45 protein-coding genes (1 of these 45 running past the window's edge) are annotated in these 57,671 nt (G+C 51.4%); 36 read left to right on the top strand and 9 right to left on the bottom strand.

Features of this window, described 5'->3' with window-relative positions; genetic code table 11:
* The 6 genes from gshAB to ACFQ2I_RS13825 form a co-directional block, all read left to right on the top strand.
* Nucleotides 1-1,697: the 3' portion of a bifunctional glutamate--cysteine ligase GshA/glutathione synthetase GshB gene (gene gshAB / locus ACFQ2I_RS13850; protein WP_377564978.1), read on the top strand. It extends 643 nt beyond the left edge of the window; only the last 1,697 of its 2,340 coding nucleotides appear in the window; the start codon falls outside the window, past its left edge; its stop codon occupies nt 1,695-1,697.
* A gap of 199 nt (nt 1,698-1,896) precedes the next feature.
* On the top strand, nt 1,897-2,901 hold the full coding sequence (locus ACFQ2I_RS13845) for an alpha/beta hydrolase (RefSeq protein WP_377564977.1): 1,005 nt from the start codon (nt 1,897-1,899) through the stop codon (nt 2,899-2,901).
* Between the two features lie 16 nt (nt 2,902-2,917).
* The gene (locus tag ACFQ2I_RS13840; RefSeq protein WP_377564975.1) at nt 2,918-5,488 is read left to right on the top strand and encodes a DUF4838 domain-containing protein; all 2,571 of its coding nucleotides are present in this window, start codon (nt 2,918-2,920) and stop codon (nt 5,486-5,488) included.
* A gap of 30 nt (nt 5,489-5,518) precedes the next feature.
* A complete protein-coding gene (locus ACFQ2I_RS13835; protein ID WP_377564974.1) occupies nt 5,519-7,006 on the top strand; it encodes an extracellular solute-binding protein in 1,488 nt (495 codons plus the stop codon).
* Nucleotides 7,007-7,172: 166 nt separating this feature from the next.
* Nucleotides 7,173-8,657, top strand: coding sequence for an extracellular solute-binding protein (locus ACFQ2I_RS13830; RefSeq protein WP_377564973.1), 1,485 nt, complete (start codon nt 7,173-7,175; stop codon nt 8,655-8,657).
* A gap of 167 nt (nt 8,658-8,824) precedes the next feature.
* Nucleotides 8,825-10,372, top strand: a complete 1,548-nt coding sequence (locus tag ACFQ2I_RS13825; protein WP_377564972.1) for an FAD-dependent oxidoreductase — start codon at nt 8,825-8,827, stop codon at nt 10,370-10,372.
* Nucleotides 10,373-10,403: 31 nt separating this feature from the next.
* Here ACFQ2I_RS13825 and ACFQ2I_RS13820 read toward each other — a convergent pair whose 3' ends face one another.
* Entirely contained in the window at nt 10,404-11,210 is an 807-nt protein-coding gene (locus tag ACFQ2I_RS13820) for a helix-turn-helix domain-containing protein (protein WP_377564971.1), read from the bottom strand.
* 102 nt (nt 11,211-11,312) lie between these two features.
* Here ACFQ2I_RS13820 and ACFQ2I_RS13815 point away from each other — a divergent pair, with 102 nt between their 5' ends.
* Nucleotides 11,313-13,343 (top strand): glycosyl hydrolase family 28-related protein, encoded by a 2,031-nt coding sequence (locus tag ACFQ2I_RS13815; RefSeq protein ID WP_377564970.1) that lies wholly within the window; start codon nt 11,313-11,315, stop codon nt 13,341-13,343.
* A gap of 61 nt (nt 13,344-13,404) precedes the next feature.
* Here ACFQ2I_RS13815 and ACFQ2I_RS13810 read toward each other — a convergent pair whose 3' ends face one another.
* Nucleotides 13,405-14,811 carry an extracellular solute-binding protein gene (locus tag ACFQ2I_RS13810; protein ID WP_377564969.1) on the bottom strand — a complete coding sequence of 469 codons (1,407 nt, stop codon included), beginning with the start codon at nt 14,809-14,811 and terminating at the stop codon, nt 13,405-13,407.
* 327 nt (nt 14,812-15,138) lie between these two features.
* On the opposite strand from ACFQ2I_RS13810, the gene ACFQ2I_RS13805 reads away from it, so the two are divergent.
* From ACFQ2I_RS13805 to ACFQ2I_RS13795, 3 genes are read left to right on the top strand one after another with little or no spacing between them, the layout of a single operon-like run.
* Nucleotides 15,139-16,086, top strand: coding sequence for a carbohydrate ABC transporter permease (locus tag ACFQ2I_RS13805; protein ID WP_377564967.1), 948 nt, complete (start codon nt 15,139-15,141; stop codon nt 16,084-16,086).
* A gap of 26 nt (nt 16,087-16,112) precedes the next feature.
* Nucleotides 16,113-16,949 carry a carbohydrate ABC transporter permease gene (locus ACFQ2I_RS13800; RefSeq protein WP_377564966.1) on the top strand — a complete coding sequence of 279 codons (837 nt, stop codon included), beginning with the start codon at nt 16,113-16,115 and terminating at the stop codon, nt 16,947-16,949.
* A 1-nt stretch (nt 16,950) separates the two neighbouring features.
* Nucleotides 16,951-17,094 carry a hypothetical protein gene (locus ACFQ2I_RS13795; protein ID WP_377564965.1) on the top strand — a complete coding sequence of 48 codons (144 nt, stop codon included), beginning with the start codon at nt 16,951-16,953 and terminating at the stop codon, nt 17,092-17,094.
* Here the strand turns inward: ACFQ2I_RS13795 and ACFQ2I_RS13790 are convergent.
* Nucleotides 17,056-18,492 carry an extracellular solute-binding protein gene (locus ACFQ2I_RS13790; RefSeq protein WP_377564963.1) on the bottom strand — a complete coding sequence of 479 codons (1,437 nt, stop codon included), beginning with the start codon at nt 18,490-18,492 and terminating at the stop codon, nt 17,056-17,058. The two genes, ACFQ2I_RS13795 and ACFQ2I_RS13790, sit on opposite strands and share 39 nt — an antisense overlap.
* Before the next feature lie 282 nt (nt 18,493-18,774).
* Between ACFQ2I_RS13790 and ACFQ2I_RS13785 the strand changes: the two genes are divergently transcribed.
* From ACFQ2I_RS13785 to ACFQ2I_RS13760, 6 genes are read left to right on the top strand one after another with little or no spacing between them, the layout of a single operon-like run.
* Nucleotides 18,775-19,800: a Gfo/Idh/MocA family protein gene (locus ACFQ2I_RS13785; RefSeq protein ID WP_377565047.1), complete on the top strand. Its 1,026-nt coding sequence runs from the start codon at nt 18,775-18,777 to the stop codon at nt 19,798-19,800.
* A gap of 3 nt (nt 19,801-19,803) precedes the next feature.
* Nucleotides 19,804-21,096, top strand: a complete 1,293-nt coding sequence (locus tag ACFQ2I_RS13780) for a hypothetical protein (RefSeq protein ID WP_377564962.1) — start codon at nt 19,804-19,806, stop codon at nt 21,094-21,096.
* Between the two features lie 5 nt (nt 21,097-21,101).
* Nucleotides 21,102-22,040, top strand: a complete 939-nt coding sequence (locus tag ACFQ2I_RS13775; RefSeq protein ID WP_377564961.1) for a Gfo/Idh/MocA family protein — start codon at nt 21,102-21,104, stop codon at nt 22,038-22,040.
* A 45-nt stretch (nt 22,041-22,085) separates the two neighbouring features.
* On the top strand, nt 22,086-23,180 hold the full coding sequence (locus tag ACFQ2I_RS13770; protein ID WP_377564959.1) for an alanine racemase: 1,095 nt from the start codon (nt 22,086-22,088) through the stop codon (nt 23,178-23,180).
* 21 nt (nt 23,181-23,201) lie between these two features.
* A complete protein-coding gene (locus ACFQ2I_RS13765; RefSeq protein WP_377564957.1) occupies nt 23,202-24,569 on the top strand; it encodes a M20/M25/M40 family metallo-hydrolase in 1,368 nt (455 codons plus the stop codon).
* Complete coding sequence (locus tag ACFQ2I_RS13760; protein WP_377564956.1) at nt 24,553-25,311, top strand: SDR family NAD(P)-dependent oxidoreductase; 759 nt, start codon at nt 24,553-24,555, stop codon at nt 25,309-25,311. Before ACFQ2I_RS13765 ends, ACFQ2I_RS13760 begins: the two co-directional genes overlap by 17 nt.
* A 1,299-nt stretch (nt 25,312-26,610) precedes the next feature.
* Here ACFQ2I_RS13760 and ACFQ2I_RS13755 read toward each other — a convergent pair.
* A complete protein-coding gene (locus ACFQ2I_RS13755; protein WP_377564954.1) occupies nt 26,611-26,958 on the bottom strand; it encodes a hypothetical protein in 348 nt (115 codons plus the stop codon).
* 328 nt (nt 26,959-27,286) lie between these two features.
* Between ACFQ2I_RS13755 and ACFQ2I_RS13750 the strand changes: the two genes are divergently transcribed.
* Nucleotides 27,287-28,534, top strand: coding sequence for a TraB/GumN family protein (locus ACFQ2I_RS13750; protein WP_377564953.1), 1,248 nt, complete (start codon nt 27,287-27,289; stop codon nt 28,532-28,534).
* Nucleotides 28,535-28,672: 138 nt separating this feature from the next.
* Here ACFQ2I_RS13750 and ACFQ2I_RS13745 read toward each other — a convergent pair whose 3' ends face one another.
* A complete protein-coding gene (locus ACFQ2I_RS13745) occupies nt 28,673-28,981 on the bottom strand; it encodes a thioredoxin family protein (protein ID WP_377564952.1) in 309 nt (102 codons plus the stop codon).
* 453 nt (nt 28,982-29,434) lie between these two features.
* On the opposite strand from ACFQ2I_RS13745, the gene ACFQ2I_RS13740 reads away from it, so the two are divergent.
* From ACFQ2I_RS13740 to ACFQ2I_RS13715, 6 genes are all read left to right on the top strand, one after another.
* Nucleotides 29,435-30,235, top strand: coding sequence for a TerC family protein (locus ACFQ2I_RS13740; protein WP_377564951.1), 801 nt, complete (start codon nt 29,435-29,437; stop codon nt 30,233-30,235).
* Between the two features lie 15 nt (nt 30,236-30,250).
* On the top strand, nt 30,251-30,838 hold the full coding sequence (locus tag ACFQ2I_RS13735) for a thymidine kinase (protein WP_377564950.1): 588 nt from the start codon (nt 30,251-30,253) through the stop codon (nt 30,836-30,838).
* A gap of 219 nt (nt 30,839-31,057) precedes the next feature.
* Nucleotides 31,058-32,239, top strand: a complete 1,182-nt coding sequence (locus tag ACFQ2I_RS13730) for an acyltransferase domain-containing protein (protein ID WP_377564949.1) — start codon at nt 31,058-31,060, stop codon at nt 32,237-32,239.
* Nucleotides 32,240-32,406: 167 nt separating this feature from the next.
* Nucleotides 32,407-33,045 carry a hypothetical protein gene (locus tag ACFQ2I_RS13725; protein WP_377564948.1) on the top strand — a complete coding sequence of 213 codons (639 nt, stop codon included), beginning with the start codon at nt 32,407-32,409 and terminating at the stop codon, nt 33,043-33,045.
* 182 nt (nt 33,046-33,227) lie between these two features.
* Nucleotides 33,228-33,695, top strand: a complete 468-nt coding sequence (locus ACFQ2I_RS13720) for an MEKHLA domain-containing protein (RefSeq protein ID WP_377564947.1) — start codon at nt 33,228-33,230, stop codon at nt 33,693-33,695.
* Between the two features lie 771 nt (nt 33,696-34,466).
* The gene (locus tag ACFQ2I_RS13715) at nt 34,467-35,366 is read left to right on the top strand and encodes a DUF72 domain-containing protein (RefSeq protein ID WP_377564946.1); all 900 of its coding nucleotides are present in this window, start codon (nt 34,467-34,469) and stop codon (nt 35,364-35,366) included.
* 7 nt (nt 35,367-35,373) lie between these two features.
* Here ACFQ2I_RS13715 and ACFQ2I_RS13710 read toward each other — a convergent pair whose 3' ends face one another.
* Genes ACFQ2I_RS13710 through ACFQ2I_RS13700 form a run of 3 tightly spaced genes read right to left on the bottom strand, consistent with a single transcriptional unit; the run spans nt 35,374 to nt 38,551 of the window.
* Nucleotides 35,374-36,516 carry a DHHW family protein gene (locus ACFQ2I_RS13710; protein ID WP_377564945.1) on the bottom strand — a complete coding sequence of 381 codons (1,143 nt, stop codon included), beginning with the start codon at nt 36,514-36,516 and terminating at the stop codon, nt 35,374-35,376.
* 16 nt (nt 36,517-36,532) lie between these two features.
* Nucleotides 36,533-37,927, bottom strand: a complete 1,395-nt coding sequence (locus ACFQ2I_RS13705) for an MBOAT family O-acyltransferase (RefSeq protein ID WP_377564943.1) — start codon at nt 37,925-37,927, stop codon at nt 36,533-36,535.
* Nucleotides 37,928-37,936: 9 nt separating this feature from the next.
* Entirely contained in the window at nt 37,937-38,551 is a 615-nt protein-coding gene (locus ACFQ2I_RS13700; protein ID WP_377564941.1) for a DUF4358 domain-containing protein, read from the bottom strand.
* 285 nt (nt 38,552-38,836) lie between these two features.
* Here ACFQ2I_RS13700 and thrC point away from each other — a divergent pair, with 285 nt between their 5' ends.
* The 9 genes from thrC (at nt 38,837) to ACFQ2I_RS13655 (ending at nt 52,436) form a co-directional block, all read left to right on the top strand.
* Nucleotides 38,837-40,231 carry a threonine synthase gene (thrC, locus tag ACFQ2I_RS13695; RefSeq protein ID WP_377564939.1) on the top strand — a complete coding sequence of 465 codons (1,395 nt, stop codon included), beginning with the start codon at nt 38,837-38,839 and terminating at the stop codon, nt 40,229-40,231.
* 128 nt (nt 40,232-40,359) lie between these two features.
* Nucleotides 40,360-42,021 carry an extracellular solute-binding protein gene (locus tag ACFQ2I_RS13690; RefSeq protein ID WP_377565045.1) on the top strand — a complete coding sequence of 554 codons (1,662 nt, stop codon included), beginning with the start codon at nt 40,360-40,362 and terminating at the stop codon, nt 42,019-42,021.
* Nucleotides 42,018-43,817 (top strand): cache domain-containing sensor histidine kinase, encoded by a 1,800-nt coding sequence (locus tag ACFQ2I_RS13685; protein WP_377564938.1) that lies wholly within the window; start codon nt 42,018-42,020, stop codon nt 43,815-43,817. The genes ACFQ2I_RS13690 and ACFQ2I_RS13685 overlap by 4 nt, the downstream gene beginning before the upstream one ends.
* A gap of 339 nt (nt 43,818-44,156) precedes the next feature.
* Nucleotides 44,157-46,850 carry a family 10 glycosylhydrolase gene (locus tag ACFQ2I_RS13680; RefSeq protein ID WP_377564937.1) on the top strand — a complete coding sequence of 898 codons (2,694 nt, stop codon included), beginning with the start codon at nt 44,157-44,159 and terminating at the stop codon, nt 46,848-46,850.
* A 57-nt stretch (nt 46,851-46,907) separates the two neighbouring features.
* Nucleotides 46,908-47,828, top strand: coding sequence for an ABC transporter permease (locus ACFQ2I_RS13675; protein WP_377564935.1), 921 nt, complete (start codon nt 46,908-46,910; stop codon nt 47,826-47,828).
* Between the two features lie 16 nt (nt 47,829-47,844).
* A complete protein-coding gene (locus ACFQ2I_RS13670; RefSeq protein ID WP_377564934.1) occupies nt 47,845-48,729 on the top strand; it encodes a carbohydrate ABC transporter permease in 885 nt (294 codons plus the stop codon).
* A gap of 105 nt (nt 48,730-48,834) precedes the next feature.
* Complete coding sequence (locus ACFQ2I_RS13665; RefSeq protein WP_377564932.1) at nt 48,835-50,400, top strand: extracellular solute-binding protein; 1,566 nt, start codon at nt 48,835-48,837, stop codon at nt 50,398-50,400.
* A gap of 98 nt (nt 50,401-50,498) precedes the next feature.
* A complete protein-coding gene (locus ACFQ2I_RS13660) occupies nt 50,499-52,109 on the top strand; it encodes a response regulator (RefSeq protein WP_377564931.1) in 1,611 nt (536 codons plus the stop codon).
* Nucleotides 52,110-52,127: 18 nt separating this feature from the next.
* The gene (locus ACFQ2I_RS13655; protein WP_377564929.1) at nt 52,128-52,436 is read left to right on the top strand and encodes an MGMT family protein; all 309 of its coding nucleotides are present in this window, start codon (nt 52,128-52,130) and stop codon (nt 52,434-52,436) included.
* Between the two features lie 38 nt (nt 52,437-52,474).
* Here ACFQ2I_RS13655 and ACFQ2I_RS13650 read toward each other — a convergent pair whose 3' ends face one another.
* A complete protein-coding gene (locus ACFQ2I_RS13650; RefSeq protein WP_377564927.1) occupies nt 52,475-53,377 on the bottom strand; it encodes an AraC family transcriptional regulator in 903 nt (300 codons plus the stop codon).
* A 162-nt stretch (nt 53,378-53,539) separates the two neighbouring features.
* On the opposite strand from ACFQ2I_RS13650, the gene ACFQ2I_RS13645 reads away from it, so the two are divergent.
* The 4 genes from ACFQ2I_RS13645 (at nt 53,540) to ACFQ2I_RS13630 (ending at nt 57,510) form a co-directional block, all read left to right on the top strand.
* Nucleotides 53,540-54,598 carry a Gfo/Idh/MocA family protein gene (locus tag ACFQ2I_RS13645; RefSeq protein WP_377564926.1) on the top strand — a complete coding sequence of 353 codons (1,059 nt, stop codon included), beginning with the start codon at nt 53,540-53,542 and terminating at the stop codon, nt 54,596-54,598.
* Nucleotides 54,595-55,452 carry a sugar phosphate isomerase/epimerase family protein gene (locus tag ACFQ2I_RS13640; protein ID WP_377564925.1) on the top strand — a complete coding sequence of 286 codons (858 nt, stop codon included), beginning with the start codon at nt 54,595-54,597 and terminating at the stop codon, nt 55,450-55,452. The genes ACFQ2I_RS13645 and ACFQ2I_RS13640 overlap by 4 nt, the downstream gene beginning before the upstream one ends.
* Nucleotides 55,453-55,480: 28 nt before the next feature.
* Nucleotides 55,481-56,371, top strand: coding sequence for a sugar phosphate isomerase/epimerase family protein (locus ACFQ2I_RS13635; RefSeq protein ID WP_377564924.1), 891 nt, complete (start codon nt 55,481-55,483; stop codon nt 56,369-56,371).
* 206 nt (nt 56,372-56,577) lie between these two features.
* Nucleotides 56,578-57,510 carry a manganese-dependent inorganic pyrophosphatase gene (locus tag ACFQ2I_RS13630; protein WP_377564923.1) on the top strand — a complete coding sequence of 311 codons (933 nt, stop codon included), beginning with the start codon at nt 56,578-56,580 and terminating at the stop codon, nt 57,508-57,510.
* Nucleotides 57,511-57,671: the final 161 nt, after the last annotated feature.

Below are 57,671 nucleotides of genomic sequence, written 5' to 3'. Positions count from 1 at the left end.
GGAAATCGGACGATAAGATGAGCTACTATTTCCTAAACATGAATTCGCTTCGGAATAGCGCATGTGGCTATCGGAATGAAAAGCCGCTCTATGTATCCTATGATTCAGCTCGTGACTATGTACAGGATTTGAATGCGTTGATTCAACAGGAAGAGTTGTTGAGCGCAAGGGAATTCTACAGCCCCGTCCGGTTGAAAACAGCGAAAGGTTTGAACCCATTGCAAGAACTTGCAGAGGATGGTGTGGCTTACTTAGAACTGCGCATGATTGATCTCAATCCCCTGCATAAGATTGGGATCAGCAAAGATACGATGTATTTTATTCATCTGTTCATTCTCTTCATGCTGCTCAAAAAGGATGAGACTTTCGGTACGGAGGAGCAGAAAATCGCGGACCTCAATCACGATCAGGCGATCGTAGAGGGCATTGAGGGGAGTTTAAATGATTCCCAGGACTGTCGCGGCACGATGAAGGAGATGGCTTTGACTTGTATTCGTGAGATGCAAGAGATGGTTCGTCTCTTGCATCCTCAAGGGGAAGAGCTATTGCTTATTCTGAATAGAGAGAAAGAGAAGATTCTTCATCCCGAGCTAGGATTTGCGTTCCGGATTAAGTCGGATATACAGAAGTCCACATATATGAAGTATCATCTGGCCAAAGCCAAAGCGTATGCTGAGGAGAGCGTGAAAAGCGGGTATCGTTTTGCGGGATACGAAGATCTCGAGCTATCGACGCAATTGCTTCTGAAAGCAGCAGTGAAACGAGGCATTACGTTCAAACTGATCGACCGGGATGAGAATTTTGTGGTGCTTACGAAAGGGAATCACAAGGAATATATAAAACAGGCGACGAAGACCTCGCTTGATTCCTATAGCACGGTATTGATCATGGAGAATAAGATTGTGACCAAAGAAGTCCTGAAAGAACGGGGCATTCGCGTCCCTGATGGGGATGCATTTCGAAGCCTTAAAGAGGCCATTGCGGCTTATGAGAAGTATGATGATAAAGCCATTGTCATTAAACCGAAGTCCACGAACTTTGGGCTGGGCATCACTATCTTTAACCGTGGGTTCTCGAAAGAGGACTATCAAAAAGCATTTGAGATGGCGTTTGAGCATGATAGGACGGTTCTGCTTGAGGAGTTTATGACAGGCAAAGAGTATCGTTTTCTGGTCATGGGGGATGAGGTCGCAGGTGTATTGCATCGAGTCCCGGCCAATGTCGTCGGTGACGGAGTCCATACGATCGAGCAGCTGGTCCATGAAAAGAATAAAGATCCGCTTCGGGGGTTTGGCTATAAGACGCCTTTAGAAAATATCCAGCTAGGTGATGCTGAAGAAATGTTTTTGAAAAATCACAATCATCATTGGGGAGAAGTCCCTTCACTAGGTCAAATCATTTACCTGAGGGAAAATTCCAATATTAGCACAGGCGGAGACAGCCTTGACTATACCGATGATATGCCAGCGAGCTATAAGGCATTGGCGGTTGAATCAGCTAAAGCGGCAGGAGCTACTTTCTGCGGAGTAGACATGATGATCGATGATCTAACATCTGAAGCGTCCGATTTCAATTACAGCGTTATAGAGATCAACTTCAATCCGGCTATTCATATTCACTGCTATCCCTACAAAGGGAAAAATCGAAAGGCGGATGAAAAGCTGCTGGACTTGCTGTTTGGTGAAGTTAACAATTAGTTAGAAGGAGCCGATTCCATTCTTGTTGGATTCGGCTCTTTTCTTTCTTCTAACATGCAATTAATGGTTTACAGAAGCAAAATGTTCCATTATAATAACAAAAAGCATACAGTATATATACAGTAGATGGAAAGGTGAAATCAACGTTTGTTAGGTTTAGTACAGTAAAATGTAAACTTGACAGGGGGTGAAGGGTTTCATGAAGCTGCTGACTTTGTATTATGATGAGCCGATTGTGCTTAAACGCGCTGTAGATATAGCCTTGCCGGATCAGCTCCAACAGGATACCGCGCTGTTTTACATACATGGCGGTGGCTGGGGAGGCGGAGCGCGGGATATCTTCCATTATCAACTGGAATATTTCTCGCAGCAGGGATTTCTATGCGCATCAGCAGGCTATCGGCTCGCACCGGCAGCGAAGATGAACGAGCAGCTAACGGACGCATCTGCCGGCTATCAACGCTTCTGGCAGTATATTCATGAACAGGAACTGCCCATTCGACAAGTGATCGTCATCGGAAGCTCAGCAGGCGCCCATCTGGCAGCACTGCTATGCTTGCGACAAGATTTGCCTCACAACATGCCTCAACTCCATCGATCTGCGGCAGCGCAGCACACACCACCAAGCAGCGTATCACCGAGCAGCACAACAGCAAGCAGTACATCATCAAGCAGTGCACCAGCAAGAAGTACGTTATCAAGCTCTGCCGCATCCACAGATTCATCGCATCAAGCAGCCGAGAAAACCCTATCGCATCAGGCCTTGCTCGACGGATTCACCGCGCCGCCTCCCGCAGCCTGCATTTTCCTCAATGGACCTGGAACACTGGAGCCGTGGCCGAATATGAACGGGGATATTCGCCGCAGTATTGAAAGCGCTTTAGGGATGTCCTACGACGACTATGACGCCAACCCCGAGAAGTTCCGCGAGGTGTCGCCGCTCAGCTTGGTCGGCCCTCATGTCCCGGATATGTGGTTCATCGTGGTCGGCCTGGAGCAATTCTTCCCTCACGAGCATGTGTACGAGCTAAGCGAAAGAGTAAGGGAAGTACATTCTAAATCGGAGGTGGTGCTTATAGCGGAAGCGGAGCATGGATTCCTGTACGGCGTCCATAGCCGGCAGCAGAAGCAAGGCTTGCAAGTGATGAAGCAATGGATCAGTCAATACACCAAGAAACTGCACGAGATAACATCCCATTCATAAAGAGAGGATGATTGACATGCGTTTCAATTTATTGACAAGCACTTATTCACAAAAGGGGAAGTATAGCAAGGGAATGCTGGCAAGCCTGATGGCGGCCATAATGGCTGTAATCATGTTGTGGCCGCCGCAGCTTGCCGCGGCGGAAGCTGCCGTCGGTCATGGCCAGCTTGAGCTGGTCGAAGACGGGGAGGCGCAAGCCGTTGTCATCGTCGATGAAGAGGCGGACGAACAGACGACAGCAGCGGCGCAGAAGCTCGTCGACTACATTCAGCAGGCGACAGGCGCAGAGCTGCCGCTTATGACATTGTACGACCTGAAAGCCAGCGGACAATCGCTGAACGGCGATGCCCGGATTTATGTTGGTCCCGGCGAACAATGGCAGTCGCCTCATCTGCAGCAGCAATTGGAAGGGCTTGATGACGACGGCTTCGTAATCCAGACGAGAGGAAACAAAGTATTCATTACTGGCCCTACGGCATGGGGGACGGAATTCGGAGTCAATGATTTCCTGGAGCGGTACGTTGGCGTCCGCTGGCTTATTCCGGGCCCGGACGGCACGCATGTTCCCGAGCTCGAGGATCTTGAAGTGCCGCGCAACGAGCTTATTCGCGAGGAGCCGGCAGCCTTCTCCCGCCTGTTCAGCCCGTTACAGAAGCCGACCGGCTCCGCAGGGGAGCTGCAGCATGAATGGGCACGCAACAACCGGATGCATTCCCGAATTGAATTCCATCATAATCTTCATAACTTGTTCCCGGTAGAAGAGTACGGGGAGACTCATCCGGAATTTTATCCTGGCGGACAGGTGCCTATTAGCGATGTGGCATGGCAGCCATGCTTCACGGCCGATGGCATTGTGGAGGAAGGGATCTCCAATATTATTACTTACTTCAATGAGAACCCTGATGCGTCATCTTATTCGCTGGGCGTGAATGACAGCGGCGGTTACTGCGAGTCCAATCCCGCCCATCCGGACTTTCCCGATGAACTGAATTCGGTCGGCGTTCAGAATATCTCGAATATTTATTACAACTGGGTCAATCAGGTCGTGGAAGGCGTACTGGAGGTTCATCCGGACAAGTGGTTCGGACTGCTTGCTTACTCCAATGTGTTCGATCCGCCGACGGAAGTGACGCTGCATGAGAGAGTTGTTCCGTTCATTACGGATGACCGCTACGCCTGGGTGGACAGCGGAATCGAGCAAGCGTCCAAGGCTGTCGTGGAGGGATGGAGCGAGAAGGCTACCAGCCTCGGATTCTATGAATATATGTACGGCTCCCCTTATGCGACGCCTCGCGTATATCTGGAGCAGATGGCGGACAATTACCGTTATGGACGCGATCAAGGCGTAGTCGCCCATTATGCGGAGCTGTATCCGAACTGGGGCGAGGGACCGAAGCCGTATATCTCCTTGAAGCTGCAATGGAATCCGGATCTGGACGAGGAGCAGCTGGCTGAAGATTGGTACGAAGCGATGGTAGGCGAGGAAGCGGCGCCTTATCTGCAGCAGTACTATGAGCAGTGGGAGGAGATTTGGACAGAACGCGTACCTACTTCGACATGGTTCAGAAGCTGGGCGGACGCCACGACGCGAGCGAATTACTTGTCGTTCCATGATGCGAGCTATCTGACCGTCATGACAGCGGACGATGTGGCTGAGAGCAGAGCGCTGCTGGAGAATATGCAGTCGCTGACAGAGACGGACGCCCAAGCGGCCCGTGCCGAGCTGCTCATGAAGACGTTCCAATACTACGAAGCCAGTGTGCTAAGTTATCCGTCGGCCGTAGATATACCGCAGCCGCAGACGGAGCAGGAAGCGCTGGCGCTGCTGGAAGATGGACTTGTCCGCATGGCTAATGCGGTAGAGCGAATGAACATTATAGCAGAGCATATGAACGACCCCATCCTGAAGCATCTGCTCACGGCGGAGCGGTTCGGTCTTGTCTGGTCGGGACTCAGCGATCTGATGATGTCCTACTTGTCGGAATGGATTGCAGGAGAGGATGAGAACGGGGCGGTCACTGCTGAAGTACAGAACATTATGGCGACGACGGAGCTGGATGTCGTGCGCCACAATCTGGAGCTGCTGCTTGCCGTGGCCAAGGGACAGGCGACCGACATGGCCAATTCTTCCTTCGAGGACGGAGACGCCCCTTGGTGGTTCTGGATTAAAGCACAAGGCGCACTGGAGCGAAGCGAGCTGTATGCGCGCACGGGGCAGTACTCTATTGTAGCCGATGGACTGGCAAGAGGAGGTCCAGTGCAGCCAGTGCCGGTATCGGGCGGTCCGTATGGCGTGGCCTTGCATTATTACACGCCGGAAGGAACTGTCAACAATGCCTCGATTCAGCTGACCTTGAACTTGAAGGATGAGAATGGCGGGGCTGTCACCACGCTTCGCGCAGCGTCACTTCCGGTCAGTACAGTGCCGAGCGGCCAGTGGGGCATGATGCAGCACGTATTCCATATTCCTGCCGTATACAATGGCAAGACTGTCGCCCAGGCGCAGTTCGTCGCCACCATTAACGGGGTGGAAGAGGGCAATCAGCTGTATATCGATGATATTGTGAGCGTACCGTTGCAGCCGTAGGCCGGCATAAAAAAAGGAGGTCGTTCGAAAATGAGAAAAAGAAACCTTACTACGCTATTTACGATTGTATGCATGCTTGCGGTTCTGCTGTCCGCATGCGCAGGCAACGGAGGAAGCAACGCTCCTAAAGAAAGCTCTCCCGCCAGCACGAATTCCGGCGGAAAGACGAATGCGGATAGCACGAGCAAGCCGGAAGAGGACGTGTATCCGGAGAACGGACTGCCGAAAAACGAGAAGGTTACGCTAAAAGTCGGCTTCGCCAATCAAGGGATGGGCAAAGAATGGTTCGACGCGGCTGTGGAATCGTTCGAGAAGAAATTCCCCAATGTGAAGCTGGATATTACCTCTTCCCCTGATATTGCAAAGATTACGTCGACCAAGATCGCGGCTGGCGACGACGACATGTTCGATATGTTCTCCGGCGGGATTCCGGGCGGGAACGCAGCATTGAACAGTCTGGTAGACGCAGGGAAGCTGGAGCCGGTCGAGCATCTATGGGACCGGGAGCTGTATGACAAGTCCGGCACTACCTTGAAGGATATCTCGCTGGAAGGGCAATTCGAAGGAACGACGCGCATATTAGGCCAGACTTATTCCTTGCCGATTGCGGGCACAGGCGCGGGACTGTTCTTCGACAAGAAGCTGTTCGAAGAGAAGGGCTGGAACAACAATCCGAAGACGTGGACGGAATTTACGGATCTGCTGGCGGCTATTAAAGCGGATGGCCTAATTCCCATCACCTATCCCGGCGTATATCCCGGCTATATATCCAATGCATTCGGTCCCTGGTCACTGTTCCATATTGCGATGGTCAACGACAATCAGGATGCATTCACGAAGCAATTCCGGGAATATGCGAATCCTTATTATACCTCGGATGAGATGATTGAGATGTGGAACCGCGTCTATGAGCTGGGCAAGAAGGGCTACTTCCCGAAAGGAGTCTCGGCGCTCAATCATACGCAATCGCAGATGCAGGTGTTGCAGAGACAGGCGGCACTGGCATCCAACGGCAGCTGGATCGGCAATGAGATGAAGAACGCGACGCCGGAAGGTTTCGAGTGGGGCTTTATGGCGGTGCCGTTCGGCGAGGAGCCGGATCAAACCTTCGTCATCCGCAATTCCACGGGCAACGGCTTTCATATTTGGGCGAATAAGCCGGAGTTGAACAAGAAATGGGCGATGGAATTCAGCCTGTGGCTGTGGAATATGGATGTACAGGAACTGATTGCGGAGAAGGGCGGCATGCTGCCGGTGCGCAAGGACTTCACGGAAGATGCGGCACGGGCCGACAAGCTGCAGAATGCTCCGAAAGCGATGTTCGAATTCATTGACAACAACAAGGTGTTGATGGAAAGCGGCTTCCATACCGTCACTTTGACGGACCCTGCTTTCCAGCAGGCGACTAAGCTCTATACAGATTCCATCAATGAGATTGCCGAAGGCACGAAGGACCCTGTGCCGATGCTGGAGGAAGCCGAGAAGCTGATGGAGAAGGCGCGTCAGGCGCAAAAATAAGATGGATTCAAGCAAGCACCCCCTGCTGGAATAGCAGGGGGTGCTTTGCATTGCAATTTATAAAGCATGTTGCAAAAGTATATATTGGAATCGCTTAAGTGCATGGGGGCTCCGGAATGCGAAAGGTATAGTATAGTTGTACTATAAAAGAGGAGGTCTTATGTGAATGAAACAATTGAAAGGGTTTTCGAAACTGGTGTTTATTGTGCTGCTCGTAGTAAGCCTGTCCGCATGCTCAGGCAATGAAGGCGAGGATCCTGCTTCCGAGACTGCTCCCGGCAGCAGTCATTCCCGCAATTCAGATAACCATGAAAATGTTCAGCTGGAGGAGGACGTATACGCGGAGAACGGATTGCCCAGGCACGAAGAGGTGACATTGAAGATCGGCTTTGCCAATCAGGGCATGGGCAAGGAATGGTTCGACTTGGCTGTTGATACATTTAAACAGAAATTCCCGAATGTATCTTTCGACATTACTTCATCGCCAGATATTGCAAAAATGACTTCTACTAGAATAGCTGCGGGCGATGAAGGGATGTTCGATATGTTCTCCGGAGGGATTCCTGGCGGCGATGGCGCATTGATTAGCTTGGTCGCTGCGGGAAAGTTGGAGCCGGTAGAGCATTTGTGGGAGCGGGAGCTATATGACAAGTCAGGCGTTACGATTAAAGATATTTCTTTGAACGGACAGTTCGAAGCAACGAAGAGGCTTCTGGGCAAAACCTATTCTTTGCCAATTGCGGGAACAGGAGCTGGTTTGTTTTTCAACAAACAATTATTTGAAGAAAAAGGATGGAATATGAATCCGGTCACATGGACGGAATTTTTGGACTTATTGGCTGCCATTAAAGCTGATGGCATCATTCCCATTACTTATCCGGGCGTTTATCCCAACTATATATATAATGCTTTCGGTCCATGGTCGCAGTTTCATCTCGCATTGCTAAGCGATAACTTGGAGCCGTTCGTGCAACAATTCCGGACATACAGCAAGCCTTATTATACATCTGACGAATCCATTGATTTGTGGTCCCGCATCTATGAGCTGGGTAAGAAGGGCTATTTCCCGAAAGGGGTGTCGGCGCTCAATCATACACAATCACAAATGCAAGTGCTGCAAGGAAAGGCTGCATTAGCATCGAATGGCAGCTGGATCGGGAATGAGATGAAAAATGCGACGCCTGAAGATTTCGAATGGGGATATATGGCCATTCCTTTCGGAGAGGATCCCGATCAAACCTTCGTCATTCGCAATTCTACCGGCAACGGCTTTCACATCTGGGCGAACAAGCCGGAGCTGACCAAGAAGTGGGCGATGGAGTTCAGCCTGTGGTTCTGGAACATGGATATACAGACCGTCATTGCGGAAAAGGGCGGCATGCTGCCCGTACGCAAGGATTTCACGGAAGACCCGGAGCGTGCCAGCAAGCTGCAGGATGCTCCGAAAGCCATGTTTCAATTCATCGACAACAACAAGGTCATGATGGATAGCGGCTATCACACGGTCACCTTGACAGACCCTGCATTCCAGCAGGCCAAAAAACTTGTGACGGATGCAACGAATGAAATTGCCGAAGGCAACAAGGACCCGCTGCCGATGCTCCAGCAGGCGGAGGAATTGATGGAGAAGGCGCGTCAGGCGCAACAATAAGTGCGACTCAAGCAAGCGCCCCTGCTGGAATAGCGGGGGCGCTTGGCGTTGCAATAAATGAAGCATGTTGCAAATGTATATACCGGAATCGGTTAAGTGCATGGGGCATCGCGCTGGCTGCATGTATAGTGAAGAGGTGGAAAGCAAATTGCAGGGAAGCGGAGGGAATGGAAGTGGTCGATTTCAGTCAATTGAAGTATTACATGCCAGAGAAGAGCGAGCGGCTTGAGAGGGCGGTTGAAGCAGATCTGTGCATATACGGCGCGACGCCGGCGGCGATTACCGCTGCGGTACAGGCGGCAGGTATGGGGACGTCTGTCGTGATAGCCGAGGCCGGCTATCATCTGGGAGGCACGACGGCGGGAGGCTTGGGCAAGACGGACTTCGGAGTGAAGGACACCATTGGCGGGCTTGCGAGGCAATTTTACCGGGAGATGGGGGAGAAGTATGGCGGTGGCGAAGAGGATGGAGCCGTGTTCCTGTTCGAGCCGTCGGCAGCGACAGAAGTGTTCCAGCGTTGGCTGGATCGTGCGGGCGTGAAGATATATTACGGTCAATATTTGCGCTCAGTGACGAAGCGGGGAGCCCGAATAACGGAGCTTGTGATGGAGAACGGCAACGTATTCCGCGGCAAAATGTTCATTGACGCAACGTACGAAGGCGATCTGATGGCTCGCTCCGGCGTGGCTTATCATGTAGGCAGGGAAGCGAACAGCGTCTACCAGGAAACTTACAACGGTATACAGTTCGGCTCGCCGACCCATCGCTTCAATGCCTGGATTGACCCGTATGTCTTACCGGGCAAGCCGGACAGCGGACTGCTTCCCGGGGTGTCGGACGAAGCGCCAGGCGTACAAGGTCAAGGAGACAAGTCTGTTCAGGCCTATAACTTCCGCATCTGTCTGACGAATATACCCGATAATCGGTTGCCGTTCCCTGAGCCGCCCGGCTATAATCCGAAGCGATTCGCCTTATTGGAGCGCTACTTGCGCGCAGGCGTATGGGATGCCGTATCGCTGAACAGCATGTTGCAGCAAGGGAAGACGGATCTGAACAATCACGGGGCGGTCAGCACGGACCATATCGGCGCCAATCATGCCTGGCCGGAAGCGGATTTTAAGACGAGGGAAGCGATCTTTCAGGATCATGTGAATTATAATCTGGGCATGCTTTATTTCCTCAGCTATGACGACAGCGTACCTTCTTATATTAGAGAAGAGATGAGTCAGTGGGGACTGGCGGGCGACGAGTTCATGAAAACGGCGAATTGGCCGCATCAATTGTACATTCGGGAAGGGCGCCGTATGATCTCTGAAGTCGTTATTAACGAGAATCACTGCCGTCATTATGTCAGAGAGCATGACGCTGTAGCGATCGCATCCTACAAGATGGACTCCCATAACTGCAGAAGACTGGTCATTGACGGATGCTGCGTGAATGAAGGCAATGTTGAAGTGATGACGGCAGGTCCGTATCCGATCTCATACCGGGCCATAGTGCCTAAGGGGGAGCAATGCACGAACTTGCTTGTCCCTGTCTGCCTTTCCGCATCCCATATTGCTTACGGCTCGCTAAGACTGGAACCGGTTTTTCTGATGCTGGGCCAATCCGCAGGCACGGCAGCTGTGCTTGCCATGGAGAATGATTGCGATATTCAGAGTGTGGATTACGATGCGCTCAAGCGAAGGCTGGTGCAAGACGGGCAATTGCTTTAAGTGAAGCGACACAGAAGAACCTGATAACTTCTCACGGTGTTAACGGGCTATACGTCTTCCGGTATTGGGACGGGCTCATGCGGATTATCTTGGTGAACATGCGGCTGAAGTAAAAGCCGTTATCGTAGCCGCATAATTGTGCGATATGCTCAATCGTATAATCGGTCTGACGCAGCAGCTTTTGTCCGTTCTCGATTCTGCATCTGGTCAAATATTGAGACGGTGTCACGCCGAAGCATCGATTGAATCTGCGGGCGAAGTGTACCGGATGCAGGTGGAATCGTGCAGCTACATCGCGGATGAACAGTGCCTCATGCAGATGAGCTTTTAGCCATTGCTGCGCTTCCGCCATGAGCGGATCGCCGATGCTGCGCGATTGGGCAGCGCCTGTCGCCTCTTGCTTAATGGAGAGCCACAGATCGTTCATCAGATGTGTTCGCCACAGAGCGCTGTCCCGGTCATGAAGATGATCGACCGCATGCAGACTGCGCAGTGTGCTGCGAAGCCGCTCTTGATCTGTAAGCGTTATCTTATATGCGAATAGTTCACGTAGTTGCTCGGCCATATCGCTCTCATGCTGGATGCTTGTGCGGGCATAGTCGAACTTGACGTAATGTGAACTTAACGGATCGACCATTTCGCGGTGAAGCATCGTATGAGGCGGACAGACAAGAAGATCTCCGGAGCCGGCCTCGCCAGCGCAGCTGTTGATGCGGAATTGGAAGCGGCCGGCTTCCGGTGCGAACAATGTCCAGTTCATGCTACTGGAGGAACGAAGCATGAATGCGCGCTTATCCTTCATATATTGTTGATCTCTAACGACGATAGGATAGTCCATTGGGGTTCCTCCGGTAGAGTTGATTGAGACGTATCGTTATCATCCAGTATACAAGCACCATGTAGGAGTAACAACCCAAATCTCGTACAGGAGGCTGTGAAAATGACGGATGAAATCAGAAATACCGGGGACTATGCAGAAGAAAATGAAAGCGCTACAAAAAAAGAGGGCATGATTAGCAGAAGAAAGCTTCTTGCATCGATTGGGATGATGGGAGCCGCTTACGCAGCGGGCAATCTGCTTCAAGGATCAGTAATGGCTTCGCCTGGGAGCAATAAAGACACATCTGTAACGGACAGCGTATATGGAAACGATATGCGGACTAATGCAATAGGGGAAAGACAACCGTGGATTGAAGCGTTGAATAACGGGGAGATCCTTATAACGACAACGATTGCTGAGCTGAGGATGGTAACGGAGGCACGTGAGCATTTGGTTTTCTATGTAACCGATTCAGGCAGAGAGGGATGTTTTTATTACGACCCGACAGACCTTCTGTCAGCAGATGATAACGGCATCACGATTGTAGCGTCGGCGGGGGCAAGGTTCAAAAGAATGTTCAGCGGCAGCTTGAATATACGATGGTTTGGCGCCAAAGGGGACGATGCGGCGGATGATACAGCTGCGATACAGCAAGCGATTAATACGGCTCAATTAAAAGGGCATGGCGTATACGTGCCTTCTGGTCATTATTTGGTATCCGCTCCCATTATGATCGCTTCGGATGGTGCTCCTATTCGCATGGCAGGTGACGGTGTTTATTTGTCCCTCTTCAAGCCTCATCCCCAGTTCACGGAGAACGCTCCGCTTGAGGTCGTGTTCAAGTTTACGGATTCAAGAGTGGCGAACCGCTTTGAATTCACAGAGTTTGGCATAGTTAGTGGAACAATTCATGACCCTAAGCGAATGAAATATGGTCTGTATGCGGCGAAGCTGTCCCATACGTTGTTCCGCAAGCTTTGCATTCAAGGGACGCAATTAGCGGCGCTGGGCATTGGTTACGGATGGTGCAATGATGTGGAAACCTGCGAGCTTTCCTTCAATAGCGGAGACGGTCTGTTGTTCACAGCCGGACAGGTGAATGCTCTGAATGTCATCAATACCAAAATATTCGGAAATGGCGGTATCGGCATTCATATGGCGCATGAAAGCTTGGAGGCCAGAATACAGGGCTGTACGATTGAGAAAAATGAGCAATGCGGCATTTATGTGAAGAAGGGAGCTTTTAATCTCGGCATACATAATTGCTACTTCGAGAATAATGGCGCAAGCGGGCTTGCATTTACGAACCCGGCGATAAGCCTGAAGGCTTGCATCATCCTGAACGGCAATGTATCGGCAGCCGAGCCAGAAGCCATTCAAGGGCGTTATCCGTCGCGCAATGTGACCGTCTCGGATAACTTTGTCTCCGTGAAGCAAGAAGAGGTTTTTGTGGCGGGGTACGCGGCGGAGATAGGACTGGAAATAAGGAAGAATACATTCATATATTCTGGTCCGAACAGGAACTTCACTGTACTTAGAACGGGAACCAACAAGACCGGTCTGGGAACAAATATAAACGGCATTACGATGCGGGACAACGACGTCACCTCTTCCTACCGGCCTTACCTGAATATCGTTCCATTGCAAGTAGACGATATGGTACTGGCCGACATGCCTACCTTTCATAACGCAGATATCCGTTATACTCCAAAAGTAAATTATGCGCCGGCGCTTGAGCAATTTCAGAAGGTGAGAGATTTCGGGATGCCGGGGACGTTCGCAGCAGCGGATCACAGCTACAGGATGCATAGCGTTTATTCCTACACGGGGGCAAGAACGCCGGACCAATGGGGATTTTACATCCAAGCGGAGGACTATCCGGAATTAGCAGGCAAGTATTTGTATTTCGGTATGTATATCAAGCAGTCGCATTCCGGCATGAATGCGCAATTATTTATAACAGGAAACGGTGCCAATACGCAAGGGTATGCTAACAGCACGGACTGGCGCATCATATCCAGCGTCTTCCGCATGCCGGACAGCGGTTCGATCAAGTTGTCGGTAGGCATGATTGCCGATCAGGCTTCCAAGCAATTGTATATTGCCCATCCTGTCCTTAGTGAAGTGGGAGCTCCCTTCGAGCACTATTAATGAAGTATTGGGCCTATGTTCAATTAAGTTCAACATAGGCCGCCTTAAGAGGAGCTTCTCTTCAGGGGACTGAAGCCTCCAGCTCCTCCTCCAGCTTGCTCGCTAGCTCATTCTTGTCCAGCAAGCCCGACCAGTACAGTTGAAGCGTGCTCTTGAGGCTCTTGAACTGATTGGCGGTCAAGTTCAGATCGCGGTGGAAGTGATAGGTCGGCATAATATCCTTGAACAAATAGTAGCTCTCCGGCCTGTTCAGCGTCTCATCCACGTTCTCCGGCTTCCACTCGGCGATCGGCTTCATGCTGGGAATACTAAGCGTCCTCTCGCGCAACAAGCGCTGTGCCTTCTCCGATGCCAGGTAATCCACCAGCATGCCCGCAGCTTCCTTCTGATCGGACTTCGCATTGATGGCCATGCCGATGGATATAAGCAAGGTGGCCGGCTTGTTGATGTACGGCAGCGGGCAAATATCGTAGTTCAGGTCCGAATCCTTGAATTCGTTCAAGCTTAAGTAATTGATGAGCGTCAGAGACAGCTTCTCTTGCAGGAACAGCTGAATGGCATCGTCGCTATTCTCCGACATGAAGTTGGGGAACGCCTTCCGATTGTGAATGAGCTCCCCGCACAGCTCGATGCTGTCCATCAGCTTCGTTCCGTTCAAGCGATAGCGCCCCTCTTCTTCCCTTCGGAACGTCATGCCGCTCTGCAGCAAGAAGACCGGCCAGCGGTTCTCGGACAGCAGATGGAAGTACAATCCGTGACGCTCCGGCGGCTTCGCGAGCTTCTCTGCTGCTCTGGCTACATCGTCCCAAGTCCAGCTGCTGTCGGGCTCCAGCAGATCGGCTTCGCGGAAGTGATCCTTGTTGTAGCACAGAATAACGGGAGTGAAGACGAGCGGCTGCACATAGGTTTTCTTCTTTAGCGTGAATGCTTCCGTCAGGAAAGGATAATGCTTGGCGTTGGGCGCAAGCGGCTCCAGCAAGTGAGTGCTCTCGTGCTCGGCGAACTCCTGAAAGTTAATATGGTTGATGGACATGACGTCGATCAGCCCATTCTCCAAATACTGCCTGGCTGTATTCAAGTAGTCGAACGATGTCGAGGTGGAGAAGGTAATCGTCTTCACCCGAATGCCGGGATTGTCTTGATGAAAGCTGTCCAGCACATGCTGCAAATCCAAATCGCGCTCAATGGACGGGCTGACTCCCAGCGTAATCGTGACTTTGCTCTGCCGGGCAGCTTCCGTGACCATCGCGCCGATGCGGTGTTTCTTTATGATGTAGCCTTCCTCTACCAGTTGGTCAAGCCCTCTGCGTATAGACTTGTTGCTGAGTTCGTATTGCTCTACGAGAGCAGTCTCGGAAGGGAGGAAATCTCCTGCCGCATAACGACCGGTGACGATATCATTGCGCAGTTGCCGTACCATCTGATCCAGCTTGGCCTGGAAGCTTTTTCGAGTCGGTCTGTTCTTCATTACATATCCCTCATTCATCGTCATCTGTACTGTATAGTTGCTATATAAAAATATAGTCGAAGTAAATAAGCCTGTCAAATAAAAGTTAAGGATGGGTAAATGTATAACGCAATGCTTATAAGAAGAAAGGAGCCAATTTTAAAGCAAATAAAGAGGAAATAGTTGACAGCTCAATCGGCAATTATTACAATCACTATATAAAGTATTTATAAAGTTGAATTAGGGTTAAAGCTTCTTTATATCTATTTTAGTACAGTAACTTATAAACTAGCAAGAAAACGCTTACGGTTTATGATTCTTATTATAACGCAATGGGGAGGGTCACAGGTGGAGAAAAATGCAGTTTTACAGCAAGATGTTTCGTTAAAAAGAGGAAGCTGGATATTCAGGGAAAAAGCGCAGAAGCGGCTGTTCGTCTTATTGGCGGTCGGTCCATGTTTAGCAGGGTATTTATTATTTACGCTATATCCCAACATACTGTCGATTTATTACTCGTTATTAGATTGGGATGGGCTTACGGATGCGACTTTTGTCGGGCTCAGCAATTATAAGCATATGCTTGTCGATCCCTTTGTATGGAAAGCGCTTTACCACAATTTTCTGCTCATGATATTCGTCCCGGCGGCAACGACGATGCTTGCCCTGTTTTTGGCTCATCTGCTTATTAGCAAAAGGTATCGTGAGAATGCGTTCTACAAGGTACTATTCTTTTTTCCCAATGTGCTTGCGACGGTAGTCGTGACTTTGCTCTGGGCGTTCATCTACGACGGCAGCTATGGACTGCTTAACGGCGTGCTGGAAGTGTTCGGCATTGATACGGGTAATTTCTATTGGCTCGGGGATAAGCGTACGGCGCTCTGGGCTCTAATTCCGCCAATGGTGTGGGGCGGAGTCGGTCTGTACACGATTATCTATATGAATGCGATGCGATCCATACCTGAATCCCTATACGAGTCAGCGATACTGGAGGGAGCCAAGCCGATGACGCGGCTGTTCAAAATTACGATCCCGCTCATTATGCCGATCGTTCGGGTCGGTGCGCTGTTCCTTTCTTTGGGCACGATTAAGGGCTTCGAGCTCGTTCTGATCCTGACCAATGGCGGTCCATCGGGATCTACGGATGTCATCGGGTTATATATGTTCAACCTGGCCTTCGGCGAGGAGATCCACAGTTATGGCTATGCATCCGCTATCGGCATGTTGCTGTTCGTCATTCTGGTCGGCGCAAAGCTGATGATTGATAAGTTTATGCCTAATCGGGGTTATGAATTTTAGAAGATTGTTAAAGGGGAGAGCATGCTATGGAGCATAGAGCAACATTTGTTGATGGGATATGGAGATTGCTGCTATTCTTATGGGCGCTTACGATACTGTTTCCGCTGGCGTGGATCGTATATGTGTCTTTGAAGTCGAATCCCGAGTTTTTTCAGAATATATGGTCGCTGCCTAAGAAGCTGCTGTGGAGCAACTATGCCAATGCATGGCATTCCTACGGGCTTGGGAAGGCGATGATCAATACGGTTTATTATGTCGGGGTAAGTCTCGTGCTGGGAACGTTCTTAACGACTCTGAACGCTTACGCGTTAACACGGGTGCAGTTCAGAGGGCGGGCATTCGTATGGTCGCTCATTATGCTGTCGTTGTTCCTGCCGGGCATTAATGCGCTTGTCCCGCAGTACGTTCTCATGAAGCAGCTGGATCTGACGAACAGTCTGACGGGCCTCATTATTCTGGACAGCTTCGGGGAGAGCGTGTTCTTCCTGCTGCTGCTAGGCGGCTTCATGCAGTCGCTGCCCAAGGAACTGGAGGAAAGCGCGAAGATCGACGGGGCTTCCTTGTTCGGCGTATTCTGGCGAATCATCGTGCCGCTCTCTACTCCCGGCATCGTGACGGTCGCGATCTTCAAGTTTCTGTCGCTCTACAACAACTTCCTGCATCCCTTCATTTACTTGGGCGACCCGGATAAATATACGATTGCCGTCAATATGTATCACGCCAACATTCAGATGCAATATACCGCCGACTGGGTCACGCTGTTCGCCGGCGTTATCGTCGCCATGCTTCCATCGATTCTGATGTATGTCTTCTTCCAGCGCAAGATTGTGGAAGGCGCGACGCTCGGCGCGGTGAAAGGGTAGGATGGGAGCTGCGGTGCTGGCATGCGATGCGAAGCGTGCGTGCGCGGTGCTGCAAGCGATGCAGCATAGGCTGGAGCGAGCGACTGCGCTCCCAGCTCCTTCGGCACTATTGCTGCTGCCGCTTCTTCGCTTCCTCACGGAATAAGGCGCGCAGCTCCAGGTAGAGTCCGCTCTCATCCATCAGATCCGCCCAATAGTGCTTCAATATCGTCTTCAGACGGGCGAATGATCCATCCGACAGATGGAGAGCGGAGTGCAGCCGCGACGATGACAACGTCTCGCGGAACAGTGCGAATCGGGAAGGGATATTCAGCTCTGGCAGCTTGGCTCCTTCGAAAGCGTGCTGAACGGCGATAGGGGGCGCTTCCGCCACCTTCTTCGTCGCGGGCAGGCTCAATGTGCGCTGGCGTATAAGCTGCTGCGCTCGGGGAGAGCTGAGATAGTCCAATAACAGCTCAGCGGACGCCTTCCCGCTTGACCGCTTGTTCATGGCAGCGCCGATCACGACCGTAACCGACTTCGGCTCGAACAGGAAGGGGAGCGGCGATATGTCGTAATCCAGCTCCGTATCCCGGAAGTCGTTCAAGGACATGTAGGTCGTCAGAATCATGGACACCTTTCCTTCTCTGAACAGCTCATTCACATCATCACTGCTCTCGGAGAGCATATTGGGAAAGACGTGATGATTGGATATGAGTGTCTTGCACATGCGGCAGCTTGCTATGACTTCGTTGTCCGCCCGTTCGTACCACTCTTCGTCGGCAAGGAAGTTCACTCCGCTCTGAAGCGGAAAGATCGGCCAGCGATTATCCGATAGCAGGTGGAAGTACATGCCGTGCCGCTGACCGGGACTCGCCAATGCTGCGGCATGCCGCAGCGCGTCGTTCCAAGTCCAGCTGCCATCCGGCTCCGGGACGCCGCATTCCGCGAAGTGAGTGCGATTGTAGACGAGAACAAGAGGCGAGAACACAAGCGGCCTGGCATATAACGCACCGTTGCTTCGGAATGCTTCCTTGGTTAACGGATAGACGTCTTCGGACTCCTTTTGGGGCTGAAGCGCAGCTATTTCTCCATCCTCTATCAGTCTTTGGAAATCCCGATTGTTCACCGTAAATAAATCGATCATCTCATGCTCCATGTAGGCAGAGATCGATTGAATATAGTCTTTCGTAGATTGGAGAGGGAGGCACTTCACTCTAACACGGGGATGCAGGGCTTGAAAGTCGTCTACCAATGTCGATAACGCAATGTCTCTCTCAATGGTCGAGTTGTAGCCGAGAGATACCGTTTCGATCGTACCGGCTTGCAGCACTTGACTCCCGACGCGGTCTATTTTTTGGATGAGACCTTCGGATACGAGCTGATCTAGCCCTTTACGGATCGATTTGTTGCTTAACAGGAATTGATCGGCGAGCAGTTTTTCTCCCGGAAGATAGTCTCCGGCGCGATAATGACCGTTCAAAATATCCGATCGAAGCGTTTGGACCATATGATCCAGTCGATGCTGAAAGCTTTTGCGACTTGGTTTCGATGCGTGCGGCAAGGGAAGTCACCCTCCAATATAAGATAGGATAGATATACATCAGTTCGGCGTTGAAGATTCAACTTATACAGCAATTATTTGGTTGACAAAGGGTATTGAGAGGTATTAGTGTAAGTTGTAACCAATATACATCAATATATACACCAGATCAAGGATGAGATGAAGAGATTCCACCTGAGATGTACATCAGAATGTTTGATGCAAAGGTTGAAACATACGGGGCAATCCGTGTGACCGATCCAAATCAATCGGAGTGGAAAGGATGAGATGGCATTGAGTAGAATGGCAGAAAATAAGGGGAATATGTTCCGCGCGGGCATTATCGGCTGCGGCAGTCTTGGACGCACGCATGCACAGTGCATTGCGCAGCTGGAGGGAATGGAGCTCGTCGCTTATTGCGATGTGTATCAGGAGAGCGCCCGGGAGCTTCTGGATGAGTTCGGCGGGGAATATGCGACAAGTGATGCAGATCGCTTCTTCAACGACCCCGATATCGATGTTGTCTATATTACAACGATGCACGATACCCATGCGGACTTCTGCATTCGCGCCTTGGAGAGCGGCAAGCATGTGCTTGTGGAGAAGCCGCTGGCGATGAGCGTGGAGGATTGCGTGCGAATTGGAGAGGCCGTGAAGAAGACGGGGAAAACACTGTTCACGGCATTCAAAATGAGGTACTACGAGCTGCTGTGGAAGGCGAAAGAGCTGATCCCTTCTCCCATTCTGGTGACGATGCAAATGATGGATGACCGCTGGGGGGACGACATATGGCCGAATGATCCCGTAAAGGGCGGCGGCAATGTGATCAGCCAAGGCTGCCATTCCACGGATATTCTTCGCTTTGTAGCTGGAGGCGATCCTGTGGAGGTGTATGCTGTCGGGGGCAATTACTACCAGCCTTCAGGGGTGGTCGATAATTTGACGGCTGTCTATCGCTTCGATAACGGCGCGGGCGGGAACCTGGTGCAAGGTGATTGCGGATGCCCGCCGGTGACGAGCAAGTTCTTCATGCAAGTATTCGCCGAGGGCAAGAGCATTACCATCTCGGACCGGTTGACGACATTGACCTACAGAGAGGCTGGCGCGGAGCCGCAAGTGTTCCTTGGAACGGAGTCGGGATTCCTGGAGGAGAACAAGGCGTTCCTTCGCTGTCTGCAGGAGGGAACTCCCGCCACGATCGACCATGTGGACGGCTTGTATGCGACGTTGATGGTGCTGCAGGCGATCGCTTCGCTGAAGAGCGGGCAGCCGGAGCCGATCAAGTCCATCGTAGAGCAGAGCCTGTCGTTGCAGAAGGAAGGAGTCTAACCCATGAAGCTGGTGCAAGGGAGGCACGCCATCCAGCGCGAGCCGCTGCTGTCCCCATTCGGATTCAAGGGCGCTTATTTGACGGAGCTGTGGCAGTCCGTCGCCGGCTTACGGGATGAGCAGGGACGATTCGGCCTTGGGGTAGGTGTCCAGAGCGTACTGTGGTCGGATGCGGAACTATTCGTGAGATTTGGCGAGGCAGAGGGAAATGCGCTGATGGCGAATATGACGAAGCATGCGATCGGACTGAGCGAGGGCTTGTCATGCGATTCGCCGTTCCAGCTGCTGAATGCGCTCTATCCGCCCGTGTTGGCGTATGGGAAGGAACAAGCGGATCATGATGCAATGAGAAGCACCTTTGCACTCAATGCTCTGGTGGCGGTGGATCAAGCGGCGTGGAGTCTGTTCATGCAGGAGGAAGGCCATACGTTTGATGATTGGCTGAAGCAGCATTACGGCGCTATTCTCAATGAGCGCCAGGAGCAGCTGGCCAATGTGCCGCTCATTCCTTACGGCATGACGGAGGAGGGCATTGACGACATGCTTCGCGAGGGATACGGTCTGCTGAAAGTGAAAATAGGCGCCGATCCGGCCGGCGACGGCGATCGCGAGCGGATGTTGGAGTGGGATATGACACGATTGAAGAGCATTCATGAGCTGGCTTCCCGCTATGAGACGCCATATACGCACAGCGGCAAGATAGCTTATTACTTGGATGCCAATGGACGCTATGAGAACAAGGAGCAGCTGGAGCGCTTCATCGCCTATGCAGACCGCATTGGAGCGCTAGACGGGATTGTCCTGTTCGAGGAACCGTTCCCGGAGCAGGTGGAGACTGACTTGTCCGATCTGCCCGTCCGATTCGCGGCGGATGAGAGCGTTCATGAGGAAGCGGATGCGCGCGCCCGCATTGACATGGGGTATGGCGCTTTCGCCCTGAAGCCGGTAGCCAAGACGATGAGCATGAGCCTGAACATCGCGAAGCTGGCGCAGGAGGCAGGCGCAGCTTGCTTCTGTGCAGACCTGACGGCGAATCCCATGCTGACGGATTGGAACAAGAACCTGGCCTGCCGGCTTCCCTTGCTGCCAGAGCTGAAGGTAGGCATATTGGAATCGAACGGTCATCAGAATTATCGCAACTGGGAGACGATGAAGGGGTACCATCCCCGAGCGGGGGCTCCCTGGCTGGACAATAAGAGGGGCGTTTTCCGCCTGGATGAATCGTTCTACGCTGCGAGCGGAGGAGCGCTGGAGAGCAGTCCGCATTATGAATCTCTATTAATGGAAGGAAGATGAGGATAATGAAGTCGTTAACGATTGGTCTTGTTGATCTGGATACTTCCCATCCCGGAAGCTTCGTGCCTATTCTGCGCGACATGGGGCATCGCGTCACCGCCGTCTATGACACCGGAGAGGTGAATCCGCCCGGCTACGCTGCCCGATTCGCACAAGAGCATAGCATTGAGACCGCATGCGAGTCGCTGGACCAAATGGCGGAGCAAGTGGATGCGGTGTTCATCAGCAGCTGCAATTGGGATGTGCATGTCGACCGCGCCCGGCCTTTCATCGAGGCGGGAGTGGCAGTCTTTATCGATAAGCCCATGGCGGGCAACCGCAGGGATTTGATGCAATTGGTGGAATGGGAGAAGCAAGGCGCGACCATTACGGGAGGTTCTTCGCTTCGATACGTGCCGGAGGTGCGGGAATGGGCCGGCAAAATTGCGGCGGAGGATTGGGTATACGCCATGGCGGGCTGCGCTGTCGACGAGTTCAATTACGGTATTCATGCTTATACAATGCTTCAAGGTCTGCTGGGAGCGGGTATCCATGAAGTGCGGCATATCGGCACGACGGGACAGCATCAGATTGAGCTGACATGGCGCGACGGACGGCGCGGATTGCTGAACGTCGGCAAGACGAAGAGGTATCTGCCCTTCTATGCGAACGTCGTCGCCCAGCAGGAGGTCGGATATTTCCAGGTGGATTCGTCCCGCATATATTCTTCCATGCTGGAGGCTGTCTGCCCGTACTTAGCAGGAGAGGCGCCGGCGCCTATGGCGATGGAGCAGCTGGCAGAAGTTGAACTCTCAGCAATTGCCGCAAAAATTTCCATAGAAAAAGAAGGGAAACCGGTCAAGCTGGAAGAAGTCCCTATGGAGTACGCTGGCTACGACGGCAAGTCGTTCGCGAGCTACTACAAGGAAATGAAGTATCCATCGCTAAAAGCAGGAAAATCATGAGGTGATGGGTGTCCGACATCTTAAGAGGAAGGGAGGTTGAGAGAGATGGACATCAACAAGCTGGAAACGCCTGTCGTTCTTGTCGATCTGGAACGGCTGGATCGTAATCTGAGGCGTGCCGCCGACTCCGCGAAATCAGCCGGAGTAAAGCTTCGCCCCCACTTCAAGACGCATAAAAGCGTGGCGATTGCCAAGAAGCAGATAGAATATGGTGCCTGCGGCATGACGGTTGCGAAAATCGGCGAGGCGGAAATATTGGCTCGTGCAGGCATCAGGGATATTCTGATTGCCTTCCCGATTGTGGGAGAGACCAAGCTGCACAGGGTAGCAGAGCTGATCAAGAGCGGTGTGGCCATTACACTGAGTGTCGATAGTGTCGAGGTGGCGAGAGGAATCTCGCAGCTGGGCGAAAGTCTGGGCACAGCCATACCGCTTTACGTGGATGTGAATACCGGTCTGAACCGCTGCGGTCATGAGCCCGGCGCAGAGACGGCGGAGCTGGTGAAGCGCATAGCGGAACTGAAGGGGATTTCCGTTCAAGGGCTGATGACGCACGGCGGTCATTCCTACGGGCAGGCGACAGAGGAAGGGCTGAAGCAGGTGGCGGCAGAGGAAGTCGGCGGTCTATTGCGCTCCAAGGAGCTGCTGGAGCAAGCAGGCATCCATGTCCCCGAGATCAGCGTAGGCTCTACTCCGACATCGAAGTATATTGCGCTGCAGCACGGCGCGACGGAGACTCGACCCGGTGCATACGTATATGGCGACGGGGTCCAATTGTCTACTTCCATTATTGGCAAGGACGAACTGGCGATGACAGTAATGACGACAGTGGTAAGCACACCGCGGGACGGCACGGTCATCGTCGACGGAGGCTCCAAGACGTTCAGCTCCGATGTGAATCCTCATCGTCCAGGCTATGGGATATGGAAGGACAATGCGGAGGTGTACTTGGAGAGGCTGAGCGAGGAGCACGGCATTGTAAGAGTGCCTCCCGGCATGTCATTCGCTATCGGGGATAAGCTGGAGTTCATACCGAACCACTGCTGTACCGTATCCAATCTGCACAATGAGCTGCAAGGCGTGCGGTACGGCCAGGCGGCAGAGGTCATTCATGTCGATGCGCGGGGACAGATCCGGTAAGCGGGGAAAAGGAGGAGCGGCATGTCAGCAGTCAATGACGCGCAAGCAGCGGATCGTCTGTCCCGGCGGCAGGAGTGGTCGCGGCAGATTGAGAGCTGGGTGCGCAGCAATCAGGAGGAAGCGTTCAGGCTGGCATCAGAGCTTGTGCGCATACCGAGCGTGAATCATCCGCCGAAGGGGAACGAAGGGGATTATCAGCGTTTCTTTGCGGAGTGGATGGTGGATGCAGGCGCTATCGTGGACAGCTATGAGCTGTCGGAGGTGGCCGGCTTGACGGAGCATCGCGCTTATATGCCAGGGCGCGATTATGAGAACCGTCCCAATGTGGCGGGTTGTTTTTTCGGCAAAGGAGAGGGACGTTCACTGCTGTTCTCCGGTCATGCGGATACTGTGTATGAAGGAGATGAGAAGTGGTCCCATTCGCCGTTCTCTGGAACGGTGGCGGATGGCAAGCTGTATGGCAGAGGCTCCTATGATATGAAGGGCGGTATGGCTGCAGCGCTTATGGCGGTGAAATGTCTGTCCGATCTGGGGCTGCCTGTCGCGGGCAAAGTCTATATTGAAAGCGTTGTCGACGAAGAGCATGGCGGCGCCAACGGAAGCTTGGCCGCAAGATTGCGAGGGCCGCAAGCGGATATGGCGATCATTCCGGAGCCGTCCAATCTGAAGCTGTATCCCGCGCATATCGGAGGCGGCATATGGCGTGCGGTGTTCCAAGGGAAGAGCGGCATCGGATTCGCCGGCGAGGAGCTCGTAAGCGCATTGGAAGCGGCATTGGAATTCGCCAATATGCTTCGAGACTTCGGCGCATACCGCAAGCAGCATATGACAGTGCCGCATTGGTGGGAGGGCGGCCGGCTACCGGAAGTGACCTTGCTCACGATGTTCTCCGGCGACATTAACCGGCTTATCCAAGAGAAGCTTCCCGCAAGCGGAGCGTTGACGTTCTGGATCGAAGGCTTCCCGGGCACGACGGGTGAAGAGATCATGAGCGAGCTGCAGGCATTCTATGACGCACGCCGTGATCAATATCCGCTGCTGGATAAATGCTGGCCGGAGATTACGCCGCTTATTCGCTATCTGGAAGGCAGCGAGATGGAGCGAAGTGCGAAGTCGGACGAGTTCCTGAAGCTCGTCGGCAAGCTGGGAGAGAGTGTGCGCCAGCAAGCGATACCGGTGGAAGGCTCGCCGTTCGCCTGCGATGCGTTCATGTTCAATCTGTATAGCGATACGCCGGCGCTCGTACTGGGTCCGGGCGGAGCGAACGCCCATGCGGCGGATGAATATATGGATCTGGTATCCTATACGCAGTTGATTCAGTGGTATGCGGAGATTATTGTAGATTGGTGCGGTGTACAGGGAGGCGAAGCGCATGCGGCTGAAGGGTAAAGCGGCTATCGTAACCGGCAGCTCGCATGGCATCGGCAGGGCTATCGCGCTGCGCTTCGCGAGCGAAGGTGCGAAGGTCGCCATTGCCGATCTGGAGAAGGACGCGCTTGAGGAAGTGAAGGCGTTGATCGAGCAAGCAGGCGGGGAAGTGCTGAGCATCGGAGTCGATGTTCGGAGCACGGCTCAAATCGATGAGCTGATCGAAGGGGTCGAACAGCGCTGGGGCGGCATCGATGTACTGGTGAATTGCGCCGGCATTTGCTCACCGGCACCGTTCCTGGAGATGACGGAAGCGGATTGGGATCGGCATATGGACATTAATTTGAAGGGCGCATTCCTCGTCTCGCAGCGGGCGGCCAGAGTGATGGTGCGCAATGGGATACGCGGCGCCATTATTCAGATGTCCAGCGTCAACGGGATGGCGGCTGAGGGCGACCAAGCCCATTACAACGCAAGCAAAGGCGGCTTGAATCTGCTGATGATGTCTATGGCGCTGGATCTTGCCTCACATGGCATCAGGGTCAACTCGCTGTGTCCCGGCATGATCGCAACCAGGCTGACCAAGCCGATTGTAGACAACCCGGAGCTTCACCGCGAATATGTGAAGTCGATTCCGATGGGGATGATCGGTCAGCCGGAGGATATTGCCGACGCTGCACTGTTCTTGGCTAGCTCGGAATCGCGCTACATGACTGGCCAATGCCTCGTCGTCGACGGCGGGCAGTTGATGAAGCTATCTTAATGGATAGACTGATGGTATGCTGAATGGTAAGTGTGGTATATGAATGGTAGATAGGGCGTAAATGTGGTAGATAGATATCGTAGATAGTTCGTAGATAAATGTGGTATATGGATGGTATAAGACGCGAGTTCTTTTTTTGGATTAAGTCATCTGATGAGCTGATGATTTTACGGAAGATATACACTTATCGTTGCCTATTTTGAAGACTGACTCTTAACGGGTCAGTTTCTTTTTTTTGTTGCTTAGGAAATGATGCACTAGTCTGAGATGTGTGTGCAGGAGCGGATATATCGGTTGTCACAGAGGTTAATTGGCTTAGAATGAGCGAATTTGCAGGCTAACGGTTGTGCTCGCGCTTATGGAACCCGGAAAGTGCGATATCGGATGCCCCTGCGTGAAATAGGCTCTGTGGCCACCGTTAAAAGTAAAATTGGAGAGGCGGTAAGCTCAATGGCAACCGTTAGAGCATTGAACGAAGCGTCCGGAGAACGAACTGCAAAGCTAGTCACCGTCAGGGAGTTTTGTTCTATTGTCGTACGCAATTCCCTCCATATTCACTTTCCGCGCAAAAGTCGGTTCGGAAAATACTAATCGATTTTGCGTTTATTACCAATGATGGGACTTGTATACTATATATATTCATGTGTAATGCCTAGTAGTTCGATGGATTATCTATTAATTAATAATTTTACCGTCATTTTGATTGATAGTATGATTCATGCATAAAGGGAATAGGAGCGTATCGCATGACAAGAATGAGTAGGAGAAAGCGGATTAAATGGATTTCCAAAGTAACCGTATCTATGGCATTTAGCGCTTTAGTTGCACTGCGTTTTATCGAAAGCAAGTCTAATGGATTTTGGAACAGTTCGGACAGCAGGGACTAGGAGGAATAGTGTGGCGAAACAAATGTTAAAAATCTTGAAATCTTTATTTATTAAGATATCTGAAGAGATAATATGAGAACACTTTGTTAATGGATTTAGGAAGTTGTGTGGGATTACGGTGAATTGGAAAGTATCGAAACTAACAGTCTCTCTAGACACCGTTTAAGAGACTGTTTGTTTATAGAGTAATTGTAAAGAAACAGAGTATTTTATATATCTCTACTTGATCAATTGTTTGCGTCTTTTCTTTATTACATATTTTATTAAGTCTATGACAATGAATAAGATTAGTATTAAAACAGATTGAATCAGAGGTTTGATAAGACTGGAATCATCATAAATCAAATAAGCAGCCACAAAGTTGATTATGAAAATAGCAATGTAAGTGATCAAAATCGCCAATTTATTCACCCTAGAACCAAGGCTCTATAATTGAGGATTCTCGTTCATCAGTAGAGACATTTCCACCAGTACCATCAGAATTGGCTGTAACTCTTATTTCTTTTTTTATTTCATAGTCTCCAATGAATGTGCCGTTGTGGTCGAAAAAACCTTCTCCTAATTCGCGATAATAATATTTAATAAAAGTGTATAAATCCTCAGTCTCATCATTTATAAAATAATAAACAGCGTACCCCCCTACTGCTACTGCAAGAACCTCTCTCCAGGGCCCGTATATATTTTTTTGCCCAAGCAGCAAAAGCTGCTGAAAATGCTGCTTTAGTGGCTGCTGTGAATTTTTTTGAATGTGTTTGATCATATACTATCAGTTCTGAGTTTGATTCGGCTGCTGAAGCTAGTGGAATACTGGCTACCATCAAACTAATCACAAGCAGAAATTGAACTGCTTTTTTGTTTGTTTGAACTATAGAAGATAATTACTTCATCGTTCATCATTAAAGGATGGTGGTAAGAACTTTGGCTGTTTATTTGTCGATTTCTAGCAGTTTCGCATCTACCAGTTGACAGGAAAGTTGTTCCTTTTTATACTGTGTATATAGATATAAACAGTATATACACATGCATGACGTACATATCTATACTATAAGATCCTTGTATGGATCTATGACGAAGGAGAGCGGAGAAGGATGAAGAGAAAAATTTCGGCTTTATTGTTGACAATTGTAATGGTATTGACGTTTACTACTGGAGCGCAAGCGCAGCTGACGGAAGAAAAGCTGAAAGTATGGCTCAACGGAGTGGAGCTTGAAGAAGGTGATGGCTCGGCGCTCGTGCGAGAAGAAGTGGCCTATGTCCCGATCAGGCTTTATCTGGAAGGGTTAGGTTTCGAGATCGCATGGGACAGTGAGACGAGAACGGCAACTGCCAGTATGGATGATGTATCCATTGCCTTCCCTATTGATACCGCACAAGTCGTTGTCAATGGACAAGAGGTGGAACTCGGCAGCGCGTTGTTTATTCAATCCGGTACGGCTTATGCACCTGCCGAATTCATGGCATTGGTAACCGGACATAAGCTGGAGCTGAAGACGGAAGAAGGAGTTCTTTATTTTGTCCTCGAGACACCTAGCCACGGCTTTATGTGGAAGGTACAGAAGGGAGAAGCAGAGGTATACCTGCTTGGCTCCATCCACCTGGGCGACGAGGACATGTATCCACTGCGTCCCGTGATCGAGGAGGCATTCGCCAATTCCGATATTCTGGTTACGGAGATCGATATGACGAAGATCAATACAGAAGAGGTTGCCGCATTGAACGCAGAACTTAGCGAATACAGCGACGGCACCATTTTGTCTGATCATATTTCCGAAGATACGTATGCCAAGCTGCAAGAACTGCTGGAACAGCTCGAAATTCCGGTTACAACGTTCGATCCGTTCAAGCCATGGGCGATTCAGACCGGTCTTGAAGCAGTCAAAATGCAAATGGAAGGCTATAATGCGGCATTCGGCATTGATCAGTATTTCACAGGTCAGGCAGTAGTTCGGGAAATGCCGATTCAAGAGCTTGAATCAATTGAGTCGCAACTCACAATGTTGAGCGGATTTTCCGAGGAATTGTCAGAATCCATGCTTCTGCAATCCATCAATCACTTCTTCGACGAAGAAGCCAGCGTTAGCGTCTTGCTTGATATGTGGAAGAATGGAGACAGCGAAACGTTGCTGAAGCTGGTGAACGACATGAAGCTGGTCGAAGAGTACTATCAAGCTATGCTGGTGGATCGGAATGAAGTAATGACGGACAAGGTCATCTCCTACCTGAATGATGAAGAGCAGCAGGATTACTTCGTTATCGCAGGTGCACTGCATATGCTGGGTGAGCACGGCATCGTGACGATGCTGGAGGAGCAAGGCTATGAGGTTATCGAGCAGTAAGCAGGTATAAGGCAATACACAAGATAGTATTTCTTTACTGTAATGAATGACATGATTGACCGCGTGCTTCATAGCCGCGGTTTTTGTCTATAACAGGAAGGCCTCATGATTGCGGAGCGAGGACGGTTGCGATAGTTGTTAACGCAGCAGCTTGTAGATATGGTCAACGGACTGCATAGCGTAAGTCCGCGATTCGACCTTCCCGTTCTGCAGCACAACAAGGCAAGGGATGCTGGAAATTTGCCATAACTCGCGATAGCGGGGAGCGAAGTTGATATTGATTTTATAGATAGGATAAGTGACATTCGCCGCTTGGACAACTTCCAGCATTCGCTCCGCCACTTTACAGGTGCCGCAGAGGGGAGTTGAGAATAGGATAGCTGCTTTGCCGATATCCACTTGACTAAGCTGCTCACATTTTTCTTCGTTAATTTCTTGTAATGACATGACCTCGATTCCTTTCTTGCCGATCGAACGGATTAGATTAGATTTGAATACATTAGTTGATCAATTGACCATTATCATAACATAATCTCATTGAATCGTGTGCGGATTCAGATAATCTGTAGTTAACAAGTACAGGCATAGTGACAGCGGTGCAAAAAGGTGGCTACAGCAAACGAAAAAAAAATTTTAAAAAAAGCGAAACTTTTTTGAGAGCGCAACGTTAGAAATAGTTAAGCAACGTGATCGTTTAATCTCATATAACGTAAAAAACTCCAAAGGGGAGTAGCTTATACGATAAAGTCGTCATTTCGGGAAATGTCATTTCCCCGGCTTTATTGGCAACGTCGACATGACGACATTGTTAGCAAGACCTTTGCCAGTTGTTTTGGCAAAGGTCTTTTTGCGTTTAAAGGGGGACGAGGCAGCGTTGTATAGAAACGGGGGGAATGTTGAATGGATTTCGGATTATTATTGGAATACGGTTGGGTGCTAATCGTATTAATTGCGCTGGAGGGGCTGCTGGCTGCGGATAATGCGCTGGTGCTGGCGATTATGGTTAAGCATCTACCCGATGAGCAAAGAAAAAAGGCGCTGTTTTACGGTCTGGCAGGTGCCTTTGTCTTCCGCTTCGCATCGCTGTTCGCGATCTCGTTCCTGGTCGATATATGGCAAGTGCAAGCGATTGGCGCCATCTATCTGCTATTCATCGCAGCGAATCATATCTTCCGCAAGCTAATTATCAAGAAGGGTGAGGAAGAGGCCGGCGTCAAGAAGAGCGATGCGAAGAAGGGAAGCAGCTTTTGGATGACGGTATTCAAGGTTGAAGTAGCGGATATCGCCTTCGCCGTAGACTCCATACTTGCAGCCGTAGCGCTGGCAGTAGCACTTCCGACGACGAACCTGCCGAATATCGGCGGTATGGACGGCGGTCACTTCATCGTGATCTTCCTGGGTGGATTCATCGGATTGCTCATTATGCGGTTCGCGGCCACTGTATTCGTAAAGCTGCTGGAGCGTAAGCCTGGACTGGAGATAGCGGCATTCTTCATCGTTGGCTGGGTTGGCGTGAAGCTTGGCGTGCATACACTGGCGCATCCGTCCCTGCATGTCATTCCGCACGACTTTGCGGAGTCGACGGGGTGGAAAGTGACCTTCTATGCCGTGCTTGTCATCATCGCGGTATGCGGCTGGATATTCTCCAGCGATAAGGAAAAGGAAGCCGCGAAGGAGTACAATAGAGCCACGCCTATGTAATGAGGAGAGATGAATGTGGCGCAGCTGTATTACAAGTATGGCACGATGAATAGCGGCAAGTCCTTCGAGATTATAAAGGTCGCTCACAATTATGAGGAGCAAGGCAAGCCGGTACTTATTTTTTCTCCTGCAGTAAGCGCGAGAGAGAGCGCGCAGCAGATCGGGTCTCGTGCAGGCTTTCAGCGGAAGGCGATTCCCGTATATGACGAGACCGATCTGTTCCGCAGCGTCAGCTCCCGCATCGCCGAAGCCGGGGTGAAGAGCATCTATTGCGTGCTGGTAGATGAAGCGCAATTTCTCAGCAAGCGGCATGTGCTGCAGCTAACTCGCGTTGTGGACGAGCTTACCATACCCGTTATGGCATTCGGTTTGAAGAATGACTTCCAGAATCGCTTGTTCGAAGGCAGCTACTACTTGCTGGCACAGGCTGACAAAATAGAAGAAATCAAGACGATCTGCTGGTATTGCGACCGTAAAGCGACGATGGTGCTTCGCTACCGCGACGGTGTGCCGGTCAATACCGGCGACCAGATCCAGATCGGCGGCAACGAGGATTACAAGCCGGTGTGCAGGCGCTGTTATAACGCAGCATTCCAGGCGTAATCTTCTGCACATACCTATCAATAAGTTATATAAAGGTTGAATGAAAAGACCTCGCAGCTCCTGCCATCTCGGAGTGCGGGGTCTTTTATATGAGCTGCATGCTTGTACAGCTTCCGATAATTGAATCGTAATGGTTTGGTTTGTCGGAAGGAGAGAAGGAGACGGGCTGCATCGCCTAGAAATGGTAACGCACAGTATTATTCTGGAGGAGAGAGTGCCATGAATGCAAAAGCCGTGTTCCACAATCACAACAACTGCTTGGACGATATATACATAGCGGAGGCCGCTTCATTCCTGCAGTTGGATAGCCAGATCGCTGAGGCATTCCGTGATGCGGCGGCGATCGTACGTGAAGATGCGACGCTGCTAGCGATAGTTGCAGCTGTTGCGCAGAGGCTTGAAGCGGCACCGATGGAGGACTTTGACCGCATTTCCGACTATATTGGTGAGCAACTGCGTAAGCACAGTCAGCATGCTAACCATATGATGGGCAGCAAGGATGGCATGCTCGCTGCTTTGCTGCTCCTTCAAATGATGCCATGGACCTATCGGTATTATCGCAAGCTGACCATTCCTGACGCTATCTTCGTGCATACGATGAGCGATCTTTCGATATGGATGGTTCATCATTATCGTGAGCACGGAGAATGGGGCGTCAGCAATCTGGGCTGGCTGTTCAATCATCTCGGGGGCAGGCTGTTCCGGCTGGGACGATTGCAATTCAAGCTAAGCCGATTCCCGTATGCCGCTGTTGTGTTCCGTCATATGCACGATGGCCGCCTGTTGGCATTGTCCGAAGGCGGTGTGAGTTATCGCATGGATGGCCGGGTAGATGGCACGAACGGCATTTATGAAGAGGATCGGTTCAAGCGTATTGCCCGGTTCCAGGCAGAGGATGAAGGCTTCACCGGTCTTCCGATCAACGGAGAAGGACTGGCGCACGACGAAGAAGCATACTTGTCGGCCAGTGAGTGGAAGCCGGTGCTGCGCCGGGGCGATTGCGCACTGGAAGTGCATATTGCGGAGGGAAGCAAGCTGGATCATGAGTTGTGCCGAGCGTCCATGGAAGAGGCCATTTCGTTCTATAGCACGTATTTCCCGGAGCAGCCGTTCCACGTGTTCGTCTGCACCTCTTGGCTGCTAGACGCGCAATTGCAGGCGATATTGCCAGCCCAATCCAACATAGTCAAGTTCCAGAGAGACTTTCACCTGCTGCCCGTGAAGTCTGACGAGAGGGAGACGTATGAAAGGGTGTTCGGAAGCGGTACGCTGGATATAACGAAGGATCAAGGGGATACGAGTTTAAGGAGAGCGATTATTGCCCATGTCGAGAGCGGACGTCGATTGCATGGCGGAGGAGGATTTATTCTCCGTGATGAGCTGGGCTCTTATGCGAAGTGAGGGGAACGACAGGTACAACGCTTGATGCACTCCTATGTTCCGTCGCTATCGATAGCAGGTCAGTCGGAGGGCTGACCTGTTTTCCTGTGGACGAATGTTATAGCGGTACAGACTCTGAGGAACCTTTTCTTTACAATTATCGTCTTGAGGGGAAAGGAGTGAGTGACATGTACAGGAAAATGTTCATGATCAGCGCGATAGTGGGGACGTTAGTGCTGCAAGGATGCACAGTGCCAGCAGTATCTGAAGGAGGAAAGGGAGAGAGTACTGGGATAAAGGGGATGAATGCGACGGAAGTGTCACTCGCCGGCGACAATGTGCTAAGTACGGAAGTTGACGTGACTTCGCGCCAGTGTATTGAATCAGTGACGACGGATTTTATATATCGCTTATGTGTCGAACGGGAAGTCTATAAGGAAGGAGAAAGTGTGCCGGTCATCGGGGAGTTGGAGTATAAGGGAGACAAGGAATCGGTCACGATTGCCCATGCGGCTTCGCCCTTTTATTACGATGTGCGGGATACTGCTAATACTTACGGCTTTGTGTTCGTGATGGCCCAGCCGCTTCTGCACACGACTCTGCGTCCGGGTGAGCCATTGCTTCATGTATATTCGGGCGTACAGGCATATGCGAAGGGCGAAGAGAATAATCCGATAGGTGTATGGACGGAAGCGCCGTTTCCTGCAGGTGAATATGAGATTAGGGGGGAAGCGGAATTTGAGCTGAAGAGAAGCGCCGATGAGGATGATGAAGAGGAATATAAGATAGCGAGCGGCGGGAAGTTGACAATTATAGTGGAGGAATAGTTGGAGAAATAGTTAGAGGGATATCTGGAGGGATAGCTCGAGAAATAGCTCGAGAAATAGTTGGAGGGATAGCTGGAGAAATAGCTAGAGAAATAGCTGGAAGGATAGATTCATAGTAGAATGATAATGGAAATGGAATGAGGCACGCGAAAGTGATGATCGACTGAAAGGGGAAGGACATAATGTTGGAACGGAAGTCGGCTCTTGATCTGGAAAATCATGCGATGCTGCTCATAAACAGCTATCGGCATTGGACGGGTAAGGCGCTGATTCCGCTGGAATTCGGGAGAAGCGCGTTGGAGCAGCTAGACAGCTCGAAGCTTATTGTCTTGTCGCATGGCACCGAGGACGATCCCATATTGAATTACGGGAATAACGTGACGCTGAAGTTATGGGAGTTGGAGTGGGATGTGTTCACAAGGACGCCTTCACGGTTGACGGCGGAGCCGATGGAGCGGGAGGAGAGAGCTCAATTCATGGCGCGTGTGACAAGTGACGGATATGTCGATAATTATACGGGAATACGCGTATCCAGTATAGGAAAGCGGTTCTATATAAAGCGCGCGACTGTCTGGAATGTTGTTGATTCGGAAGGAATATACAGAGGACAAGCGGCCGCCTTCGCTGACTATGAGTATGTGAGCAAGTAGGCGCTGGGACATATTGACTGGCGATGGAATAACATGTGATGGGCTGGCTGAAAGGAAGCTGCAAAACTGCCTTTGTATGAATAATCGTACAAAAGGCAGCAGATGAGGCTCGTGCGGACGTGATTTGTACGAAAAATCGTACAAAATGCAGCAGATGAGGCCGATGAAGACGTGATTTGTACGAAAAATCGTACAGAAGGCAGCAAATGAGGCTCGTGCGGACGTGATTTGTACGAAAAATCGTACAAAAGGGAGCAAATGAGGCTCGTGCGGACGTGATTTGTACGAAAAATCGTACAAAAGGCAGCAAATGAGGCTCGTGCGGACGTGATTTGTACGAAACATCGTACAAAAGGCGGCAAATGATGCCCGAGCGGACGTGATTTGTATGAAAAATCGTACAAAAGGGAGCAAATGAGGCTCGTGCGGACGTGATTTGTACGAAAAATCGTACAAAAGGGAGCAAATGAGGCTCGTGCGGACGTGATTTGTACGAAAAAACGTACAAAAGGCGGCAGATGATGCCCGAGGGGACGTGATTTGTATGAAAAATCGTACAAAAGGCAGCAAATGAGGCTCGTGCGGACGTGATTTGTACGAAAAATTGTACAGAAGGCGGTTAAGTTAGATAAGTGAGTGCAGTGGCGAGGGACCAACTTGTCAAGTGAGTGAAGCAGCACATATTCGAAACTGCTATGAGTTGGCTATAAATGTGATTTGCTTCGGAGTGGCTTTGGAGCGACATAAGCGACATAAGCGACATAAGCGACTATGGAGATGGGAGGTGTGAATGTGACGATTGAGATTGGACTGGCCGGCTGGGGCGATCATGACGATCTGTATGAGACCGGCACCAAGCCGGGAGACAAGCTGAAGGTGTATGGCGAACACTTCCCGGTGGTGGAGGTAGACAGCACATTCTACGCGATTCAATCTCGAGACCGATTCGCCAAGTGGGTGGAGAATACGAGAGACTCACTGCAATTCGTAGTGAAGGCGTATGGCGGGATGACCGGCCATCAACGAGGCGGCTCCGGCAAGCAAGAGAACGGCGATATGGCGGAAGCGTTCAAGCGTATGCTGGAGCCAGCCATACACAGCGGGAGATTGACAGCCGTATTGTTCCAGTATCCGCCCTGGTTCGATTGCAACAGTCATCATGTCAAGCTGCTGAAGTATACGAAGCAAAGGATGGAAGGCATTCCGTGTGCACTGGAGTTCCGCCATCAGAGCTGGTTCCATGGAGAGATGCGGGAACGGACGCTCGCGTTCATGGAAGAGGAAGGATGGATACATAGCGTGTGCGATGAGCCGCAGGCGGGAACGGGGAGCATCCCGACCGTGTTGCAAGCGACGACCCCAGATGTGACGATCCTGCGTATGCACGGTCGCAATGTCTCAGGATGGAATGCGGCAAGTGCGCCGAATTGGCGCGAGGTCCGCTACTTGTATCGGTACAACGAAGCCGAGCTGATGGAGTGGCGAGACAAGCTGATCGAGCTGGAGCAGCAGTGCAGGCGGGTATGCGTTATCTTCAACAATAATTCCGGTGGAGATGCGGCCCGCAATGCCAAGGAAATGATGCAGCTGCTGGGACAGAAGCGTCCGGACGGCAGCGATCCGATTCCAGAGCCGTCACCACCGGATGTGGAACAGTTGGAGCTGTTCTGATCACACCTCAGTACTTGAGTTTCAGCAGACTGCGCTCCTCTACGAAAGTAGCCGTGTTGAACAGCAGCAGTGCGTCTGTAATGCCGTTATCCTTCATATAGCTACTGAAGCTCCCGTTATAAAATCGAATATCCAGCATATGAATTTCCTTGGCATGATGGACAAGGAAGGGCAGCATGCTGTGCGCATAGGAGTCTTTGATGATGAGCAATTTGTCTATGTCGGCTTCCGTCGCAGCAAGCTTACTTGTAACCTGCATGACGGCATGCACGCCGCCTTGGAAAAAGGCATATTGATCTTTTTTATTCAAAAATTCTTCATCATATAAGCTATTAGCGACAGTGTCTGTATCCCTAATGTATATTTCTGAAGACACAGGAACGATAGGCGTATATTTCTGAATGTAATCCGGCTTTACGCCGCGGAACTGCCCCTTCGTATGATAGCTTCCGAGGAATGTGTCGCTGACGATTTCAATGTTGAATGCTTCCTGCGGCAGTGGCTCCCAGCCCATAGCTTGGGCGTAAGCCTGATAAGCAAGATAGGCGCCGTATGTTGTCCAGTGATGATCGGTTCGATAATATATGGGTTCAGTATCGTAGGCAGCAGGGCTAAGTATGTCAAAGCCATTCAAGTATAATAATGCTTCGTTCAGTTGTTCGCCGATCTCCTCATTCACCTCACGCTGTGAATAAGCGGGAGCCAGTGCGGGCAATCGTTCCGGATACATGCCTATCGCATTCGGAGCAAGCAGGAGTGATATATTGGCGTCGGAATGGACAGTGACGAACTGATTCAATGCATCTGTATAGGCTTTCACTTGCGCCCAGTCCGGCTCATTGAATTTTTCGAACAAGTAACCGTCTTTGCCTAAATAGATCCCGTTGTTCTCCTTTTGCAGCCGGAGCTGCTCAAGGAATGACTTGGCGGACACCCACTTGTCGCGAAGCGGGAAGTGATCGGACAAATAAGTTTCCGTATCCTCTGCGAACCGCTTCGATAGGATATGATCCCAGTTAAGGGTGGGAGCCTGCTGCAAAGGGCGGTTTTCCAGCTCGGAGAAGGCATGCTTCGGCAGTAAGAAAAACATTAAGCCGAATAGGCCGAGCGTGCCAACGAATCCCCAAATATAGATGCGATTAATGCTCATAACGGCGATTCTCCTCCTAAAACCGGAAATAAAGGAATGGATTGAATGTAGCGTCCACGAGATAAGCGACAGATGCTAGCAACAGCATCGCGTGCCAGCCGAGTCCCAGTATTGGATGGATACGGATATCATGACGCTGCGCAATCTCGCGTATGGGTAGGGAAGCGGCAATGAGCAATACTAGCAGAATGGTGTTCGTGTATAGCAAATAGAGCGATTCACCATTCCAGAGCGGAGCCCCATTGCCGCCGAGTAAAGCCATAAAGTAAGCCATCCCTCTCGACAGTTCATCAAATGCGAACAATACCCATCCCATCAAAATGAGGAATAAGGCATAGCTGTGTCTGAGCCAGCGCGGTATTCGCTTCAGCAGGCGAAGCACAATCCATTTCTCTGCCATCAGAATGACGCCAAAATATAAGCCCCACACTAAAAAGTTCCAACTGGCTCCATGCCAAATGCCCGTCAGCATCCAGACAATCAGAATATTGCGAAGCTGTATGAGCAGTCCTCGCCTGTTCCCGCCCAGCGGTATGTATACGTAATCTCTGAACCAGCTGCTTAGGGAAATATGCCAGCGACGCCAAAAGTCAGTAATGCTCTGCGCGATGTAAGGCTTATTGAAATTCTCATTGAAACGAAAGCCGAACATCATGCCCAGCCCGATCGCCATATCGGAATAACCGCTGAAATCGAAGTAGATTTGAAAGGCAAATGCCAGGATGCCTATCCATGCGGTCAATGCGGGCATCGTATCTGCACTGTGACTGGATACGGTCTGCCATAGCAAGCCTATATTGTTGGCCAGAAGCACTTTCTTGGCTAATCCGGTGATAAACCGGCGTATGCCTTCGGCGAACAAAGCATTGTTCATGACGCGATCGCGGAGTTGATTCGCGATTGCGCCGTATTGAACGATAGGACCTGCAACGAGCTGTGGAAACAAGGAAACATAAGTCGCGAAGTCCAGCCAATTGCGTTGAGCTTTGGTTTTGCCGCGATAGACGTCGATGATGTAAGACATCGATTGGAAGGTATAGAATGATATCCCGATTGGAAGCGGCAGATCTGACGGCGGGATCGTCGTACCCAGCCATGCATTCAAGTTAGCTATGAGGAAATCTGCATATTTGAAAAATCCCAGCACAGCCAAGTTGACGAAGACCGAGAGCGCCACCACCCATTTTCGCCACAATCTTCCGATTGTCGCTCTCTCCATCAGCAATCCGAAGAAATAATCCGCGAACGTCGAGAACAACATCAGTAAAATATAGACAGGCTCCCCCCACGCGTAGAAAATCAGACTGGCAATAAGCAAAATCACGTTTTTGACACGGCGGGGAGCCGAATAATAGACAATGATCACAGACGGCAAAAAAAGAAATAAAAAGAGTAGGCTGCTAAATACCATATCCGCAGATTACTTGACTAGTGCGTGAAATTGTTCCACCATTTTATCGGCTTCTTCTGAAATGACAAACAACACATAATTTCCTTTTGTTTCTACTTTATAGTTTTTTGCGTTCTCATATTGATCCTGCAAATAGGTTTCGAACTGCTTTTGCACGTTTTCAGCCCGTTTTTCTATGCCTTCAACGACAGCTTGGATATCCGCCTCATTCTTCACCTTCAGAAGTGCGAGCTCGTTTGTTTTCACATTCATCATAGGGATCTTAATCGTATAGTCTTCCAGAAGGGCAGGATCTATATGATAGAAATCCTTTACTTGCTCTCCTTCCAGGGAAATTTGAGCAGGCTGCTCCACTTGGGCCAATATGGCATCAATCACTTCTTGAGTGGTGGAGGCTTCTGCTGCACTGTCACCTGTTGTATTGTCGCTATCATTGCTCGTGTTGCTATCGGTCTGGTTGTTTCCCTCGGCCTGGTTGTTGCCAGCGTTTCCTTCGCCGGGTTCCAAATTCGCGTTCGTGTTGGCACCGTTATTACTGTTGGAATTTGTCTGATCGGCACCGCAAGCCGCCAGTGCAACACCCATTGCTACAATCATAAGCATATTCAATATTCTCTTCTTCATCGTTGTTCATCTCCCTGATGTAATTAAGTTTGGCCGAAACTCAGTACTATTAACGTGCAGGGTTCCATTTATGTTGCAGTATGTGTTAGTATGGTAAAAAAATACGGCGGTCATGCAGCGGTGCACCTTGCACCTATATAATCATTCTACGGGGGCGGTCGGACTTCTTCGAGCTTCCCTAATAGAAGTTTTCTCGATTAGCAATTCAATTTCACATCAAACGATGATAAAATGCTAACAAGAGCTATTCCGCATAATGGCGGTGGCAAGTAGGAGGATCGATTTATGGACTATATCAGCACGCGAGGCAAAGTTGGCAATATTGGATTTATCGATGCGTTCATGATGGGGCTGGGCAACGATGGCGGCTTGCTCGTGCCAAATGAAATTCCTGTCATATCGACGGAGACGTTGCAGCAGTGGGAGCAGCTCAGTTACCAAGAGCTGGTTATGGCGATATTCTCCTATTATACGAATGGCGAAATTCCCGAAGAAGACCTGAAGCAGATGGTGGAAGCCAGTTATTCCACATTCCGTCATGATGAAGTGACGCCTGTTCGCAAGCTGTACGAAGGCACGTACTTGCTGGAGTTGTTCCACGGGCCGACGTTCGCATTCAAGGATATCGCCCTGCAATTCATGGGGCAGCTGTATTCGTATGTCGCAACCAAATACAACAAGAAAATTCATATTCTCGGCGCGACGTCAGGGGATACCGGCGCTTCCGCCATTGAAGGCGTAAGGGGCAAAGAGGGCATTAAAATATGCATTCTGCATCCTCATGGCAAGGTCAGCAAGGTGCAGGAGCTGCAAATGACAACTGTACAGGACGACAATGTGCTGAACCTGTCCGTTGACGGCAACTTTGACGATTGCCAGCGCATGATTAAGGAATTGTTCGCCGATCTGGACTTCAAGTCCGCCAATCAATTGGCTGCGATCAATTCCATTAACTTCGTCCGCATTATGGCGCAGACGGTGTATTATTTCTATGCTTACTTCCGCGTGAAGCAGGAGACGTCTGTCGAGCGCGTTAACTTCAGCGTGCCGACGGGCAACTTCGGCGACATATTTGCCGGTTACTTGGCCAAGCGAATGGGCCTGCCGATCAACAAGCTTATATTGGCCACGAACGAGAACAATATTCTGGAGAGATTCGTGCAGGAAGGTGTGTATATGCCTGGCGAATTCTGCAGCACTTACAGTCCGTCTATGGACATTCAGGTGGCGAGCAACTTCGAGCGTTATTTATATTACGTATTGAATGAGGACGCCGCGCAAGTTCGCAAGCTGATGGAGCACTTCAAGACGGAAGGCGAGATCGTCCTGCCGCCGGAATTGCTTAGCAAGGTGCAGGCCGACTTCTCCGCTCACGGCGTGATGGGTCAGGAATGCCTGGATACGATATCGGATTACAAAACCAAAGCGGATTATCTGCTGGACCCGCACACAGCATGCGGTGTAGCTGCTGTGGAGAAATGCGCCGGGACAGGCGAAGTGACGGTGTCGCTGGCGACAGCTCATCCGGCGAAGTTCGATGAAGCGATCCGGTTGTGCGGTATCGAACAGCAATTCCCGGAGCAGATCGCCATCCTGTTCAACAAGCAGCAGCGGCAGAAGCGAATTGATGCGGAGTTATCCGTGGTGGCGGATGAGTTAGTTAAGTTTTACAATTCCTGATCGGAAGAGAAGCTGTCCCGTCTACGGCGGGGCGGTTTTTTTATACCTCTGGCAACGCAGTTCTTCCCGGTTCTGAACTCGGGAGCAGGCATCAAACGATCATACATATGAGGAGGGTATACGTGACTATGCAAAGACAGAGAACGTCTGTTAAGTCAGGGGCGATACATCGAGCGGCGACAAAAAGCCGCAAGCTGTTGCTTATCCCCTTGTGCTTCTTTGTCATTAGCGCATTATCCAGCTGTGAAGGAAGTATATCAGGCAATCTGGAACAGCAAGCGGAGCTGCAGGGCAGTTCTTCTCAGGGAGAGTCTTCCGATACACTGTCAACTGTTGCACGGACCGCTGCTTCTTCCGTGAATAGCGCCGTATCGTTTGTCGTCTTCAATGCCAACCGTACTTTCCCGGAGGGGTTGAACGACAACAGCAATCCTTATCTGGCTTACATCGAGCAGCATACAGGGATTGATATTACCATTATCGCGCCCCCCTACAGCAGCTATCAAGAGAAGCTGAATTTGATCATGGCATCGGATGCCCACCCCGACTTGATTAATACGAGTGATCCCGCATGGGTATCGCGATTCGTCGAGGAGGGAGCGCTTATGCCCCTCGGAGGATTGCTGGAGCAATACGGCAGCGAACTATTGGAAGCGTTTCCTCCAGAAGCGTGGGATGGGGTGACATTCAATGGTGATATCTATGCCGTTCCCAGTCTTACCGAAGTATCGGGCAATGAAGTGATGTATGCGCGGAAGGATTGGCTGGATGCGCTGGGACTTGATCCTCCTGTCACTTTGGAGGATTACTACGAAGTCATGCGGGCATTCACTTACGATGATCCCGACGGCAATGGCCGTGACGACACATGGGGCATTACGATTATGCCCGCCGGCTTGTCGCGGACCGCTCCGTTCTTCGGGGCGTTCGGCGTACCGCGCAGCGTCAACGGTATTATGCAGTGGAAGGAAGTGGATGGTGAGCTTGTCTATAGCGGTATTCTACCAGAGACGGAGGAAGCGCTGAGCTTTTTGGCCATGCTGTACGGAGACGGGATATTGGATCGGGAATTCATCTTGAACAAGAACAGCACCTTCGTTAATAAAATCGTCAATGGTCGCGTCGGGATGTTCTCGGCCAATTGGTTCGACACGCGAGGACCGATACTGGACAACATGCTGAAGGACCCCGACGCGCAGTGGATCAGACTTCCTTATCCCGTAGGCAAGGATGGACTGTCGGGTACTGCTGAACGCGATCTGCTGCAATCGTATAGCGTTATTCCCGCTGGAAGCGGGAATGCGAAAGAGGTCATTCAGGTGCTTGCCTTTATTGCCGGGAAAGGCTATCGGGATTTGAAGCTTGGCTTTCAGGGCGAGGTATGGCACTTGGATAACGGCGTCATGGTAACGGATGAAGGGAAGCATAACGAGCATATCTACCGCGGAACGCTGCATGCGATCGCCGATCCTAATGATCCTGCCGTACGCAAGGAGCGGCTGGACTCGCTAGGGAAGCAATATGAGATGAACGACAATGTGGAGTATGTGCTGGCGCATGTGCTGCGAAGCGACTTTCGCGGACCGCCGACCCCCTCTATGGGAAGATACGGGACGAAGCTGCAGAAGCTGGAGGACGAGGCGTTCACTCAGATTATTATGGGGATCAGTCAGGGCAATGCGTTCGATGAGTTCGTCAAGCAGTGGATTAGAGAGGGCGGCTGGGAAATATCCAATGAAGTGAACGCATGGTTCAGAGACAGCAAGGCGTGGGAGGGACTGGGGCCGTGACGGTATTGTACGGGAAGCTTCGCCATATGTATCAGGAGCGCGTTCAGTTTCGCCTGACGATCTATTTTCTGTTTATTCTCATCCCACTTGTCGGGGTCAGTTTGTTCGCGAATTTCAGATCAACAGATATTTTGGAAGGGCAGACCGATGAGCGGACGTTGAACAGCCTTCAGTCCGCGCTGAGCAATATCGATCTGGTGCTGCAGGATTTGGACAATCTATCAGCTCTTATCTCTTCAGATCATAGCATAGAGCCCGTGCTTCATGAAGCCGCCGACATTCTACTGCCGAGCGAGTTGTATGGGTTCTACAACATTATCGACAGATTAACTAACATAACAGCGATTAACGGCTATCTGAAGGAAATATCGATTCTTCATACACCTTCAAGCTTCTTGTTATCTACCCAGCACGGCGGGCGGAAGCTGGATTATCGGGAAGAGTCATGGTTCGCCGAAGTGGAGCAGGCGGGAGGGAAAACGGTGCTGTATGCGCCGATGAGACAAGGAGAACCTTCTCCATTATTCGGTTACGGGACTGTCAGCTTCATGCGCATTATGGATGTGCACAAGCTGTATAGCGCTTCCAATGTGCTCATTCTGACGATCTCGCGGGATAAGCTGCTTGGCATGATCGAGCAGCTCCAGGTAACTCCGGATACCTCTATCTATCTGTACTCACCCGATGGAAGATTGCTTGCAGGCACAAACGAGCTTTATGTGGAGGACGAGTGGAGACACTTGGAAGGCAGGAAGGCGGCTGGAGTGGAGGCTGGCATGCTGGTATGGCGAATGCAATCGGCGCAATCTGGCTGGTCGCTGGTCATGATGCAGCCCGAGGGCGAATTGTATAAGGAATCGCGGCAGCTGTCCCAATTCACGAATATTATTATTTTGCTCAGCGTGGTGCTGGCATTTTTAATCTCACTCGTTGTCTATAAGAGCATTGCCGCACCGCTGTCCAGCTTGCTGCACGGAATGAAGCAGATGAGGCTTCGCAAGTTCGGCACACGTCTGACCAATGCGAGGAAGGATGAATTCGGCGCATTGACGGAAGCGTTCAACGGCATGATTGCCGACCAGCAGCGGCTGATACAGGATATTTACGAGCATCAGCTGCAGCTTAGCAAGACAGAGCTAAAATTTCTGCATTCACAGATTAACCCTCATTTTCTGTATAACACGTTGGATTCCATCTATTGGACCGCTAAAAATTATGAAGCAGACGAAATTAGCGAGATGGTGTTGAATTTGTCTAAGTTTTTCAGACTCAATCTGAGCAAGGGACGAGAAACGTTCACGGTATCCGAGACGCTGGAACATCTGATGTATTATCTGCGCGTCCAGCAGTTCCGATTCATGGACCAGTTCACGGTGCGCTTCGATATCGCGGAGGAGACGAAGGATATTCACGTGCTGAAGCTGCTGCTGCAGCCCATCGTGGAGAATGCGATATTGCACGGATTGGAGAAGCGTGGATCGGGCGGTGAATTGGTCATCACGAGCACGCTGGAGGACGGCATGCTCTGCTTGACGGTTCAGGATAACGGTGCAGGCATAGATGAGGATCGACTGACATACATGAAGAGGGAGCTGAAGCGGCTGGAGAGCAGGGAGCAGCTGGTGGCGATTACGGAGCAGCAGCATAAGGAGCTGTTCGGACTGCGCAATGTGCTGGGCCGCTTGAAGCTGTATTATGGGGACTCGGCCATGCTGTACATTGAGAGTGTGGCAGGAGAGGGGACGATGGTTGCAATGCGCTTCCCGTTGGAACGCGAGACGGAAGCGTCGGCTTGAGTGGTGCGCCGAGCTCCATAATGAGGCATATGAGTCGATTAGTGTATGCAGCCTACACAGGAGCTCCAAAGTGGGGCATACGTGAACAGTATGAAATATACGTCAAACGAGCTAATACCGGGTTATCTCCCCGCATTAGCTCGTTTTTATTTTGAAGCCGAATTTTGAAGCCTATAGAAATATGTGATTGCAGGGGGAAGTCATCAAGTTACCAATGAAAGTCATCATCCCCGTCTAGTGAGCTGTAAGCGATTCCAGCTACAATGACAAGGAACAACACCGAACCTGCAACAGAAATCGCAAAAGAAGGGGCTGGTAAATATGAGGAGGATATGGTGTATGGCGTTGATATGCAGCTTAGTGCTTGCTCTGTGGCCGTCATCGGCAATACAAGTGTCTGCTCAGAACGGCGAAGCTGGTACGGGAGGATCTGCGTCGAGCGGATCGACGACGGAATCGAACGATAACCTAGCAGCCGCGGCGGAAGACCTTATTGAAGTGGAAGCGGAGCCAACCGATATTACGATAGAATTGAACGGTCCGCGCCATGCTATCGCTTATGTCGATCAGGACTTGTCGGGCAAGAGCGACTATGTAGCGCTGATCTCGCACTTATACGGGAATTCGTATACCGTTCCCAAGTATTATGTCGCCGTCGTGATGGATCATCAGAACAAGGTTGTACAAGTGGTGAATCCGTCCGTGAATGGATTGCCGCCGGCATGGGAGCCGGCGCCGGTGGATGTCGTTATTCCGGAGGGCGGCTTCCTCCTGCTGGCGCACGATGATTCTTATGCGTCGAAGGGCTTCAAGAAGTACCTGGCGGAGAACTTCCAGCTGGGCGATGTGATCAAGCTGCGCAAGAACGGCGACGTCGTGCCTCTGGCCGAGATTATCAGCAGCGGCCCGCGCCCTAGCGTGAAGGTGGATCAGCAGTCGATGTTCACTGTGAACGAGCAGAACTTCACGCTTAGCGGCGGCGTCACGCATATGCAGCCGGGCGATACCCTTACCGTGTACGGCGTTCCCGTAACGCTCGGCGAGTCGGGACTATTCGAAGCGGCATTGACGCTTCAAGAGGGCGTGAATTACGTCGACACCGTACTGACGAGGGACGGAGAAGAGCTGGCGCGGACATCGACGGTCGTGTATTACAAGCCTGGACCGATCGTAACAGACGAGGAAGTGCTGATGTGGGTGGAGCAGGGCCCTAATGCGAAGAAGTTCCAATCAAGCGAGGATGTCTATAACATGCTCGTCAAGGCGGCGGATGCCGGCATAACGGGAATCCTTCTTGATGTGAAGGGCTATGAGGGCTTCGTCTCTTACAAGAAGAACGATCTGACAGGGCGGCCTTATGTGAGCGAGATGACCGACCCCAACCGTGTCGGAGTGAATCCGGAGCTGGATCTGCTAGAGGAGTTCGTCAAGCATAGCCGTGCTCTAGGCTTGACGATTCACGCGGCGGTGAATGTATTCGCGGAAGGCTCGATGCACGAGAATGCGGTACTGGATGCGTATCCGGAGTGGGAGGAGAAGGTGTACCGTCCAGAGGACGGTGGGCAGATCGTGCCGATTCGCCAAAGTGCAGCCGCCAATAAAATCGTTGCCTTCGTCAACCCGGCGAATGAAGACGTTAGAGATTATCAGCTGGCTACATTCGAAGAAATCATAAAAAACTACGACGTGGACGGCATTAACCTTGACCGTGGACGGTATGACAATTACTTCGCGGATTTCAGCGAAGAGACAAGAGGGCAGTTCGAGGCGTACTTGGAGGAGAGAGGCAAGGAACTGGAAGCTTGGCCGGACGATGTGTATAAGCTTGTATACGACAGCGAAGGACGTGCAACCCGGGTCGAGGGTCAGTATTATCTGGACTGGTGGGCGTTCCGCTCCGGCGTCATCAAGAGCTTCACGGACGAGGTGCGGCAGCTGGCGGACGAATACAGCGAGGAGAAGGGCAAGCCGATTCAGGTATCCGCATACGTCGGCTCCTGGTACGATTCGCTGTATATGAACGGCATTAACTGGGCCAGCCCGGACTTCCGCTATGACCAGAGGCTTGGCTTCACAGAAGATCGCATCTACACAGACGACTATTACAACACAGGCTATATCGGCAATCTGGATTTCCTGATGATTGGAACTTACCAGAGCACGGAATCGGAGATTGAGCATTATATGACGCTTGGCAATATATTGACCCGGGGAGAAGTCCCGTTGTACGCCTCCATCGCGCTAAGCAATGTGCGAGAGCCGGAGCTGCAGCGCACCGTGTTCCAGGCTGCGAAGCAGAAGACGGACGGCATGATGCTGTTCGACTACTCGTTGGTCAACTTCGATACGGTGAAGGCGGCCTTGAATGACGAAGAATACGTGAAGTCGTACCAGCTGGGAATAAGTATGCCCGGCCAGCCGGATGGGTTCCTGGAAGGAGACTTCCTGAACATGAACCGGAATGAAGGCAATATTAATGTCTTCAGTAACGAATTCGGTCTGTCGACGGATACGAGCAAGTGGGGCGTAGAAATCGCGGTAGCCGGTACCGGGGAAGTGGTGCATACGGCGAACAAGGAGCAGGCGATGAACTGGAACTGGGCGAACGTCGATCCGAACGACAGCGATATCCCCGATGGAGGGTTCGTCATATCGGCGGCAGATCCGTCGGGCATGAGAGAGAAGCGGCAGCTTGTGGCCGGTCTGTATGCGATGGGAGATGAGGTGAGGGCGTCTCTGCTGGAAGGCTTCCGAGCTTATGACGGCATCACTGTCGATCATCATCAGCTTCAGCTTCAAGGCACAGTCACGGTACTGGGCTTCGGTGAATACGTGGAGGTGAAGATCAACGGAAAGAAGGCGAAGCTTAACGGCAATCGCGCGAATCCGCGCGCAGGCCAGACAGATCCAAGCGAGCCGATCCACTTCGCAGACAAGGTCAAGCTTGATCAAGGAGAGAATGCTATCGTCATCGAGATATATGTTGATGGCATGAAGACGAATGAGAAGACCATCCTTGTCACCTGCAATTAGGATGACTCATCAAGCAGAACTGCAGAAGCGACAACAGGGGAAGGGATGACACTGGCAATGATTTCAACTTATGCGAAAAGGCTTGGTCTTGATGTGCGCAGAGACTGGGATTTGTATCTCATGCTCATACCGGGGATATTGTTCCTGCTTCTCTTTAAATATACGCCGATGTACGGCATCGTCATCGCGTTCAAGGATTTCAATATATTCGATGGTCTGAAGGCTAGCCCGTGGGTAGGATGGATGAACTTCGAGCGGCTGTTCTCGTCACCGGACTTCGCTGTCGTATTCCGCAACACGCTGATTATCAGCTTCTATAAAATTGTATTTTTGTTCCCGTTACCGGTCGTGCTGGCCATACTGATGAACGAGATCAAGAACATGCTATTCAAGCGCAGTATTCAGACGGTTGTTTATTTGCCGCACTTCCTATCATGGGTTATCGTTAGCGGCTTGTTCATCGACCTGCTGTCTACGGACGGTGGTATCGTGAACCGCATTATTGTATCGCTTGGCGGCGAGCCGATCCGCTTCTTCATGGACACCGACGTATTCCGGTCCGTGCTGGTCACGTCTGCGGGATGGAAGGAGGTCGGCTGGAGCACGATTATCTACCTGGCCTCCATCGCTTCCATCGATCCACAGCTATATGAAGCAGCCAAGATCGACGGAGCGGGTAGATTCAGACAGATCATGCACATTACGCTGCCCGGCTTGATTCCCGTCATCATTCTGATGTTCATCCTTCGCTTGGGACACATTCTGGAGGCTGGCACAGAGCAAATTCTCGTCATGTACAATTCGCTCGTCTACTCCGTTGCCGACGTTATCGGGACGTATGTGTACCGGATCGGTCTCGGACAACAGGATTACAGCTTCTCTACCGCAGTGGGATTATTCGATTCTGTCGTGGGACTTATCCTCATATTGACGGGCAATTACTTAAGCCGAAAGTTCCTGCAGCGCGGGCTTTGGTAGAAGGGAGACAACGAAGATGACACACAAAACATCCTTATACGACAAGCTGTTCACCGCTAGCAACTATCTGTTCTTCGTGTTCCTGGGCGTGGTTACGCTGTTCCCGTTCCTCAATCTGATCGCCAAATCGCTAAGTAGCGAGGAGGCGGTCATCTCGGGACAGGTCGGGCTGCTTCCCGTCGATATTCAATTCGGCACGTACAACTTCGTTATAACCGACAGCATGTTCCTCGGAGCCTTCCGGAATTCCGTTATCGTAACGGTAGTCGGCACGCTGCTGGGCTTGCTTATGACGACGATGTCGGCGTATCCGCTATCACGGACGCGGCTTAGAGGACGCAAGTGGTTCATTCTGTTATTCGTCTTCACGATGTTGTTCAGCGGCGGACTGATTCCGACCTACTTACTGCTCAGCAACATTGGGCTGGTCAACAAGCTTCCTGTGTTGTTCCTGCCGGCAATGGTCAATGTTTTCAATTTACTCGTCATCAAAAGCTACTTCGAGAGCTTGCCGGACGCGCTTGAGGAATCCGCCAAAATTGACGGGGCGAGCAACTTCAGAATTTTTTACGGTATTATAATGCCGCTGTCCATGCCCGTTCTGGCCACGATCGCACTGTTCTTCGCCGTTCAGTTCTGGAACGACTTCTTCATGGCGATGGTGTACATCAGTAATCCGGAATTGAAGCCGCTGCAGTTGTACTTGAAGGAGCTTCTGGCATCCGCCAACAACATCTTCATGCGGACGGATATGATTGACGTCAACTCCGCGATGAACGCTTCGCCGCAAGCGATTCAGGCGGCAGCGATTATCGTCGCGACAATTCCGATCATTCTCGTCTATCCATTCCTGCAGAAGTATTTCGTAAAGGGGGTCATGCTTGGATCTGTGAAGGGGTAGTGGATCAAGCCAGAGAGAGAAGCAAGGACAGCCGGATGGCAGTGCATAGAGAGGGTTCAACCATCATTCCATCATTCAACAATGCCGAAGGGGAGGAAAACAGAGATGAAAAAATTGATATCGCTCATGATGATTATGGTGCTGGTTGTCGTAACGGCGGCCTGCAGCGGGTCAGATAGCGGCAAGGAAACGAATAAGGGGAGCGACAAGCCGCAAGCAACGAATAGCGGCGGCTCCAACAGCGGGGATAAAGAAAAGACGGACGAAGGTGCCAAAAACGTGCTGGATGGCGATAAGCCGACGCTGAGACAGCTGCAGCCGTTCAACCATTTCGATCCTAATAACGATTATGTCGCGAAGTTCTTGGAGGAGAAGACGGGTTACAAGGTCAAGTATGACATGCTGCCGGAAGAGATGTTCAACGAGAAGCTGAACCTGCTTATGGCGAACAAGGAGCCTTACGACTTCATGAAGCTGGGCAAGGACCAGTTCTACAATCTGGTGGAAGCGGGCGCGCTGGAGCCGCTGGATGAGCTGCTGGAACAGTACGGCGACAATCTGAAGGCGGGCATCAATGAAGAGACCTGGAAAGCGGCTACGGTAGACGGCAAAATCTATGGTGTTCCGGAAGGCGGGACGGGACTGTCCGCCAGCACCAATCTGGTCATTCGCAAGGACTGGCTGGATGAGCTTGGGCTGGAAATACCAACTAATCGCGACGAGCTGTACAATGTGTTGAAGACGATCAAAGAGAAGAAAAACGTTATACCGCTGTCCGGTTACAAGAGCATCTTCCCGGAAATTGCCACGACGTTCGATATTCCGACGCTGTCCAGCAACGCATTCGCATGGGGTGAGTTGAACGGCGAGCTGATCCAGCAGGCGCAGCATCCGAAGATGAAGGATTATCTGGCCTTCATGAACAAACTGTACGATGAGGGCTTGATCGATTCCGAATGGCCGATTAATACCGGTTCGAAGGTGATTGAGAAATTCACAAGCGGCAAGGCTGCGATAATGAGCGTCGCTTGGTGGAGCTCCCCGTCCATCGTGAGCGCGCTGGCGAAGAACTTCCCGGATGCGAAGCTTGAGACGCTTCCTTACTTGACGGGAGACAGCGGCAAGCCTTCCGTAGGCGCTGGGGCCGGCATCAGCTACTACATCGCCATTCCGAAGTGGGCGAAGAACAAAGAGCATGCGATGAATCTAATAAACATGAAGCTGGAAGAGAACCTGTTCAAGGAACTGGTCATTGGTGAAGAAGGCGTACACCACAAGGTGGAGGACGGCAAATACTATCCGATTCTGCCGAAGTTCAACGACGATCTGAACAATGCGAGCCACTTCCTGACAGGCACCGATCAGCGCGTCTATGAGGATTACTGGCAGGCGCGTGTGCGCAAGGACCCTGTGTTGCAAGGCTATTACGAGCAATTCCAGCAGCAAGCGGAAGGCAACTTCGTCGTAGATCCGATGTCCAAGGCGAAGCCGATCGAGAGTGTGTCCAAGTATACGCAATCGCTGATGCAGTTCTCCGAGGATACTTACATGAAGTATATCGGCGGATCAGATTCCCTTGACACGTTCGATTCCTATCTGGCACAATGGGAGGCGAATGGCGGCAAGGAGATGGTGGAAGACGCCAGAGAGTGGTATAACAGCCAGAAGTAATGGTCTAACATAAAGTTGAAGTAAGGGTATAAGAACCTTCTGCTGCCACTCCCTGGAGTGTAGTGGAAGGTTCTTCTGTCCGTGATGGAGGTGACGGCATGAAATTGATTATTGTAGAGGATGAGCCGCGCCTAAGACTGCACTTGGCTAACGATATCGGCTGGGAAGAGCACGGCATCGATGTGGTTGGCTTGGCAGCAAGCGCAGAGGAAGCGCTCGCGCTGGCGGAGCGCAAGCGACCGGACATTCTGCTGCTGGACGTGCAGATGAGCGGCATGTCTGGCATCCAGCTGGCGAAGGAAATACAGGCAAGCGGTCAATTGGTGAAAATGATCGTGCTTAGCGGCCACGACAACTTCGAATACGCCCAGTCCGCAATGACGTACGGGGTAAGCCAATATCTGCTTAAGCCCGCTGGCGACAGGGAGATTCTGGATGCGGTGCTGTCCGCGGCCGGGGAGCTTCGAGCCAAGCTGGATGAGCTGCACAACCATGCGGCGTTAAAGGAGAAGTGGAAGCAGCATCTGCCCTATCTGCAGGAGATGTTCCTTCGCAACTGGCTGCATGGGCAGTACTCGGCATGGGAGCTGGAGCGGCGCAGTGGGGACGTGCTGCTGGACATACAGCCGCAAGGCTATTACTGCGTGGCCATTGTGGATATAGATCCGCTGTCGGAGGACGAGGAGAGATTCAGCGGGAAGGATACATCCCTCTTGCAAGTATCTGTCAAGTCGATCGCCAGAGAATGCCTGGAGGAAGGCGAGGCATGGATGTTCACCGACTTCGACGGATCTACGGTGATCGTGTTCCATTCCATGGGGACGGAGGATCGCGAGGGCTTCCTTCATCATGTCAACGCCTCCATCGAGAAGCTGCTGAATATTGTGAGGCAGATATTCAAGCTGACAGCCAGTAGCGGGATCAGCGCCTGCACGAGTGAGCCGCTTGAGATGAACAAGCTGTATGAGCAAGCGCGGCAAGCGCTGCAGAAGCGACTCGTCTACGGCAACGGCATTGCGGCCACTTATCAGGAGCGATTCGAGCTGGAGGGGGAGAATGTCGCACGGCCGGAGCTGGAGCGCGAGCTGGAGATCGGACTGGAGAGGGGCAACGAGGAAGCTGCTCTGAAGGCGATGGATAAGTTGTGGACTGCTGTGATGGATGGCGCAGAGCATGTGGAGCAGGTCCGGGAATCGATTCTTTACTTCAACAGTCTGCTCGTACGGCTCATTCAGCAGCGAGGATGCTCTGTGAAGGAAGTAGCCGGAGAAGATTTTCCGTATATGCAGAACTTGCAGACGATTGCAACGAAGGAGCAGATGCGCGACTATCTCCATCGTCTGATTCACCGCTTCGTTCAACATCTGATGCAGAAGCGGGGAGCGGCGGGACATCGCACGGTAGAAGCGGTGCTCGTCATGATTGAAGAGAGTATCTACGAGGATCTGACACTTCATACCGTGTCAGAGAAGCTGTTCATTAATTCGTCCTACTTGAGCCGGCTGTTCAAGCAAGAGCAAGGGAAGCCGTTCTCGGCTTATGTGCTGGAGAGGAAGATGGAGCGGGCGAAGGTCGCGCTGCTTGGCGGGGCCAAGGTGTACGATGCGGCCAGCAGTGTAGGTTATCGGGACGTCAGCTACTTCACGAAGGTGTTCCGCAAGTATTGGGGCATGACGCCGGGCGAGATGGCCAAGACGTCGGGAGCATAGTCAGGGGGCGATGGTAAGATGCAACCGTTCACGAAAGCAGTCATTGACATTATCAAGGCCATCCCGCCGGGAAAGGTAATGACGTACGGGAGCGTGGCCGCCCTCGCGGGCAGCCCCCGTGCGGCTAGGCAGGTTGTACGCATTCTACATGCCATGAGCAAGAAGGAGGGCTTGCCATGGCACCGTATCGTCAATGCGAAGGGAGAGATCGCTCTGTCCAGCGACGAAGGGAGACTCCTTCAAAGTCTATATTTGCGCGATGAAGGTGTGGAGGTCAGCGAGGACGGAAGGCTCGAGCTGGCGCGTTATTTATATCGGCACTGTTAGACGGAGCCGCTTCGGATAAGCCTTGCCATGCAGCTTCTCTAATTCCCTCTTCGCAATTCGGACGGCGCCAGATGTTTATATTTTTTGAACGTCTTGCTGAAGTAATAGATATCATTGAAGCCGCACGCGCTGGCGATCTCGGAGACGGTCTGCGCAGTATTGCGTAATAAGTAATCCGCCTTGTTCAGCCGAATGGCCGTAATATATTCCGTTATCGTACGGCCGCTCAGCTCCTTGAATAACCGACTGAAGTGATAGCGGCTGAGCGATGCGATGGCGGCAAGCTCCTCCACGGGGAGCTCTTCCATATAATGCTGATCAATGTAGCGGAAGACCGGCTCGAACCGCTTGACATTCTTCATCCGCTCGTCGAATTCGTCCTTCGTCAGCACTGTCTCCACATGGCTGCGCAGCAGGAGTGTCAACAGCCGGTACAATTCAGACTTGATCGCCAGCTCGTAGCCAAAGCCATTCTCCTTCATCTCCTTCACAATCGTCAGCATGCAAGCATTGACGGCATCGTTGCTGCGAATATGATTGCGAATAATTAAGCGATTCTGAGCAATCGGGACGATGAACTTCGTCTCCGCCGCATCCGCGGACGAGCTGTGCAGAATAGAAGGATGCGCAATAAGCGCATAGTAGAACAAATCAGGAGACAGGCACATTCCTTGGTGGAGCTCATTACTGTTAATAACTACCATATCGCCAGGAACCGCTTGTATAACCGTGGAACCGCATGCCACTTCCATTGTTCCCGATACCACATACAGAAATTCCAGATGTTCGTGCCAATGCGGCGGGAATAGAAGCGAGTCAGGCTTCTTCCACTCTATCTGATGAAGCTTGATGGGGAAGTGAGGATCGGGCATATCCATCTTCTCCGGCAAAGATATATCGTTGTTCAATAACGAGTTGTCAGTATCGGCTTCCAAATACATACGCTCACCTCTTCAAAGCACAATTATACAAATAAACCGCACTGTGCTACATGGCTTTAACTTCTAGTCATATTATAATACGATAGAGTGGAGTGTAAAAGCTTCATTATAATATAGGATATAATGTATTGAAATTGGTAATTATTGAGAGGAGATTGGCTAATGAAACCAGTACAGATCGGCGTCATCGGCACAGGTTCTATATCAGCTATGCACTTGAACTCCTATGAAAAGAACGAGGAAGCTACGATTTATGCGGTATGCGACCTGAATGAGGAGAGGGCTCGCAAGACGGCGGAGAAATACGGCGCCGAGAAGGTGTACACTGATTATCGCGAACTGCTGGCAGATCCTAACATTGAAGCGGTCAGCATTTGTACATGGAATAATAGTCATGCGGAGATCAGCATCGCCGCTCTGGAGGCGGGCAAGCATGTGTTGGTGGAGAAGCCGCTGTGCCGCACCGTAGAGGAAGCGCTTAAAGTTCAGGAAGCGGTAGAGAAGTCGGGGAAAATACTTCAGGTGGGCTTTGTCCGCCGTTACGATACGAATGCCCAATTGCTGAAAGGGTTGGCGGACAAAGGCGAGTTCGGCGAAATCTATTATGCAAAGGCGCAAACGTTCAGACGTCTGGGCAACCCGGGCGGTTGGTTCTCTGACATCAAGCGTTCCGGTGGCGGCCCGCTGATCGATATCGGCGTGCATGTCATCGACCTGTGCTGGTACTTGATGGGGCGTCCGAAGCCGGTGAGCATCAGCGCGAATACGTATCGCAAGCTGGGCAACCGCTCCAATATTAAAGACCTGTCCTTCTATAAAGCGGCTGACTATGACGCAGAGAGAAATACGGTGGAAGATCTGGCGAATGCCATCATTCGCTTCGAGAACGGGGCTTCTCTGATGGTAGATGTTAGCTTTACTCTACATGCGAAGAAGGATGAGACGACCGTTCGCCTATTCGGCGAGAAGGGCGGCATTGAGGTTGAGCCAGAGACGCTGATCGTCTCAGAGATGAATGACCGCATTGTGAACATTTATCCGCAGACGGATCATAAATCTTTCGAATTCAACAGCGCGTTCCAGAATGAAATCAATCACTTCGTCGACAATGTGAAGAACGGCACGGAGCCGATCAGTCCGGTGCAAGACGGTGTGGAAATAATGAAAATACTGTGCGGCATCTACGAATCAGCAGCAAAAGGAGAGGAAGTTAAATTATGAAACTGGGAATAAGCACTTACAGCTTGTATAGAGCGTACCAAGCGGGAGAATTGACATTGCCGGGAACTGTCCGCGCCATTGCGGAGATGGGCGCCGATCATGCGGAGATCGTACCGCTGGGCGTTGTGCTGCCGGACGAGCCAGCATTGGTGGAAGAAATCCGCAATGCCGCTAGCGAAGCGGGCATTGAGCTGTCCAACTACGCGATCGGAGCGAACTTCGCCGACTTGAACGATGAAGAGTGGGAGAAGGAAATCGAGCGGGTGAAGAAGGAGGTTGACGTCTGCGCGGCTATGGGAATCAAGCGCATGCGTCACGATGTGGCCAGCTCCAAGGATCTGTCCATTATGAATTTCCTGAATCAGCTGCCTAGGCTGGCGGAGGCTTGCCGTCGCATCGCCGACTATGCGAAGCCGCTCGGCATTACGACCAGCGTGGAGAACCACGGCTTCTTCATTCAGCAAAGCGATCGCGTACAGGCGCTTGTGAATACAGTCGACAGAGAGAACTTCCGTACAACGCTGGATATCGGCAACTTCCTCTGCGCGGACGAGAATCCTGCAGTAGCCGTTGCCAGGAACGTCGGCATAGCCTCTATGGTGCATGTGAAGGACTTCTACTATCGTCCGTCCTACCGTAATCCGGGCGAAGGTTGGTTCAATACGTCGTCAGGCAATTGGCTGCGTGGCGCTGTCGTCGGACAAGGCGATATCGATATGCCGCATGTGCTTCGCATCGTGAAGGAGAGCGGATATGACGGTTATATCTCCATCGAGTTCGAAGGTATGGAGGAGTGTCGCAAAGGCACACAGATGGGCTTCAACTACGTGAAACAAATGTGGGAATCCATCTAAGTTCAATAAAAAAGGAGCGTGGCGTAACGTGCAAAAAACGATCATTACCAATAAAATCGGCGTTATTGTGGACAGCTTCCAGGTGGGCGTAAGAGAAGGATTGGTAAAAGCGAAGCAACTGGGAGCCGACGGCGTTCAAATCTATGCGGTCAAAGGGGAGATGGACCCCGATAATCTGACGGCTGCTCAGCGCAAGGAATTCAAAAGCTACATCGCATCGCTCGGCCTTGAAATCTCGGCACTTGTGGGCGATCTGGGCGGCCACGGCTTCCAGGATGCTTCGCAGAACCGAGCCAAGATCGACAAGTCGAAGCGGATCATGGAGCTGGGCATGGAGCTGGGCACCAACATCGTGACCACGCATATCGGGATCGTGCCGGACGACCGCAATGGAGCAGTCTATGCGGCGATGCAGGAAGCGTGTGAGGAATTGAGTCAGTTCGCCAGCGATATGGGCGCTTACTTCGCAATCGAGACGGGTCCTGAGACGTCCGCTCATCTGAAGGAATTCCTGGACACGCTGAGAACGAACGGCGTCTCCGTCAACTTCGACCCGGCCAATATGGTGATGGTGACAGGTGATGATCCCGTTCAAGGCGTCTATACGCTGAAGGACTACATCGTTCACACGCATGCGAAGGATGGCATCAAGCTGCGAGACATTGATCCCCGCGATGTATATGGCGCATACGGCTACAAAGTGGAGACGGACCATGAGAAGATCGCGGAGATGGCGGAGAAGGGCGAAGCGTTCCGCGAGGTTCCGCTCGGTGAAGGCGGCGTGGACTGGAACAACTACTTGAAGGCGCTGAATGATATTGGCTACAAGGGTTATTTGACAATCGAGCGCGAAGTGGGCACGAACCCAGAGGGTGACATCGGCCTGGCCGTGGAGTTCCTGAAGAGCTTTAGAGCATAGAGAATAGAGAATAGAGAAGGCGATCCGCATCGGTTGAGTTACCGGCTGCCGGATCGCCTTTGTTAAATTTAAATCACACTAAAAGTATAGGAATACATAGAACTTAAAGGTATAATAGGTTTTAGTGTATAATGATAGAGGCAGATTCCTTGCGGTGAAGGTATTGCGCCCGGAAGGAATCAATACTGATTAAGGAGTTACTGGATATGAGCAAAACATTGATCTTTGGACACAAAAATCCCGATACCGACACGATTACATCAGCTATCGCTTATGCGGAGCTTAAGAGCAAGCTGGGAGAGAACGTTGAAGCTGTACGTCTGGGCGAAGTAAGCGCGGAGACGCAATATGCTCTGGATTACTTTGGCTTCCAAGCACCACGCCTGGTTGAGCATGTGGCTGATGAAGCAGAGCAAGTTATCCTGGTCGACCATAACGAACGCCAGCAGAGTGCGAACGATATTGACAAGGTAAGAGTAGCTGAAGTTATCGACCATCACCGCATCGCTAACTTCGAGACTAGCGGACCACTCTACTTCCGCGCGGAGCCAGTGGGCTGCACAGCGACGATTCTGAACAAGCTGTACAAAGAGAATGGCGTAGCTATCCGCAAGGAAGTTGCAGGACTTATGCTGTCTGCTATCATCTCGGATTCCCTGCTGTTCAAATCGCCAACCTGCACCGATCAGGATGTTGCCGCAGCGAAGGAACTGGCAGCCATTGCAGGCGTTGACGCCGAGGCGTACGGTCTGGATATGTTGAAGGCGGGCGCGGACCTGAGCGACAAGACGATCGCCCAGCTGATCTCTCTGGATGCGAAGGAATTCTCCATGGGCAACTACAAAGTGGAAATCGCGCAAGTAAATGCGGTTGACACGAACGATGTCATCGGACGCGGCGCAGACCTGGAGAACGCGCTGAACGAGATCATTGCTGCGAAAGGCTTGGACTTGTTCCTGCTTGTCGTGACTGACATTCTGAACAACGATTCCATCGGCTTGGCGCTTGGCGGCAAGGCGGAGGCTGTTGAGAAGGCGTTCAACGTCACGCTTAGCGACAATAAGGCGCTGTTGAAAGGCGTCGTATCCCGCAAATCGCAAATCGTTCCGGTGCTTACTGAGACTTTGAGCGCGATGTAAGCAACAAATAAACCGTATGCAGCCGCAAGCTCCACTTTGGAGCTTGCGGCTTATTGGCGGTGCGCCACGCATGGCGCGTAGCTAGGCGGTGAAAGTCCGCTATGGGGGCTTGCAGTTGCCAACCATTAGCCAAGAGCAAGGGTGTCCATCGCGAGGTGGAA

This window comes from Paenibacillus chungangensis (genome assembly GCF_042675905.1).
In the GTDB taxonomy this organism is placed as follows: Bacteria; Bacillota; Bacilli; order Paenibacillales; family Paenibacillaceae; genus Pristimantibacillus; species Pristimantibacillus chungangensis.
This window is presented reverse-complemented; position numbering and strand designations above follow the sequence as displayed.

Coding starts and splice junctions, on each gene's coding strand:
- ACFQ2I_RS13845 (WP_377564977.1), top strand. CDS start 1,897: ATGAAGCTGCTGACTTTGTATTATGATGAGCCGATTGTGCTTAAACGC.
- ACFQ2I_RS13785 (WP_377565047.1), top strand. CDS start 18,775: ATGGCAGAAAATAAGGGGAATATGTTCCGCGCGGGCATTATCGGCTGC.
- ACFQ2I_RS13840 (WP_377564975.1), top strand. CDS start 2,918: ATGCGTTTCAATTTATTGACAAGCACTTATTCACAAAAGGGGAAGTAT.
- ACFQ2I_RS13725 (WP_377564948.1), top strand. CDS start 32,407: ATGTACAGGAAAATGTTCATGATCAGCGCGATAGTGGGGACGTTAGTG.
- ACFQ2I_RS13675 (WP_377564935.1), top strand. CDS start 46,908: ATGATTTCAACTTATGCGAAAAGGCTTGGTCTTGATGTGCGCAGAGAC.
- ACFQ2I_RS13680 (WP_377564937.1), top strand. CDS start 44,157: ATGGCGTTGATATGCAGCTTAGTGCTTGCTCTGTGGCCGTCATCGGCA.
- ACFQ2I_RS13750 (WP_377564953.1), top strand. CDS start 27,287: ATGAAGAGAAAAATTTCGGCTTTATTGTTGACAATTGTAATGGTATTG.
- ACFQ2I_RS13665 (WP_377564932.1), top strand. CDS start 48,835: ATGAAAAAATTGATATCGCTCATGATGATTATGGTGCTGGTTGTCGTA.
- ACFQ2I_RS13720 (WP_377564947.1), top strand. CDS start 33,228: ATGTTGGAACGGAAGTCGGCTCTTGATCTGGAAAATCATGCGATGCTG.
- ACFQ2I_RS13780 (WP_377564962.1), top strand. CDS start 19,804: ATGAAGCTGGTGCAAGGGAGGCACGCCATCCAGCGCGAGCCGCTGCTG.
- ACFQ2I_RS13645 (WP_377564926.1), top strand. CDS start 53,540: ATGAAACCAGTACAGATCGGCGTCATCGGCACAGGTTCTATATCAGCT.
- ACFQ2I_RS13820 (WP_377564971.1), bottom strand. CDS start 11,210: ATGGACTATCCTATCGTCGTTAGAGATCAACAATATATGAAGGATAAG.
- ACFQ2I_RS13760 (WP_377564956.1), top strand. CDS start 24,553: ATGCGGCTGAAGGGTAAAGCGGCTATCGTAACCGGCAGCTCGCATGGC.
- ACFQ2I_RS13630 (WP_377564923.1), top strand. CDS start 56,578: ATGAGCAAAACATTGATCTTTGGACACAAAAATCCCGATACCGACACG.
- ACFQ2I_RS13705 (WP_377564943.1), bottom strand. CDS start 37,927: ATGGTATTTAGCAGCCTACTCTTTTTATTTCTTTTTTTGCCGTCTGTG.
- ACFQ2I_RS13670 (WP_377564934.1), top strand. CDS start 47,845: ATGACACACAAAACATCCTTATACGACAAGCTGTTCACCGCTAGCAAC.
- ACFQ2I_RS13740 (WP_377564951.1), top strand. CDS start 29,435: ATGGATTTCGGATTATTATTGGAATACGGTTGGGTGCTAATCGTATTA.
- ACFQ2I_RS13795 (WP_377564965.1), top strand. CDS start 16,951: ATGGGAGCTGCGGTGCTGGCATGCGATGCGAAGCGTGCGTGCGCGGTG.
- ACFQ2I_RS13770 (WP_377564959.1), top strand. CDS start 22,086: ATGGACATCAACAAGCTGGAAACGCCTGTCGTTCTTGTCGATCTGGAA.
- ACFQ2I_RS13640 (WP_377564925.1), top strand. CDS start 54,595: ATGAAACTGGGAATAAGCACTTACAGCTTGTATAGAGCGTACCAAGCG.
- ACFQ2I_RS13745 (WP_377564952.1), bottom strand. CDS start 28,981: ATGTCATTACAAGAAATTAACGAAGAAAAATGTGAGCAGCTTAGTCAA.
- ACFQ2I_RS13765 (WP_377564957.1), top strand. CDS start 23,202: ATGTCAGCAGTCAATGACGCGCAAGCAGCGGATCGTCTGTCCCGGCGG.
- ACFQ2I_RS13810 (WP_377564969.1), bottom strand. CDS start 14,811: ATGAAGAACAGACCGACTCGAAAAAGCTTCCAGGCCAAGCTGGATCAG.
- ACFQ2I_RS13775 (WP_377564961.1), top strand. CDS start 21,102: ATGAAGTCGTTAACGATTGGTCTTGTTGATCTGGATACTTCCCATCCC.
- ACFQ2I_RS13800 (WP_377564966.1), top strand. CDS start 16,113: ATGGAGCATAGAGCAACATTTGTTGATGGGATATGGAGATTGCTGCTA.
- ACFQ2I_RS13830 (WP_377564973.1), top strand. CDS start 7,173: ATGAAACAATTGAAAGGGTTTTCGAAACTGGTGTTTATTGTGCTGCTC.
- ACFQ2I_RS13660 (WP_377564931.1), top strand. CDS start 50,499: ATGAAATTGATTATTGTAGAGGATGAGCCGCGCCTAAGACTGCACTTG.
- ACFQ2I_RS13690 (WP_377565045.1), top strand. CDS start 40,360: ATGCAAAGACAGAGAACGTCTGTTAAGTCAGGGGCGATACATCGAGCG.
- ACFQ2I_RS13700 (WP_377564941.1), bottom strand. CDS start 38,551: ATGAAGAAGAGAATATTGAATATGCTTATGATTGTAGCAATGGGTGTT.
- thrC (WP_377564939.1), top strand. CDS start 38,837: ATGGACTATATCAGCACGCGAGGCAAAGTTGGCAATATTGGATTTATC.
- ACFQ2I_RS13655 (WP_377564929.1), top strand. CDS start 52,128: ATGCAACCGTTCACGAAAGCAGTCATTGACATTATCAAGGCCATCCCG.
- ACFQ2I_RS13825 (WP_377564972.1), top strand. CDS start 8,825: ATGGAAGTGGTCGATTTCAGTCAATTGAAGTATTACATGCCAGAGAAG.
- ACFQ2I_RS13815 (WP_377564970.1), top strand. CDS start 11,313: ATGACGGATGAAATCAGAAATACCGGGGACTATGCAGAAGAAAATGAA.
- ACFQ2I_RS13835 (WP_377564974.1), top strand. CDS start 5,519: ATGAGAAAAAGAAACCTTACTACGCTATTTACGATTGTATGCATGCTT.
- ACFQ2I_RS13650 (WP_377564927.1), bottom strand. CDS start 53,377: ATGTATTTGGAAGCCGATACTGACAACTCGTTATTGAACAACGATATA.
- ACFQ2I_RS13755 (WP_377564954.1), bottom strand. CDS start 26,958: ATGATCAAACACATTCAAAAAAATTCACAGCAGCCACTAAAGCAGCAT.
- ACFQ2I_RS13710 (WP_377564945.1), bottom strand. CDS start 36,516: ATGAGCATTAATCGCATCTATATTTGGGGATTCGTTGGCACGCTCGGC.
- ACFQ2I_RS13730 (WP_377564949.1), top strand. CDS start 31,058: ATGAATGCAAAAGCCGTGTTCCACAATCACAACAACTGCTTGGACGAT.
- ACFQ2I_RS13715 (WP_377564946.1), top strand. CDS start 34,467: ATGGAGATGGGAGGTGTGAATGTGACGATTGAGATTGGACTGGCCGGC.